Source organism: Myxococcus sp. CA056, from assembly GCF_013336715.1.
GTDB lineage: Bacteria > Myxococcota > Myxococcia > Myxococcales > Myxococcaceae > Myxococcus > Myxococcus llanfairpwllgwyngyllgogerychwyrndrobwllllantysiliogogogochensis.
The window spans coordinates 1,555,979-1,611,770 of the sequence record NZ_JABUMT010000002.1 but is presented as its reverse complement, the minus strand read 5'-3'; the positions used below and the strand labels follow the sequence as shown (position 1 = coordinate 1,611,770).

Below are 55,792 nucleotides of genomic sequence, written 5' to 3'. Positions count from 1 at the left end.
CCGTCTCAACTGCCATTGGCTGTGGCAGTCCCGACCTGGGGCACGAGGAGTTAGCCGACGCACCGCTCGGCTCGGCTGAGAGTGCGCTCACCATCAATCAGTGCGGAGTGGGCTGCCCGGATGGGTACTATCCGTCGGCCGCATATACCAACGTCGCGGCCTGTGGCGCTGCATTCAACTACACCCGGACGACGTGCAAAACCGTCTCAGGCTCATCGTTCAACTCATGCGGAACGAGCTGTCCGTCTGGATACTACCCATCCGAATCCTACACCACGGGGGCCATCTGCGGGACTCCGTATGACACCACACTGACGACGTGCAAAACCGTCTCTGGCTCATCGTTCAACTCATGCGGTGTTGGCTGTCCGGCTGGGTACTATCCCAAGGCCGCCTATTCCACTGCGGGAGTCTGTTCGACCTCCTTCGACTATACGCTCACGAGCTGCAACATCGTTTCCGGCTCAACGGTTCAGTCATGCGGAACCGACTGCCCTCCCGGATATCGCCCGACTGCCTCGTACACCAACGCAGGAGTCTGCGGAACGCCCTACAACTACGCTCTCACGACCTGCAAGCTGTAGAGCGCCGGCGCCACGGGCCATCGAGGTTGTCTCTAGAATCGGCAGTGCTGGCCGAGCCGAAAAGACGGGCCGTCCTCCGAGGTCCGACAGGACTGCACGAAGGCCACCGCGCAGAGCGGGCCGCTCCAGATGCGGTACTCGTCGCGGGCCCCATGATGGCCCTCGGCCCTGCCCAGCCTCAACTGTCGCTGGACTGGCCGGGGGCAAGCCCCCATTGGGTAAGGACGGAAGAGGAGCAATGCTCACAAGTCAATACGCGGCACCAGGAACTGGTGACGACACCTCAGAAGGGACAACAACCCGCCTATCATTGACTTCGTAGTTGCTCGGCAGGAGGCCCATGGGCATCGACGTCAAAATCGCGGCCACCGGAGCTCGCACGCCTGTCGGCGCCAGCGCGGAGAGTGCAGCGGCCGCTGTTCGTGCTCGAATCAGCCGCATCGCCGAGCATCCCATCCTGATGGATGGCGCCGGAAGGCCTTTAGCTTGCGCGAGAGATCCGCTGCTGGAATTCTCCGTACGCGGGGCAGAGCGCCTGGCCGCACTGGCGGTGTCGTCCCTCGGGGAAGTCCTTGAGAAACTCCAGCGGGAGGCTTCGCTCGACACGGTCGTTCCTGTTTATCTGGCATTGCCCGAACCTCGCCCAGGCTTCGAAAGTGGCGATGCGGAATCCGTCTCAGCAGCGATTCAGCGGATCGCGCTTCGAGGCAAGGCACGCCTTGATGTTGAAGTCCTTCTTGAAGGGCATGCAGGGGCTCTCCGTGCGCTCGAACTGGCCACGGAGCGAATGTCCAAGCGGATGTGTGATCTATGCATTGTGGGTGGAGTGGACAGCTACCTTGAGGCAGAGACCCTCGAATGGCTCGAAGAGGGCAGGAAAGTCGCGCGCCGGGGGACTCGTGACGGATTCATTCCAGGCGAAGCTGCTGGAATGATTGCGCTAACCACCCAAACTGCCCGGACCAAACTGCGACTACCTTCTCTCGCGACCCTCCGGAGTGTCGCGACTGAGCATGAAGCACGACCCATGGACAGCGACGAAGGTGCATTGGGCGAGGCATTGAGCAAGGCCCTTGCGCGCGCGTCCCAAGGGCTGGTCATTCCTGGCGAGTGCCTGGATGACATCTACTGCGACATCAATGGTGAGCGATATCGCAGCGATGAATGGGGATTCGTAGCACTGCGGCAGTCACGAGCACTTCGAGATGCCTCCGCATACACCAGCGCGGTCCGCTCGTGGGGAGACGTGGGAGCCGCGACCGCGGCGTTGAACTGCGTCCTCGCGGTACAATCCTGGCGGCGCCTGTATGCACGGGGTCCAAGGGCACTCGTGGTTGGCAGCTCGATTTCCAGGCTTCGGGGAGCCGCGATTCTTCAACAGGAGAAAGGCGTGTAATCCCCATGGGAACCGTCGGCATCAACCCGCCTAAAACGCCCGTTACCGAGGGCAGCAAGGGTGTCGCAGCCGCCACACTCCCCAACGTATGCAAGATGCCGGGGCCGCCCGCACCATTCGTGCCAACGCCGCTTCCCAACATCGGGGACAGCGGGAGTTCGCCCAAAGGCTACTCAAAAACGGTCACAATCGAGGGCAAGGCCGTCGCGATTCAGGGCGCGAGTTTTGGCTCGTCCGGAGACATCGCCAGCAAAGGGACGGGCGGCGGAATCACCTCGATGAATGCTGAAGGCCCTACCCGGTTCATCGGCCCGGGCTCGATGGACGTACACATCGAAGGAAAGAACGTCCAGTTGCTCGGCGACCAGATGCTCAACAACTGTGGCCCGTCGGGGAGTCCCGCGAACTCAGCGACGATGACGGGCCTCATACAGATGACGAGCATCCCCGATGTCGGAGCCCCCGAAAAGTGCCCGAATTGCAAGGTCTCCTCCGGAAAGACGAAGTCCGATGCCAAGCCTTACGAAGAGTTCTTTTCAGCGGATGAGAGGGCCGAGCTGGACAAAATCAGTCTGGCGAATCCCGACCTGGTCGCGATGTTACCTCCCAAGAATGGGAGATTCAAGGTTCGCTCCGAACGCGATAAGAGAGACGCTCGCGACAAGTACGAAAAAAAGAAGAAGAAAGCCGAGATGAAGGGCGAGTACCATCACCCACACCCAATCAAGGCCGGGGGCTGTCCGATTCACCAGGACCTCGTACTCAAACCGGACAAAGAACCTGAGAAGAGCCAGGTAGATGCAGTCGATACTCAGATTCAAGACGTGGTGAACCGCGCCATTTCCCGTAACGCGTGAATACCCTTTACATGAGCCGACCCTCTTCGAGTCAGCGACCCATCTATATCAGTCCCGACTGGATGCGCTGCAGTCAAGGCATGGCATTCGCGCTACGCCCCCCGGACAGCCTGCGCTCTCCCGCGGCCCTCACCAGCAGCAATCCCTGGGAGCGAGCTGCGTCCGTGGCACTTCATGCACAAGCTGGCGATTTCGCGCATGCCGAGCGGTTGCTCGAAATCATTCAGGTCGCAGACGACTGGCACTTGCGAGACTGCGCGGTGAGAATCTTCGCACTGACGGCTCCGTCTTCAATCCTGGGAAGACTCGCGGGCGTCTACGAGCATGCCGATTACGATACCCGCATCGAAGCTTATGCCGCGACGCGGCTCACGGGTGATTTGTCGTTGGCTGTCGCCCTGGCGCGGCACCTAAGCAAGGCTCCTCCTGGTGAGCGAGACCGTGTCATGGATAACGTGAGCGACGTTCTCGAGGCGGATACGGATGATTTGGAGTTCGTTGAAAGCAAGCTCGATGATGCCACGTATGTCCGTCGGGTCGAAGAAACGGTGGGCGAGCTTCGCACCCGATATGGGCATGAGCAGTTCTTCCTCAACGGCGAACCGCTGGGTCCCGCCAAGGCGGCGGAAGCCATCGCTCGGCTCTGCGCGGAAGAGGAACCCGAACTGCGCGGCGGAAGAATCGAGACGTTGTTCAGCATTCTCGAGGGCATGACAGGAACACCCTACGTCGGCTGCCTTGACGATAACTGTGAGCCGGTGATGCCGAAGATCTCCTCCGTCCTCAACAAGCTGCGGCAACATCAGGAGTTCGAGAAGTTCGAATTGGGGAAGAGATACTTCTTTGGGCATCGAGTCCCTTGAACAGCAGCTGAGTCATCCATGTGGGTCATCAAGAACGACACTCCCTACAGCACGGGACGCAACTGGCTGCGGGACAAGTTTGGCGTGCATCACTGGCTGGTCGCGGTGAAAGCCACGTTCGACATCTTGCCCTCGGGACAGTTGCTGCTCGCCGATGAGCAGCCACCGCCGCTGCTTGCGCCCGAGTACCACGGTGAGCCAGGGCGTTCGAGCTTGCGGTTCGATTCAGACCTGCTTGCAATCAAGCCCGCCACAGACCTTGTTCTCAACGGCTTTGCCCATACCCCACAGAGAAAGCCGGTGCCGAGCATCCCCGTCTCACTGCGTGTGGGCGACCTGCGGAAGGTCCTCCTCGTCCACGGACCACGAGCCTATTACCGGGGGTTCATGGGCATGACCACCTCCAAGCCCCTGCCGTTTACCCGTCAGGCGATTCTCTACGAGTGGGCCTTTGGTGGGACGGATACCTCTCACCCCGACCCACACAAGCACTGTATCGAGGCTCGAAACCCAGTGGGCAGAGGCGTCGCATCGAACTCAGCGATGCTGGAGAATCAGCCGGCTCACGCCGTGGAGTACCCTGATGAGCGGCATTCGGTCCCTGCCGGATTCGGAGCCATCGACCGCTCGTGGACCCCCAGGCGGGAACTGGCTGGCACGTACGATGTGAAATGGGAACAGGCTCAAAAACCCCTGCTGCCGCTCGACTACGATGAATGTTTTGCACTCTGCTCGCCGACGGATCAGCGGCCGAAGCAGCCACTTCGAGGCGAACAGAGAGTCGAACTCGTTCACCTCACTCCCCACTCCGTGTTGAGGTTCGAGCTGCCAAGCGTCAGTCTCGGCTTCAAGACCCACTTCGGGAGACGTATCGAAGAGCACACCTCATCCCTGGCTACCGTCATCATCGAACCTGAGGAGATGAAGCTGATGATGGTTTGGCAAAGCAGCCTCAGGGTTCGTGCACCAGACACTAACTATCTGGACGTCACACACGTGACAGAGAAGCCCTGAGTTGCTCCGCGAAAGCGGAACCTGTCAACGCGGATGAGACAGTGCATCCGTGAGATTACTGCGCGGTCTGTTGAGAGGTGGAGAGCCGCGCGGGGTCGTTTATCCAGACGGCGTTCGGCAGCGCCTGAGGTTTGGGAGTGACCTGCCTGGATCCTTCGGACCACTGATTACGAGAGAGGTGCCGGCCGGGGATGGATTCGACAGCGGCGAAGTCCTATGAACGTGACGAAGGCCCGAGCGCCCAACTCACGTGTTCGTGTTCGAACTCGAGCTGCCACTGCTCGTGGAGGCGGCATGTTTCTCCTGGGCCTTGGGCCGCATGAACTCCGCGAGCAGGTCGGGGGCGTCCTCCGCCTCGCCCAGACCCGTGCCAGGCGCGACAGTCTGGTGCTCGACGACGAAGCTTCGTGACAGTCCCCGCATGAAGGTCCTTCGCCGAGCTCTTGACCTGCTCCACCATGCCCTTGAGCTTCAGCCCGCTCATGCCCATGGACTGGACCATTGGACGAGCTGGGTTCACAGCACCACCGACACGGTGGTGAACGGGCCCCGACCGCGCCCATCATCCAGGCGGTCTGATTTCGCGGAGGACTCCCTCAACCCGCCTGCTCGGCAACCGTCGAGTCAGAGGACCACGATCTTGTCGTACATCTCCGTGGCGGTGGAGTTGCTGCCCATGCTCAAGCGACGGCCCTCCCTGTCGCAAGTCTCTACCAACTCCGTGCCGAGGGTCAGGTTGTTCAAATCCCCGCCCACCGTCACATAGCCGCTGCGTTTCAGCTCCCCGGCGAGCGCGTCCTCCTTGCCGTTGAGGAGGTGCGTCATGGCGTGCAACTCATCGTTGGGCCCGTATTTCAACGTGAGCAGATTCTGTCGGGTGCCATCCGCGAGGGTCAGCAACGAGGCTTCGATTTCAATGCCGGGGGATGGGTTGCTGGTGTTCAGAAACAGGTACCCCGTCAAGGCGTGGACGCCCATGCCGGCGACAAGCTTCCCGCCCTTGTACTCGGACTTGCTGGCGTTCTCGAATCTCAAGTCGAAGTCCGGGGCCTGCGTCTTCGCGCCATACACGTTCACCGAGTCCGCGGAGACACTGTGGATGTCATTGAGGTCCAGGTCGTTCTGGACACGATACAGGATGCTCTCGAGGATGCCCTTGTGGATGGCGAGCGAGCACTCTCCTACGACGACCAGGACATTGGCCTGCTCGTTCCGGGCGATGCCGAGCAGGAAATCGAGTTCCTGATGGAGGCTGTCAAGGAAGGCCTCACGATGGTCATGCACGGCGAGCTTGGAGGACTTCTCGGGGTCGAACTTCCCCGAGCCCTGCTTGAAGAAATTGAGGCTCGACTGGGAGCCATAGTTCCACGCGGTCCGGGTGTTGGTGTGCTGATGCCCGTGCTCCAGCGAGTGGTAATAGATGAAGAGGGGCGGGGCCCCCTGGCATGAGAATTTGGAGACGAAGCCCGCATGGTCGCTGAAGACGCTGGTGTCGAACTTCGGCGGGACCTGGTACTTCATTTCGATGGTGGTGCCCTGAGCAGTCTTCGCCCAGGTCATGCGCTCATCGGAGTTGTTTTTCTGGGTCGAAACCGCCAGCAGATGGGCGAAGGTGTTCTGCTTGTTCCTGTAGACATTCGACCCTTTCAGCAAAGGGAGGAGGGTCTGTCGGGGCGTGAGCGTAGAGAAATACTCGGAGACCTCGTCGTCCTCGATGGTGTGGCTGTACGCGACGTCGTAGCGGTCGAACAGCACGTTCATCAGTTGGAGCTTGGTCTCGGGGTCGGTGTTCATGCCGAAGATGGCCGCCGCCGCGTTCCGGATGGCCTCGGAGCTCTCCCTGCGGAGAAAGCCGAAGCACCGTTCGATTTCATCCAGGGCATCCTGGAACCGCCGCGCGGTGACACGGCTCTTCTCAAGCACGCCCTCGAGTTCCGGGCCGAACGGCTCGTCCTCGTCCCGCTCGACGGAGAGCGCGGCCTCGACCAACGCCCACATCTGCTGGCTGTAGGACTCGGTCAGGTCCGCCATCTTCACGCCAATGGCCCTCGGGAGCTTCGCGCGGTCCAGCAGCAAGCCCAGCTTGGGGATTCCGTTCTGGATGGGCTCCTCGAGGGAGAGCTGCTCCTGCTTTTCGAGCCGCTCCCGGAGGATTTTGTAGGACCGATCGGTGAGGGGCTGGGTCGTGTTTGCGCGTCCCGAGATGCCCTTCAGGTGGGGGGCGGTCGCCCCTTTGGGGTCCGTCAGCGGGGAGGCATCCGTCATCTTGGCGACAGGCATTGGCGTGGCCCTCGAACGCCTTGAGAGTACCACCCGAGCGGGGGCAGGTACCCTCGCCCCCCCTCTGAGGGAGGGCCCGTCACCTGGCCCAAGGGTCAACGGCCCCGGCAGATGAACATGACCGCCTGAAACGGAAACGGGCTGGAGATCCGTGAAGATCTCCAGCCCGTCAAAAATGGTCGGGGAGACAGGATTTGAACCTGCGACCCCTTGGTCCCGAACCAAGTGCTCTACCAGGCTGAGCCACTCCCCGATACGTCCGTCCGCCGGTGGTCTTCCTCGGGACCGGCGAAAAGTGCGGGCGGTAATACCCGTGCCCCTCGGCTGAGTCAACGTCCTCGGATCACCTTTTCGTTCCCCGCCCCCTCGCCCGCCCCCTCCACGAGTCCCTGAAGACCCTCACTCGCCCCTTCTCCCACCCTCCCCCCTTTTAAACTCCCCGACATTCCGGTACTTCCGGATATATTCACGGATTCTCCGGGCCGAAAAAGGCAGTGGGCCGTGCAGCTCGAATCGAAAATGCCCCCCGTCGTCCTCATCTCCGATGATGAACCGCTCATCGTGTCGGCCCTCGCCCGGGAGGCGAAGCGGTCCGGCTTGACGTGCATCTCGGACACGACGTCTGAGCGCGTCCTGGAGCTGGCCCGCCTCCACCGCCCCGCCGTCATCATCCTGGACATCAACCAGCACCAGGACGGCCGCGACCTGCTCGCCCAGCTCAAGCAGGACCCGTCCACCCGCGACTGCAAGGTCATCATCCTCAGCGGCGTCGAGGACCAGTTCACCCGCCACGTCTGCTTCGAGCTCGGCGCGGACGACTACGAGGTGAAGCCCTTCGACCCCACCTTCATGACCCGCGTCGCCCGGCTCGCCAGCACCGTCGCTCGCACCCGCGCCTGAAGCCCGCCTACGAGCGCAGTGAACGGATGGCCGCCGCCCGGTCCTTCGCCCCGAAGACGTAGCTGCCCGCCACCAGCACCGTCGCCCCCGCCGCGACGACGCGCTTCGCCGTGTCGGCGTTGATGCCCCCGTCCACCTCGATGTCCGTGTCCAAGCCACGCGCGTCGAACATCGCTCGCAGCCGGCGCACCTTGTCCACCGTCGCCTCGATGAAGCCCTGCCCGCCAAAACCCGGGTTCACGCTCATCAGCAACACCATGTCCACGTCCCCCAGCACCTCTTCAATCGCCGACAGCGGCGTGCTCGGGTTCAACACCACCGACGCCTTCGCCCCCGCCTGACGAATCTGTTGCAGGGTGCGGTGCAGATGAGGGCTCGCCTCCACGTGCACCGTCAGCACGTCCGCCCCCGCCTTCACGAAGGCCTCCACGTACTTCTCCGGCTCCACAATCATCAAATGTACGTCCAGCGGCTTCGTGGCCGCTCGCTTGATGGCCTCCACCACCACCGGCCCAATCGTGATGTTCGGCACGAACCGGCCATCCATCACATCGACGTGAATCAGGTCCGCTCCCGCGGCTTCGATGTCGCGGACCTCCTCGGCCAGGCGACCAAAGTCAGAGGACAGGAGCGAGGGGGCAATGCGCACAGGGCGACGGCTCATGGGGGCGCTACATACCCGCTTCCCACTCCCTCCGGCACGGGCTGAATTCCCGGACGTCCACTCGAAAGCAGGAAACCGAGCAGGTCGGGCCTGAAGGCAGTCACCTGGCTGGGCATGTTACAACCTCGACGTCCTGCACGGCCGCAGGCCACGTCGCCCGGAGCCGCTCGGTGCTCTCACGCTCTCCCGCCGTTCCGCAGCCACTCCCCGACCTCAATCGACGACTGGCGAAGCTCACGTCCATCCTGGACGTCGCCAAGGCCATGAGCGCCGAGAGGGATTTGGACCTGCTGCTCCCGCTCATCCTCTTCGAGGCCACCAAGGTGGTGGAGGCGGACCGCTGCTCGCTCTTCATCCTGGACCGCGAGCGCAATGAGCTGTGGAGCAAGGTGGCCCAGGGCTCGAAGAGCGAAATCCGGCTCCCCGTGGGCAGCGGCATCGCCGGACAGGTGGCTCACACCGGCGCCATCATCAACATCCCAGACGCCTACGCCGACACCCGCTTCAACCGCTCGTTCGACGTCTCCAGCGGCTACCAGACGAAGACCATCCTCTGCGTCCCCATGCGCGACGCCAACGGAGAAGTCACCGGCGTCATCCAGGCCCTCAACAGGCTCGATGGCCAGGGCTTCAACTCCGAGGATGAGGAGCTGTTGCTCGCCCTGGGCGCCCAGGCCGCCGGCGCGATTGAGAACGCCCTGCTCCACGAGGAGATCAACCGCCTCTTCGAGGGCTTCGTCTCCGCCTCTGTCGTCGCCATCGAAGCGCGGGACCCGACGACGGCCGGTCATTCGGGTCGCGTCGCCGACCTCACCGTGACCCTGGCCCAGGCCCTGGAGCACCTGTCCACCGGCCCCTATGCCCGGACGCACTTCTCCTCCACGGAGATTCAGGAGATTCGCTACGCCTCGCTGCTCCATGACTTCGGCAAGGTGGGCGTGCGGGAGAACGTGCTCGTCAAGGCGGAGAAGCTCTACCCGCATGAGCTCGAGGGACTTCGCGCCCGCTTCCAGCTCGCGCGCAAGGACCTCCAGCTCCAGAGCTACCGCCGCCGCTTCGAGGCCGTGAAGCACCGCGGCGACAAGCACCTGGCGGAAATCGAGGCCGAGGAGACCGAGCGACTCGGCACCGAGCTGAAGCACCTGCACGAGGTGTTCGACTTCGTCCTCACCTGCAACCGTCCCACGGTGCTCGCACAGGGCGGGTTCGAGCGCCTGAACGAGCTGGGACACCTCCAGTTCGAGGACGCCGACGGCAAGACGCAGCCGCTGCTGCTGCCTCGCGAAATCCAATCGCTCTCCATCACCCGAGGCACCCTCTCCTCCGAGGAGCGCCGCGAAATCGAGAGCCACGTCGAGCACACCTACCGCTTCCTCACCCAGATTCCGTGGACGCGCGCCCTGCGCCGCGTGCCCGAAATCGCCTACGCGCACCACGAGAAGCTCGACGGCACCGGCTACCCGCGCGCCATCCCCGAGCGCACCATCCCCGTCCAGTCGCGGATGATGTCCATCTCCGACATCTACGACGCGCTCACCGCCAGCGACCGGCCCTACAAGAAGGCCGTGCCCCATACCCTCGCGCTCGACATCCTCAAGCGCGAGGCCGACAACGGGCAGTTGGACAAGGAGCTGTTCCACATCTTCGTGGACGCGGAGATTCCCCGCCGCGCGCTGCCCAACGCGCCGAAGTAGCGGCCCAATGATGCACGAAGGGGAAGCCCCGACCACGGGCCTCCCCTCACGGTGCTTCGATGAGACTCAGGCCCAAGCCTTCGATTCGACGTCGACTCAGCCTTCGATGGTGTGCAGCCGCAGGCTGTTGATCTTCCCGGGCTGTCCCACCGGCGCGCCGTACACGATGACGATGCGGTCGCCCTTGCGACCCAGGCCCCGCGCCACCAGCTCCTCACCCACGCGGCGCACCATCGCCTCGGTGTCCTGGATGGGCTCCAGCACTCGCGGCACCACGCCCCACAGGAGCGCCAGCCGACGACGGACTTCCTGGTTCGGACTGAAGGCCACAATCGGCACCGACGGCCGGTAGTGCGACAACAACCGCGCCGTCACGCCAGACAGCGTGAACGCGGCAATCAGCGACGCGCCACTCGCCTTCGCCGCCTCGCACGCCACGCGCGCAATCACATCCGGGAAGTGCGTGGGCAACCCCAGCGGCGCGTCGATGTTGCGCAACACCGGCTGCACCCGCTGCGAGGACTCCGCCGCCAGGATGATGCGCTCCATCATCTGCACGGACTCGATGGGGAACTTGCCGCTCGCCGTCTCGCCCGAGAGCATCACCGCGTCCGCGCCGTCGAACACGGCGTTGGCCACGTCGCTCGCCTCGGCGCGCGTGGGCCGCGGGTTGTCGATCATCGAGTTCAACATCTGCGTCGCCACGATGACCGGCAGGCCGCGCAGGTTCGAACGCCGGATGATGTCCTTCTGGACGGCCGGGACTTCCTCGGGCGGAATCTCCACGCCCAAGTCGCCTCGCGCCACCATGACGCCGTCCGTCTTGTCCAGGATGGCGTCCAGCCGGGCAATCGCCTCCGGCTTCTCCAGCTTCGCGATGATGGGCACCGTCCGGCCCACCTCCGCCATCGCCTGCCGAGCCGCGTCCAGGTCCGACGGCTGCCGCACGAAGGACAGCGCGATGAAGTCCACGCCCGCCTTGATGCCGAAGACCAGGTCCTCGCGGTCCTTCGGCGTCAGCGCATCCGCGCGCACCGCCACACCGGGCAGGTTGATGCCCTTGTTGTTCTTCAGCGCGCCGCCGTGGATGACTTCCGTCTTGATGAGCTTCTGCTTGTCCGTGTGCAGGACCTTCAGCTCCAGCAAGCCGTCGTCCAACAGGATGCGGTCGCCCGGATTCACGTCCGCCGCCAGGAACGGGTACGTGGTGGACACGATTTCGTCCGTGCCCGGCACCGTCTCGTCCGTGGTGATGTGGAAGATGCCGCCTTCCTTCAGGTCCGTGCTGCCCTTGGTGAAGCGGCCCGTGCGAATCTTCGGGCCCTGCAAGTCACCGAGGATTCCCACCGCCTTGCGCACCTTCAGCGAGGCCGCGCGCAGCTTGGCGATGTTCTCCGCGTGCTGCTCATGGCTGCCGTGCGAGAAGTTCAATCTCGCGACGTCCATGCCGTTCTCCAGCAGCGCCTCCAACATCTCCTGGCTCTGACTCGCGGGCCCGAGGGTGCAGACAATCTTCGCTCGTCGCATATGGCTCGGGAGGATGGGTGCCCCTCACGAACGCGTCAAGCACGCACCACGCGTTGCTTCGCTCGGTAAAACGGTAAATGAGCCAGCGAGCAACGGAGCCATCAACCGCGCAACAACACGCCCAGATTCTCCCGCTCCCAGCGCAGCGCCGCCGCGTAGTGAGGGTACGTGCGCTCGCGCTCCCGGAAGGCGCGCGGGTGGTGGACCCGACGCCCGCCTCGCCCCGTGCTCGGGAAGAGCTGATGCAGCATCTCGTGGTAGACGATGAACTCCACGAAGAAGGCCGGCACCTCGGGCCTGTCCAGCGCGGGATGGATGCGAATCTCCCGCGTCTGATGGTCGTACACGCCCAGGCGGATGGACTTGCGCCGACGCCTCGGAGGCATCCGTCCCCAGCCGATGCGCGCCTGGATGACGTTCTCGAAAAAAGTGGCGTTGACGTTGTTGTAAAGCGCCGTCAGGTCGAAACAGCGCCCCAACGGGTTGAGGTCCGCGTCGGATTCACGACGCACCTGGCGGATTCGCGGCTGCTGTCCCCGGATGTACTCGTCCAGGAGCACGCCCGCCGTCCGGTGTCCCCGGCCCGCGTAGTCCGCCACCGCGCGGACGATGGACTCCGGCGCGTCCAGGAACATGTGGTGCAGCCGCAGTTGGAGCGCGTTGCCCCCTCGACGGAAGGACACCATGGTGGAGCGGTTGTCCGTCACCGCCAGCTTCACCGGCATCCCCAGCTCCGCGCTCAGCCTCCAGGCCAGGGACTCCGCGCGGGTCCACATCTCCTCACGGGGAGAGGGAACCGTGAGCATGCGCGGTGCTTCCTCCGGAGCCCGATGCCGGGGCGGAGGCGGCCGGAGCTGCGGAACGGGCTCGAGCCGCGGAACAACCTCCGCGACCTCCTTTTCCAGGGCACGAGGCTCCGCGACCGCCGCCGTGGCCCGACTGGCCGCGGAGAGGCCGCGTGGAAACAGGGACATCTGACGGAAAAACTCGGAGGTCACTCGGCGCGCATCGTACCCGGCAACCTCCCGGACTCAAGGCCGCCGGCCTTTGCCCGCCTGCTCTCCGTCAGCCCGTCAACCGCGCCCCACCCCTCCGCGCTGAGGTTCACACTCCGGGGGGAAGTTTCGTCACGGAGCGGGCAACTCGGTGTGACGGGACTTGAGCAGTCGCTCCAGCCGCTCCGCCTCCATGCGCACCACGAAGGTCTTCTCGCGCGTGTACGTCACCTGCCCCGGCGCCCCACCCTTCACCTTCCGCACGAACTTCGCCTGCACGTAGCTCACCTCGCCACGCGGCTCGCCCTTCGCCCCCGAGTGGTGCAGCGCCAGGTGCGCCGCGTCCAGGAGCACCTCCTGCGTGGGCTCCTGCCCCTTCTCCAGGGGAAGCACCACGTGACTGCCCGGCACTCCGCGCGCGTGGAACCACAGGTACCAGGGCCGGGCCACCTTGAAGGTGAGCGTGTCGTTGTCCTCCGAACCCCGCCCCACCCAGATGCGCGAGCCCGCGTGGCCCACGTACTCCTTGAAGGGCTTGCCCTCCGGGGTGGCCTCCCCGCCCACGGGCACGTGCAGCACCTGCGCCTGCGCGAGCAACATCGCCTCGTCCATCCGCTCCACCTGCTCCAGCGACAACTGGGCGTGAGCCACTTCCCGCGCCAGCTCCGCCTCGCGGTGGCGCGCCTGCTCCACGCCTCGCAGCAGCCGGCGGTACTGGTGGAAGTTCCAGTCCGCCTCCTCCTTGGGCGTGCGCTTCGGGTCCAGCTTCACCTGGACCTCCTCCGCGCCGGCCTCGGTGTACTCAGTGAGCGTGACCTCAGTGGCGCCCCGCTTGAGGCGGAAGAGGTTCTGCGCGAGCAGCTCCCCCATCCGACGATGCTTCTCCGCGTCCGGCCCGCGCCCCGCCTCCGCCCTCACCTTCTCCAGGGTGCGCGAGGAGCGCTTGAGGCGAGCGCGGTACGGCTGCGCCAGTCGGCGGCGGATGGACTCCGCGCGGCTCGCCTGGTCCTTGGCTCCGAGCAGCAGCTCCGCCGCGTGGGAGTAGGGAAGCGTGTCCCCCTCGGCGGGCACCAGCCGCGAGGGCGCGAGGCGCGCCTTGGCCAGCGCGTCCGGGGGCAGCGACTCCGGAGGCGTCCACGCCGCGCCCGCGTAGAGATTGCGCCGGGGACCGAAGCCCTCGCCGGACAGCATCAACACCCGCCCCTGCTCACTCAAGAGGAGCAGTCCACCCGGGGAGCCCAGCTCCATCACCAGACGACGGCGCACCTCCTCGCGCTCGAAGTCCAGCTCCACCACCCGCTCCGCGTCGCGAAAACGCGCCGCCAGGAGCTTCGCGCCAGTCAGCTCGTGCCGCAGCCACCGCTGGAAGGGCGCGGGTTCGCCCGGTGTGGGGAAGCGCGTCTCGGCGACGGCCACCCGGGACAGCTCTCCCTCGGCGCACAGACATAGAAGGATGGAGCGCCCGGGGACTCGCAGCTCCAGGTAGGCCAGCCTCGGCAGCGGGCACCAGGCCTTCTGGGCCACCGCTCCCGTCAGCTTCGCCCCCACCTCCGCCACCACCTGCTCCAGCTCCGAGGGACGCAGTGACATGGGCAACCTCCTGTCCGGACAAAAGAAAAACGGCCCGGCGGATTTCGCCGAGCCGTTCACCGGACGTCAAACACCGTCCGCGAATGACGCTTTACTGCTCAGGACTCCGGGGTCGCCGGGGCCGCCGCCGTCTTGGCCTTGCTCGCGCGCTTGCGGGCAGGGGCCTTCTTGGTGGCCTTACGAGCAGTCGTCTTCTTCGCCGCCGCCTTCTTCGCGGTCTTGCCAGCCGTCTTGCGGGTGGTCGTCTTCTTCGCGGCGGTCTTCTTCTTCGCGGCGGTCTTCTTCTTAGCGGCCATCAGAACCCTCCATGTAATTGGCCCCAGTGAACCGAGGGCCTGCACTCTTCTTTTGATGGAGTGAGTGCTTGAAGTGAATGGTACGGGCGACACACCAGTGTGTCAACGCATGGTGATGTATTGCATCGCGCGGCGAGGCCGATTTTTCGGCATCGGGCGGTGCCGGAGGTCGCGAAAGGCGCTTCGAGGACACTTCCGAAGCGACGCGCGAAAACGCGCGCGAGGCCGAATTCTAGGCTCCGGACGCGACGGAGCCGTTCGCGGCGCGCGCCTCGCGAGCGCACTGTCGGCTGCCGCGCACTGGCCTTCGCGGCACTCCGAACTTTTCGCGATGGAGGGTCGCGTCTACGGTGCGCGGCCACGATGAGGACCTCCGAGATGACCTTCCCCGCGGACTTCACCTTCGGCGTCGCGACCTCCGCGTACCAGGTGGAGGGCGGCATCGAGAACGACTGGGCCGAGTGGGAGCGCGCGGGAAAGTTGAAGGAGCCCCACGCCCGTTGCGGGCGAGCGGTGGACCACTGGCACCGCTACGAGGAGGACTACGCGCTGGCCCGCGCCGTGGGCGCCACCGCCTTCCGAATCTCCCTCGAGTGGGCGCGAATCGAGCCGGAGCGCGGGAGGTTCGACGAGGCCGCGCTGGAGGCGTACCGGGAACGGCTCCTGAAGATGAAGGCCCAGGGCCTGCGGCCGGTGGTGACGCTCCACCACTTCACCCATCCGACATGGTTCCACCGGGAGACGCCGTGGCACTCGCCCGAGAGCGTGGAGGTCTTCCGCCGCTATTCCCGCCGGTGCGCCGCGTTGCTGGAGGGCCTGGACGCGCTCGTCATCTCCTTCAACGAGCCGATGGTGCTGCTCTTGGGCGGCTACCTGCAGGGCGCCATCCCCCCGGGCATCGCCGACGGGGCGCTCACCATGAGGGCGCTGGAGAACATGGTCCGCTCCCACGCGGCGGCGAGGCGGGAGCTGCTGGAGCGCCTGGGCCGGGTGGAGCTGGGCATCTCCCAGAACATGCTCGCCTTCGCGCCGGACCGTTGGTGGAACCCGCTGGACCGCGCCCTCGTGCGGCTGGCCTCGCCCGCCTACAACCACGCCTTCCACGAGGCGCTCTCCACGGGGAAGCTCCGGGTGAACATGCCCGGGGTGGCCACCACCCGCGCCGACATCCCCGAGGCCCGGGACTCGGTGGAGTTCATCGGGGTGAACTACTACAGCCGCGCGCACCTGCGCTTCGTGCCGCGCCCGCCCTTCATCGAGTTCAAGTACCGCGACACCCGGGGCCGGGGCCTCACCGACATCGGCTGGGAGGACTGGCCCGAGGGCTTCCTCCAGACGCTGCGCGACGTGAAGCGCTACGGCAAGCCGGTGTGGATTACGGAGAACGGCATCGATGACCGCGCGGGCGCCCGCCGTCCCCACTACCTGCACTCCCACCTCTCCCAGGTGCTGGCCGCCCGGGCCCAGGGCGTGGACGTGCGCGGCTACCTCTATTGGAGCCTGCTCGACAACTTCGAGTGGCTGGAGGGCTGGGGCCCGCGCTTCGGCCTCTACCACGTCGACTTCGACACGCTGGAGCGGCGCCCCACCCCCGCCTGCGACTACTTCCGCGCGGTCGCCACCGGCCGCGTGCTCGTGCCGCCCGGTGCGTCCCTTTAGGAACTTCCGCGCCCCTCGGGTGAGAACCCGTGGGGCGCGAAGTCGTCAACCGAGCGCCGCGCGGTAGTCGACGTCCTGCTCCTCGGATGAGTCCCCGGAGCGGTCCGAGTCGGCGGCGGAGAAGAAGGCGCGCACGGCGTCCGCCACCGCTTCCGGTGCATCCAGGGTGTTGGCGCGCGCACGGAAGGCGGCGGCGCCCGCGAGGCCATGGGCGTACCAGCCCAGGTGTCGGCGGAAGGAGCGCACGGCGCCGAGCGGGTCCCCCACGAAGGCCAGGTGCGCGTGGAAGTGCTCCAGCACCAGGGCGCACCGCTCCTCGGGCGAAGGTGCGTCCCCACCCGCGAGCTCGCGAAATATCCACGGGTTGCCCAGGGCCGCGCGGCCAATCATCACGTAGTCGCAGCCGGTCGTCTCCAGCATGCGCCGCGCGTCCTCGGGCGTGCGCACATCCCCGTTGCCGAACAGGGGCAGCTCCGGGAAGTGGCGCTTCAAGTCGGTGATGACGCTCCAGTCCGCCTGCCCCGAGTAGCCCTGCTCCCGGGTGCGAGGGTGGATGGCCAGCCCCGCGCAGCCGGCCTCCTGGAGCGCGGCGGCCATCTGGAGGTAGTTGCGCGTCTTGGCGTCCCAGCCCGAGCGAATCTTGCAGGTGACGGGCAGGCCCGAGGCCTCGCGCATCGCCCGGACGATGGCGGCGGCGCGCTCCGGGTCGCTCAAGAGCGCGCTGCCCGCCCCGTTCTTCGTCACCTTCTTCACCGGGCAGCCCATGTTGATGTCCAGCATCTGCGCCCCGTGGGACTTGCCGACCGCGGCCGCGAGGCCCATGGCCTCCGGGTCGCCTCCATAGAGCTGGAGCGAGTAGGGCTTCTCCACCTCCGCGTCGAAGCGCAGGTACATGAGGGTGCGCTGGTTGGCCCGCATCAACCCCTGGGAGCTGACGAGCTCGGTGGGGCACAGGGCGGCGCCCATGCGGAAGGCGAGCACCCGGAAGGGCATCTCGGACACCCCGGCCATGGGGGCGAGGACAAAAGGATTCGGAAGGGAATAAGGGCCGAGTCGCAGCATGGGGCTTCTGGGAACCTACCGAAATGAAGAGGAAGCGGTTGCGGGATGTGCGCTACGGACTGCGCATCCGCGCCTCAACGGTTAAGGTCCGTGCCCATGTTCCGCTTTCGCCTCGGGAGCATTCCCGTCGACGTCCACCCCAGCCACCTGCTGGTCTCCGCCGTGCTCGCCTACAGCTCGGTCCGCGCCTCGCAGGATGGCTGGCCCTTCCGCCAGGTGTCCGAGGCGCCCGCCCTGGGCCAGGCCAGTGCCATGGTGGTGTTCGTCCTGTCGTGGATGCTCATTGTCTTCGTGTCCGTGCTGGTCCACGAGCTGGGCCACGCCCTGGCCAGCCGCCTCTTCGGCTACCACCCGAGCATCGCGCTCGTCTGGCTGGGCGGGCACACCCTGCCCACCGACATGCCCGGCCCGCTTCCATGGAAGAGGGATTTGGTCATCACCGTGGCGGGGCCCCTCTTCGGGCTGCTGCTCGGCGTGGTGAGCCTGGTGGGCTACCTGGTCTTCAACGGGCACTCCCCCGCGCTGGACTTCTTCCTGCGCACCTTCGCCGGCGCCAACTTCATCTGGGCCATCTTCAACCTGCTGCCCGTGCTGCCGCTGGACGGCGGGCGGCTGGTCTCCACGCTGGCCACCCGGGTGCTCGGCCCCCGGCGGGGGCTGCTCGCGTCCCAGGGACTGGCGCTGCTGGTGTGCGTGGCCGTGGTCGTCTACAGCCTGAACATCGGGTGGCTCTTCCCCGCCATCTTCTTCGCCATGTACGGCGTCCAGGCGTTCCGCACCGTGGCGGAGGCCCTGAGCTCCGGCGGCAACGCCCCGCGCGTCGGTGGCACAGGCTCGCTGGACAGCCCCGTGGCGGGGAAGCTTCGCGAGGCGAAAATCGCGCTGGATGCGGGCCGGCTGGATGACGCACGCCGGCTGGGCGCCGCGGTGCTGGAGGGCGGCGACGGCCTCACCCCCGAGCTGGCCAGCCACGCCCACCACCTGCTCGGCTGGGTGGCGCTGAAGGAAGGCCAGGGCCGACAGGCGCTGGACCACTTCTCCCAGGTACAGGGGCTCCAGGTGGAGCCGCATGCGGTGGCCGCGTCCTTCTCCCTCGTCGGTGACGACGCGCGCGCGCTGGATTGGTGGAAGCAGGCCTGGCAGACGTCCTCGGACCGCACGGTGATGCACGAGTACGCCGGGACGTTGATCCGCCTGGGTCGGACGCCGGAGGCCCTGAAGCTGCCCGGCGTGGAAGCCGCCGCGGCGTTCAGTTGCGCGGAGCGGGTGCTCTTCATCCGGGGCGTCTATTCGGAGGCCGCCGCGATGGGCGAGGCCGCGCTGGAGCACGCCCCGAGCGCCAGCATCGCCTACGACGCCGCGTGCGCTTATGCCAAGGCGCGCAACGTGCCCGACGCGGTGCGCCTGCTGCGCCGGGCCAGCGAGCTGGGGTTCAAGGACGGGGCCTATGCCGCCTCGGACGCGGACCTGGCGCCCCTGCATGGCCACCCCGCTTTCGAGGAGTGGTTGACGGAGCTGCGGCAATCCGCCGCCTCCTGACAGAGCGATGACAGGAGGGGGTGTTGATGCGGGACGAGGCTGCGCACCTTCGGGCGCGCTCCTGCTCCAGCTCAAGAGGCTCCCTTGCAGACTTCCTCTCCTGCTCCCGCCCTGCCCTCGGACAACGAGCGCCTGAACTGGCTGTCGTCCATCCCCTTCTTCGCCGTCCACATCATGTGCCTCTTCGCCTTCTCTGTCGGGGCGAAGCCAGTGGACGTGGCGGTCTGTGTGGGGCTGTACATCCTGCGCATGTGGGGAATCACGGTGGGCTTCCACCGCTACTTCTCCCACCGGGCCTTCAAGACGGGCCGCGTCTTCCAGTTCATCCTCGCGCTGGTGGGCACCCTGTCGACGCAGAAGGGCGTGCTGTGGTGGGCGGCCAACCATCGCCACCACCACCGGACGTCGGACCAGCCGGACGACATCCACTCGCCGGTGCAGAAGGGCTTCTGGTTCAGCCACGTGGGCTGGATTCTGTGTGACAAGTACGGGCCCACGCGCATGGAGGGCATCAAGGACTTCGCGCGCTTCCCGGAGCTGGTGTGGCTCAACCGCTTCCACCTGGTGCCGCCCGTCCTGCTGGCGGTGGCGCTCTACTTCATCGGCGGCTTCTCCATGCTGGTGTGGGGCTTCTTCGTCAGCACCACCCTCTTGTGGCACGGGACGTTCACCATCAACTCCCTGAGCCACATCTTCGGCAAGCGCCGCTACAAGACGACGGACACCAGCCGCAACAACTGGCTGCTGGCGCTCATCACCCTCGGCGAGGGCTGGCACAACAACCACCACTACCACCAGAACACCGCCAACCAGGGCTGGTTCTGGTGGGAGGTGGACCTGAGCTTCTACTCGTTGAAGGTCCTCTCCTGGTTCAAGGTCGTGGAGGGCCTGCGGCTGCCCTCCGACTCGGTCAGGTACGCGTACCGGAAGTACTCGGCGGAGGACCGCGCGGCGCTGGCCACGCCCACCCGCTTCTTCGGCGCGGGAGGCGCGCGCGCGCAATTGGTCGCCGCCAGGACGGCCGCCGAGGGCAAGGTTCGCGAGGCGCTGGCCGCCGCCGCGGATCACCTGCCCTCCTCCGCACCCACACCGCAGCCCATGCTCAAGCAGTGATGGCAGCGGGGCCGAGGCACACCCACCCTGGGTCTCATGCAACCGGCTAGAGTGCCGCGCGCGTGTCACCGCCTCCGTCGATGAAACCAGCCTCCGCGCCCGTGCGTACCGGAGACGATTCGGTGCGCACTTCCGTCGCACCCGAGTCAGACGAGGTGCTGATGGCGCGGTTTTGTGAAGGGCAGGCTCCGGCGTTCGACGCGCTCTTCCAGCGTCACTCCCGACAGGTGCGCGGATACCTCACCCGCCTGACGGGCAGCGCGTCCACCGCCGAGGACCTGGTGCAGCTCACCTTCATGTCCCTGGTCCGCTCGCGAGGGCGCTTCCAGGCGGGCTCCCGCTTCAAGCCGTGGCTGTATGCCATCGCCACCAATGCCGCGCGCGACTCCCAGCGCCGGGGCCGTCGCACCGAGGAGCTGACGGCCGAGGGGGAGCTGCCCACGGGCATCGCCGACGAGAGCCCCGCGCCCCGAGACGTGGGGCTGGAGCGCGCGGTGCGACAGGCGCTCGACATGCTCCCCGAGGGCCAGCGCATCCCCATCCTCCTGCACCGCTTCGAGGGCATGGGCTTCGCCGAAATCGCCGACACCCTGGGCCTCACCGAGAGCGCGGTGAAGGTCCGGGCCCACCGAGGCTATGAGCGACTGCGCGAGCTGCTCGCCCCCCTGCGCACGGAGACCTTGGAATGACCCCGGAGTGTTCACGGGTGATGGACTGCCTGGGCGACGCCCTGCCCCCGGAGCTGACGAAGCACGTGGCGTCCTGCGAGGACTGCCAGGTGGTGACGGGCGGCTTCGACCTCCTCGGCGGTGCGAGTCACGCCGCGGCGTCGACGCTCCCCACGGCCTTTGCGTCCTCCGAGGATGACGAGCAGACGCTGCCCGGCCACGACACCGCGCGACGCTTCGCCCTGGAGACCCTGGCGAAGCAGCCCATGGCGCGTCCCTGGTGGCACGGGCTGGCGCTGCTAGTGGGCGTCCACGCGGCGATGGTGGGCGTGGGGCTGACCCTGCTGAGCCGCCGAGGCGGATGGGTGGGCAACGCGTCCCCGCCGGGACTGGTGGTGGGCGTGGGAGTCGTCATCCTCGCGCTGCTCGGCGCGGGCGCCTTTGTCGCGCTGTCGCCCCGCCGTCGGGTGGTGCCCTGGGCGGGAGTCCTCGCCTTCGCGGGAGCCCTGGGCGTCACCGTGGTGCTCACCGGGTCCGGACAGCAGGGCCGGGCCTTGCTGGCCGGCGTCCTCGGCTGCGCGGGCACGGAGCTGGCGGTGACGGTGGTGCCGCTGGCCGTCACGCTGGTGCTGCTGAGCCGCTCCGCCTACCACCCCGCGCGAGCGCTGGCCGCAGGGCTGTCCGCCGGCTCGGTCAGCCTGCTCGTCCTCCACGTGCATTGCCCCGACGGGACGGCGGCCCACCTGCTCTGGGGCCATGTGCTGCCCTGGCTGGGGCTCGCGGGAATCGCCGTGCTGCTGCGCTCGCTGCTGCCCACGCGCAGCTACGCCCCCTGAAGACAGGCCACCCGCCGCCCTCCCGCTCGCCCCCTCGCGCCGTGTGGCCGCGAGGAGTGCCACCGGCCCGACAGGCCGCTCTCGAACGTTGAAGCTTCCCCGTTCGGGATGGGTTAGTGGGAGGACCAATGAATGTCGATGAACCTCCCCCTGGGGTGATGCCCCAGCGCGCGGTGTGGGTCCGCGCTCGGGAGCACTTGAGCCGATTCACGCACGCGGCGCTTCAAGCCTCCAACCGCCTGCGACTGCCCGGTCCGTCGGTGCTGCCCGTGGCGGGCGCGGTGGTGGGGCTCTACAGCGGCCTGGCCGCGGGCATCTTCTCCAACCTGATTGGCCTGGTGAGCGGGCTGACGTTCGGCGCGGCGGAGCTGGCGCACACGCTGCGCCGCAGCCAGTTGCTGACGTTGATGGACGCGTTCGGCTCGGCGCGGTGGCATCTGGAGTACGCCATCGTCGGGGCGCCGCTGGCGCTCGGCGCGCTGCTGCTGGCGCGGGTCATCGAGCCCGGAGGTCCTCGGGACGAGGTGAAGCGACGGTTGCGCCTGCTGGCGCTGCTGACGCTGGGCGCGCTGTCGCTCTACTACCCGCTGGTGGCGCTGGCCGCGCTCAACAGCGTCTTCGGTCACCCCCACGCCCTGGCGGAGGCGATTCCCCACCTGCCCTGGTGGCTGATGCTGCTGGCCCCCACCCTGGGCGGCGTGGCGGTGGGACGGCTGCTCCGGGACAGGCCGGAGACGCATGGCCATGGCGTCCCCGAGGTCGTCCGAGCGGTGAAGAGTGGCGCCAACGTGGTGCCCGCGGACCGGGGCCTGTTGAAGCTGGTGGCGTCCGCCATCACCATCGGCAGCGGCGGTTCGGCGGGCCGTGAGGGCCCCATCGTCTATGGCGGCGCGGCGTTCGCCTCCAGCGTGGGACGGGTGCTGGGCTTCAGCCGCAGGGAGCTGTCCATCCTCCTGGCGTGCGGCGCGGGCGCGGGCATCTCCGCGTCCTTCAACGCCCCCATCGCCGGGGCGGTGTTCGCGATGGAAATCATCCTCCGCGAGTTCGAGCTGCGCGTCTTCTCGCCCATCATCCTGGCCAGCGTGGCGGGCACGCTGGTGAGCCAGGGTGTGCTGGGCGAGGCGCCCATGCTGCGCAGCGTGCCGTACGAGCTGGTGAGCGGCTCGGAAGTCCTGGCGTACGCGGTGCTGGGCATCGGCTGTGGCCTGCTGGCCTTCACCTTCGTGAAGATGCTGCACGGGGTGGAGCACTTCTTCCAGGGGCGCATGGGCGGGACGCTGTCGCCGTGGCTGGGCCGCAAGTCGCTGCCGTTCCGCGCGGGCCTGGGCGGGCTGTGCGCGGGGCTGATGGCCTTCGTCAGCCCCACGGTGTGGGGCAGCGGGCACGACTTCATCAACCTGGCGGCGGTGGGAAAACTGCCCTTCTTCTTCCTCGTCACCGCCTGCGTGTTGAAGCTGGTGGCGACGGCCATCACCATCGGCTCGGGGGGCTCGGGCGGGACGTTCTTCCCCGCGGCCGTCATCGGCGCCATGGCGGGTGGAGCGTTCGGCACGCTGGTGCACTACTTCTTCCCGGCCAGCACCGGCCCCAGCGGGGCGTATGCGCTGGTGGGCATGGGCGGCGCGGTGGCGGCGCTCAACCGGGGTCCGCTCACCGGGATGATGATGATGTACGAGCTGAGCGGGAACCACGACATCATCCTCCCGCTGATGGTGACGTGCACCATCGCCTCCGCGCTGTGCCACTACCTCATCGAGCGCAACGCGACCAAGGCCCCCAGCGACACGGACCTGCTGGAGAGCACGCCCGTGCAAGCGCTGATGGAGCACGTGGCGCCCGTGCCCGCGGGCCTGCCGATGCGCCCCCTGGCGGACCTGCTGCTCACCTCCGAGACGGGCGCGCTGCCGGTGCTGGACACCCACGGCGAGGTCTACGGCATCGTCCAGGTGGAGCAGCTGCGCGAGGTGTGGCGCGACGAGGCCATGTACCCGCTGCTGGTGGCCAGCGACCTGGCGCGCAAGCTGCCGCTCCTGGCGCCCAATGCCGACCTGGCCCAGGCGCTGCGCATCATGGACCAGGAGGACGTGGACTCCCTGCCCGTCGCCGCTCCCGGGGGCATCGCCACCCGGGGCCTGCTGACGCGCGCCGCGGTGAGGCGCTTCCTCTTCGCCCAGCACGCCAAGGCCCATGCGCGCGGCGACAGCCCCGTCAGCGCCACCGAGGTGACGCACTGACGTGCGGGGCCTGGGGTCCGGGATACCCCCCCTTTTTTACGAGGGAGGCTCGTCCTGTTCGCGGCGCATGGGATGGGACATGCTGGGCGCCCGGAGGCGTCCGTGGAGCTACTCCGTGCGAGTCCAGCCGAGCACCCGCTGCTGCGAAACCTGTACCCGCTCTACCTGCACGACTTGAGCGAGTTCGGGGTGGAGTACCGCCTGGACCCACAAGGGCAGTGGGTGCCCAACTTCCTGCCCACGTGGCTCGCGGCCTCGGACGAGGTCCACCCGCTGCTGCTGCGCTGGGAGGGCCGCACGGTGGGCTTCGCCTTCGTGGCGCAGGCCCCCTTCCCGTACATGACTCCCGGGCGCGACTTCCGGATGAGTGAGTTCTTCATCCTGCGCGGCGAGCGGGGCTACGGCCTGGGACGGCGCGCGGCCATGGCCGTGTTCGACCGCTTCCGGGGCCTGTGGGAGGTGTCCCAATTGCCCGCCAACCACGCGGCCACCTCGTTCTGGAGGAAGGTCATCCGCGAGTACACCGGCGGCCAGTTCGAGGACAGCTACGTGGAGGACTCCCCGGCCCAGCTCTTCGACAACCGGGGACTGCCACCCCTTCGCCTTGGACCGCCCACGACGCGATAGCCGGGTGCGCGCTACGGCTTCGCCTCGGGAGCCGGCGACGGCTCCTTCGTGGCGGGCGGCGTCGCGGGCTTGCCCTGCGAGCACGAGGTGATGGCGCCCGCCGGGTCGATGGCGTCACCGCCGGAGTCCACCTTGAGGACCTTGCGCCCCTCGCCGACGACGAAGGTGTAGCGCTTGGACACCGTCACCAGCGGCATCTTCACGTCGTACGCCTCGACGACCTTGCCGTCCGGGTCCGGGATGAAGGGGAACGGCGCCTTCAGCTCGGCCTTGAAGCGCTTGAGCGTCTCCGCGTCGTCCGTGCTGAAGGCCAGCACGCGCCCCTGCAGCTTCTCGATGTCCGAGTGCCGGGCCGTGTACGCCTTGAGCTCCTTCGTGCACCCTCCCGTGAAGGCCTTGGGGAAGAAGGCGACGATGACGGGCCCCTGCTTCACCAGCTCCGACAGGATGTAGACCTTGCCGTCCGTGTCCTTCACGGTGAAGTCCGGGGCGGTGTCGCCCACGTTGGGGATGGCGGCGACCAGAAGCCCTGCGAGCAGTACGGGAGCGAGCATGCCGGGGATTTGAGCGGACCCGCCCCTCCCAGGCAAGCGACGCCCTCGCTACTTCGACTCGGCCATGCGCGCCCACACGGCCGACGCGGCCTCGCGCGCCTGCTCGGCCACCACGGAGGGGTTCACGGACAACGGGCGGCGCGCCCACATGCGCCACACCCCATCCACCATCACCGCCTCCACGTGCCGGCTGCCCAGGCCGAACACCACGTGCCACGCCAGGTTCTCCGCCGTCAGCGGCGTGGCCGGCAGGTAGTCGAGCACCAACAAGTCCGCCAGCGCTCCTTCGCGCATCGGCCCCAGCGGCACCCCGAAGTGCTGCGACACCAACCGATGCCCGTTCGCCAGGTAGCGCAGCACGTCGATGGGCTGCCCCGCCTCGCGCGAGCGCAGATACGCCGCCTGCGCCTCCGCGAACAGGTCCGCCGACACGCCGTCCGCGCCCAGCGTCGCGCGCGCGCCGAACTTCAGCGCCGGCGCATACCCCACCTCCAACCCCTGGTTGGCGCGCGGCGTGTGGACAATCCACGCCCCCGTCGCAATCACCTGCGCCAGGTCCGCCCACGCCAGGTGCCCCACGTGCGCCAGCTGGCTCCGAGGCGACAGCAGCCCCGCGTCCAGGAGCCGTGGCACCGGCGAGGCCCCATGCCGCTCGTTCGACAGCCGCTCGTCCAGCGGGTCCTCCGCGAGCGGCAGGTGCAGTCCGGTGTTCGCCGCCTTCAGCGCCTCGGCGAGCCCCTGGAGCGCGTCCTGCCCCAGCGTGAAACAAGGCCCCGCGCCCACCTGGCCCCGGAATCTCCCCTTCGCCTTCTGCGCGAAGCCCACCGTCTCTTCCAGTCCCTCTTCGCGCCCCACCGCTCCGCTGCGGTCCGACACCGCGTAGGCGAGCACGCCGCGCACCCCCACCTCGTGGAGACCTCGCGCCAGCCGCACCAGCGAGCCCGACACCGCCTTGGGCGAGGAGTGCAGGGTGCACACCGTCGTCGTGCCGCACTGGAGCGCCTCCAGGCCGCCCGCGCACCCCGCCACCTGGACGGCGTCCAAGTCCAGCGCGTCCTCGTAGGGCCAGAGCACCTTCTCCAGGATGTCCTGGTAGGTCTCCATCGCCGTGTTCGGCATGCCTCGACCCAGGACGGCGTGCAGCCGGTGGTGCGCGCTGACCAGCCCCGGGAAGACGAGCTTGCCGGAGAGGGCCACCACCTCGTCGTCGGCCTCGGGCGTCAGGTCTGGCCCGCGCGCCACGATGCGCTCTCCTTCGACGCGCAAGTCCACGCGTTCCACCACCGCGGGCTCCAGCTCGACGACGTAACCACCCTTGAGGACGGTGCCCAACATCCCTCCGAGGAACGAAGAACGAAGAACGAAGCGCGTGGCGGGTCAGCGCGGCGCGAGGTTAGCACTCCACCCGACCCATCGCGCGAGCCTGCAGATGGCGCGCCCACACCCCGCGTAAGGCCCACCGCACCCCTCGCGACGTGTCGGTGCGCAGCGGGGCCCCGGAGCGTCACGGGGTCGAACCCACCCCGGAGCACCTCACCGCCACCACCACATCAGGGCCCCTCCACGCCTTCCATGCGGGCACCCCCACGCCACCACCGTGGGCCTCCTCGATGACGCGGGTGATGCGGCGGCCGTGGTGGAAACCCACACCTGGCCCGGGCCCGCGAGCCACGGTGGCGCATGCGCCGGGCGGCCGAGTTCGGGACGGAGACGGGCAGGCTTCCCCCCTCGAACTTCTGAGGGGGGACGCGGGGCGGCTCTGCACATAGACTGGCGCCATCTTGGAGTCGGGTCCGAACACCTATTGGGTCGGTCGCTATCGGCTGTCCGCGCGTATCGCGACGGGCGGCATGGCCGAGGTGTACCTGGGGCGCCGCTTCGAGGATGACGGCGCGCGCGGGCCCGCGGTGGCGGTGAAGCGGCTGATGCCGCACCTGGCCTCGGACCGGCGCGTGGTGCAGATGTTCCTCAACGAGGCGCGCATCACCGCGCAGGTGCGCCACCCCAACGTCGTCTCCATCCTCGAGCTGGGCATGGAGGGCACCGAGCCCTTCATCGCGATGGAATTGCTGGAGGGCCGCTCCTTCGCGGAGCTGCGCCAGGAGGCCGCGGAGCGGGGCCAGCGCGTGCCGCTGGGCATCACCCTGCGCGTGCTGGTGGAGGCCTGCCGGGGCCTGGACGCGGCCCACCGCGCCGTGGACGAAGCGGGGCGGCCGCTGCGCATCGTCCACCGCGACTTCACCCCGGACAACATCCATGTGGGTGTGAATGGCGCGGTGAAGGTCATCGACTTCGGCATCGCCAAGGCGGACGCGCTCGGTGCGGGCACGGAGCCCGGCGTCCTCAAGGGCAAGTTCTTCTACATGTCGCCGGAGATGATCGCCGGCAAGCCGGTGGACCACCGCGCGGACCTCTTCGCCGCGGGCGTCATGTTGTACGAGCAACTCTGTGGCCGCAGGCCCTTCACCGGCATGACGGCCGAGGAGGTGCTGGGCCGCATCGCGGAGGGGCGCGCCCGGCCTCCCACCGCGTTCGACCCGTCCGTGCCCGCCGCGCTGGAGTTGGTGTGCCTCACCGCGCTCCAGAGAGACCCGGCCGCGCGCTTCGACAGCCTCGAGTCCTTCATCGACGCCATCGAGGCCATTGGAGGCCAGGCCGAAGTCGCCACCGGAGAGCAGGTGGCCGCGTACGTGGACACCCTCTTCCCGCCGGACCGGGACCCGAAGCGACAGGCCCTGCGCCGCGCGCGGATGGCCGACCCGTCCCATGGCGGCACGCCGCCGATTCCTCGCGCCTTCGACCCCAACGCCGCGCCCCACAACGCCATGACGGTGCCGGCCGCGTGGCCCAAGGTCTTCCTGCCCGACGTGGGCGCCACCCTCCACGGCGGCGAGCCCCCGGACTCCGTGCGCCCGCCCACGCCCACGTCCCCGGGCTCCACCGAGGCCGCCACCGTCACCGGCTTCCGCGCCAGCTCTCCGGGCGTGGTGCCGCCGTCTCGACCTGCCTCCCCGACGGACTCGACGCCTCCCGCGCGCAACCCGACGGACTCGACGCCGCCCACTCGCAACGACTCCGGCATCACCCAGGGCGGCCCTCGACGCCGCTCGCGGTGGGGTCTCGTCCTGGGCGGAGTGCTCGGACTCGCGGCGCTCGGCGCCGGAGGCACGTGGTACCTGACGCGCACGGAGTCGTCTCCGACGGAGCGGCTGGCGAAGGCACAGGCCGCCGACGCGCCCACCGCGAAGGTTTCACTGCTCTCCGGCCTGGGCGAGGACACTCGCGCCACCGCCGAGGAGCTGGCCCAGGCGGGGACGGTGCTGCTGACCGCGGGCGCACACTTCAAGGCGCTGGAGCTGGCGGAGGCCTACGTCGCGCGCTTTCCGAAGGACGTGGAGGCGCACCTGCTCGCGGCCCGGGCGGCGACGGAGCTGAACCGGGGCAAGCGGGCCGAGCGCGCGTTGGACGAGGCCCTCACGCTGGCGCCCAAGGACCTGCGCCCCTCGCTGATGCTGGCGGACCTGCGCGAGCGCCAGGGCGACCTGCCCGGCGCGGTGGCGGCGCTGGCGAAGGCGTACGCCCAGAAGCCGGGCGTGGCGCGGGTGGCGCCTCGCTACGGGCGGATGCTGTCGCAGAATGGCCGGCTGGACGAGGCCGCCTCGGTGCTGTCCGCCTGGACGCGGGAGCATGACGACGCGGCCAGCCTGGCGGAGCTCGGCTTCGTGCGCTTCCGGCAGGAGCGCGTGGACGAGGCCGCCGCGCTGCTCAAGCGCGCGCTGCGCAAGGACGGCAAGCTGGCCGTGGCCCACTACTACCTGGGGGCCGTCCTCTTCCGTCAGGGCGACAGCACGGGCGCCGAGCGCGCCTATCGGGAGGCGGACAGGCTGGCCCCGGAGGACCCTCGGGCCCTGGCGGCGCGATGCCAGCTCCATGCCCATGGTGGCAATGAGACGGCCGTCGCCGAGGTGAAGCGTACGCTGGAGGAACGATTCCCCGAACGGGCGAACGTCCTCGCGGCAGAGTGCAAGGCGGGGAATTAGCTTCCCGCCCATGCGCCTCGTGCTCGTCGCCCTCATCCTGGGGGCGCTCGGCTGTTCATCCTCCCTTGCCTCGCGCCCGGAAGACCCGGGCGACACCGGCCCCGAGCCCTCCAACGAGGAGCCCTCCGTCCCGGAGCGCGCGTCCTGCACCGGACTCTCAGAAGGGCCCGGCACCCACGAATGGACAGTGAGCCACGCCGGACGGGCGCGGACCTACCGCGTCCACGTGCCCCCCGGCTACGACGCCACGCGGCCCACGCCCACCGTGGTGGCCTTCCATGGCTTTGGCTCGAACCCCGAGCAGTTGGAGGTCCAGACGGACCTGTCGACGCTCGCGGACACGGAGGGCTTCCTCGTCGTGTACCCGCGCGGGCTGAGCGCCCAGGAGATTTCCGGCGGCACCTCTCCCCCGCGAGACAACACCCGGGGCTGGAACGCGGGGGCGTGCTGTGGGACGGCCCAGCTGTCCAACATCGACGACGTGGGCTTCGTGGACGCGCTCCTGGCGGACCTGGACACCCGCGTGTGCGTGGACCCGCGCCGCACCTTCGCCACGGGCTTCTCCAACGGCGGCTTCTTCTCCTACCGGCTGGCCTGTGAGCGCGCGGGGCGCTTCGCCGCCGTGGCGCCCGTCTCCGGAATGTCGCCCCTGAATGGGTGCCGCCCCTCCCGCCCGGTGCCCGTGCTGCATATCCATGGCACGGCGGACACCGTCATCCTCTACGAGGGTGGCAACAACATCCCCTTCGGCCGCGCCTACCCCTCGGCCGAGGACTCCGTCCGGAGCCAGGCGGAGCGCAATGGCTGCGGCGGCGCGGTGGTGGAGACGTACCGCCAGGGGGACAGCACTTGTAGCGCCTTCACCGGATGTTCTCCGGAGAACGCCACCGCGTCGCTCTGCACCGTGCGGGGCGGCGGACACACCTGGCCTGGCAGTCCGGTCAGCGCGGGCAACCCCACGCAGGACCTGAACGCCACGCTCGAGGCCTGGCGCTTCTTCCAAACCCGGCCTCGGCCCTGAAGCGCAGGAGAGTTCTTCGTGAGCACACGCGCCCTCATCATCAACGCCGACGACCTGGGGTATGACCCCGCCGTCACCCGAGGCATCCTCCAGGCCATGCGCGACGGCATCGTCTCGTCGGCCTCCCTCCTGGTGAACACCCCGTTCTCCGAGGCCTCCGCCCACGAAGCCGAGGGCCTGTCGCTGGGACTGCACCTGAACCTGGCCCGGGGCACCCCGGTGTGGAGCGACTTCCCGCGCGAGCTGCTCGGCGCCAATGGGAACTTCGTGGAGTCGCGCGCCGCCAGCATGCCCGCCGAAGTCGTGGAGGCGGAGACCCGCGCGCAGCTCGATCGCTTCACGGCGCTGACGGGGCGTCCCGCGACACATGTGGACGTCCACATGCACCTGCACCTGCAGCCCACCGTGCTGGAGGGACTGTCCCGCGTCGCGCGGGAGATGAAGCTGCCTGTGCGCTCCATCGACTCCATCATGCGCCACGCGCTCAAGGCGCAGGGCATCCCCACCAACACCCACTTCCTGGGCGACACGGGCTCGGATGCGTACTGGACGCTGGAGCGACTGGAGGCGGAGCTGGTGTCGCTGCCCTCCGAGGGCATCATCGAGTTGATGTGCCACCCGGGCTACCGGCCGGAGACGGTGAAGAGCGGCTACGGCGCGCAGCGCGAGGTGGAGCTGGCCACCTTCCAGAACCCTCGTGCGCGGGAGACCCTGTCGCGGCTGGGAATCACCCCCGTGGACTACCGGGTCCTCACGCCCGCGAGCTGAGGGCCTCTTCGCCGCGCGCGCCTAGATTCGGGGGCCGAAGCCCACGAGCGGCGGCGGCTCGCCCACGGCGGGCGTCCCCCCGAAAGGCCTGCGCCGCTCCTGCGTGAGGACGTTGCGCACGCGCGCCACCAGCTCATCGGCGACGTACGGCCGCGTGCACAGGGACGTCTCCTCCTGCGCCCACCAAGGCCGCGCATCGCCAGCCAGGAGGATGGGCACCGGCCGCGCGCGCGGCAGCGTGGCGAAGGTCTCCAGGAACAGCCCCGCCTTCCCATGCGTGACGGAGGTGGACAGCACGATGAGGTCCACCGGCAGGTGCGTGGCCCGCCGCAACGCCTCCGCGCCGTCCCGCGTCGTGAGCACCTCGAACCCCTCCGCGCACAACACGCGCTCGGCCAGGGCCTCCTGCGCGGAGTCCTCGTCGAGCAGCAACACTCGCCGGGGCAGCCGCTTCACCTCGTGCGACGGCATGCGCGGCAGGCTCATCGTGAAGGTGCTGCCATGGCCCTCCGCGCTCGCCAGCGACAGCGAGCCCCCGTGCAGCCTCGCGATGGAGTGGCTGATGAACAGCCCCAGCCCCAGGCCTCCGAAGTTGCGGTGCGACACGTTGCGCGCCCGGTAGAAGCGCTGGAACACCTGGGACTGGTCCGCGCCGGGGATTCCGATGCCATGGTCCCTCACGTGGATGCGCGCCTCCCCCGCGAGCCGCTCCACGCACACGGTGATGGGCTCGCCCGGCGGGCTGTACTTGTGCGCGTTCTCCAGCAGGTTCACCAGCACCTGCTCCAGCCTGTCGCGGTCCCCGCGCACCCAGACGCGCTCTCGGGGGACCTCCACCGCGAAGGGCCTGTCGAAAGCCGCGCGGAAGTGGTCCACCACCTCCGCCACCAGCTGCCCCACCTCCAGCGGCGCCAGGTCCAACGCCAGCTTCCCGACGTCCAGCCGCGAGGCGTCCAGCAGGTCATCCACCAGCCCCGCCAGCCGGTCCACCTGCCGCTTGGACTTCAGCACCGTGGACAGCTCCAGCGGCTGCCCCGCGGTGAGCCGCTTCTCCATGGTGTACAGGCCCAGCTTCAGCGGGGTGAGCGGCGTCTTCAGCTCGTGGCTCGCGATGGACATGAACTCCTCGCGCACCTGGAGCGCCGCCTTCGCTTCGCGCAGGAGGCGCGCGTTCTCCACCGCCACCGCGAGCTGGTTGGCCGCCGCCGTCCACAGCTCCAGCTCCCGGGCGGAGAACGACGTGCCCTGCTCCTTGTAGAGCAGCAACAGCCCCACCGTCCGGCGCGGCGCGCACAGCGGCACCGCCGCGAAGATGGAGCCCAGCGAATCCCCATACCCCCGCTGGATGCCCAGCTGCGCCTGACGCAAGGCCATGGCCTGTCGGAACGGGTCATCCTCGGGGTCGAACGTGTCCTCGGGAGACTCCGTCCCCGCCAGGTCCGACACCGCCGAGCGCCGCAGCTCCGAGCCGTCCTCCTCGCACAGATAGACCTCCGCGCGCCGCACCTGGGCGCAGCGCACCAGCGCCACGACGGCCGCCGCGCAGACGGTGTCCACCTCCAGCGTCTCACCCACGGCCCGGGCAATCTCGCGCACCGCCAGCGAGAAGGCGCCCTCGTCATCCACCCCGGAGGGCTCCACCACCAGCCAGGCGCCAGGGGACTCCGCCTCCCTGCCCGGCTTCACCTGCACTCGCACCTGGTGCAGCGCGCGGGTGATGACATGGCCCGTGTGCGGGCGACCCTCGCGGATGGCGAGCTCCACGGCATCCAGGCTCCTCCCCCGCTCGAGCGCGTCCAGGAGGCTGGTGCCTGGGCGCAGGGTCATTCCCGTCTTGCGGGCGAAGCCGTCCTCACACCACTGGACGCATAAATCGGGTCCAACGCGCACCAGGGCTTGAGGGAGACACGAGAAGGCTTCTTCGGCGTCGAGGGGAAGCGTCATGTGCTCGGGAGGTGGCGGGGGGCCTGCTCGGGATTATGAACCCCGCTCCGAGCGCGCAACCGGCCCGCCCCCCGCATTCCCCGCTGGTGGACGACCGCCGCGTTGAGGGGCCGACAGAACCCTCCAGGGGCAGCCTGGAGGGCTGGGGCCCACGTCGTGGATGACACGTAGCGATGGTGTGGTAGACGACACCGCCATGCCTTCGCAGCCGACCAAGGAACTCCAGACCTTCCCCAACCCGGCGCCCGAGCGCGATTACGAAATCGCGTTCGACTGCCCGGAGTTCACGTGTCTGTGCCCGCTCACCGGGCAGCCGGACTTCGCCCGGTTCAAGATTACGTACGTCCCCGACCAGCTCTGCATCGAGCTGAAGAGCCTGAAGCTCTACATGTGGGCGTACCGGAACGAGGGGGCCTTCCACGAGAAGGTCACCAACACCATCGCCGACGACATCATCAAGGCCATCCAGCCGCGCAAGCTGACGCTGGTAGGTGACTGGTTCGTGCGCGGCGGCATCGGCACCATCGTCACCGTCACGCACGAGAAGAAGTAGCCGGATGGAGGAGGGAGCGCCGCTCGCACGGCGCTCTCGCGACTCACTCCACCTTGTCGAAGATGGCGTCGGCGTTCTTGTTCAGGTCCGTCTCGATGCGGTCGGCGGCCTTGTGCACGTTCTCCAGCTTGCGCGCGGCGGCCGCTTCAGGGTCCGTGCGCGCCGGGCGGTTGAGGACGTACCAGGCCGCCGCGGCGAGAACGCCAATGCCCAGCACGAAAGTCACGATGCGTCCCATGGACTGCCTCCTCCCGCCTCAGCGGGTGAGTTGCTGAACGAGCGGCGCCCACTGCGCCTGGGTGAAGTAGAGGCCGGTCCCCGCCGCCGAGGCGAGGATGAGCGCGACGAGCGCCCACTTGAGAGCGCCGCCGGAACGCGAGCGCGAGGTGTCGAAGACCTCCACCGCCGCGTCCAGCTCCTGGGGCCGCAACAACTGCTGCGCCTCCGTCTCCGTCAGCTTCTGGCGGTGGCGCAGGAAGGCGACCAAGAGCCCCGCATGCGACACCTGGACTTCCTGGGCGAGGAAGACGTCCAGCTCGCGGCGCATGGCGGCGGCGTCCGGGAAGCGGTCCTCCGGCTTCACCTCCATGGCGCGCTGGATGATGCGCACCAGGGGCATGGGCACGTTGGGCGCCACCTTGTTGAGCGGCGTGTACTTGCCGTCGCGAATCTTCGCGAAGACCTCGCCCGCCGTCTTGCCGTGGAAGGGCCGGGCGCCGGAGAGGGCCTCATAGAGCAGCACGCCGAGCGAGAAGATGTCGGTGCGGCCATCCAGCGGCGCGCCCGTCACCTGCTCCGGGGACATGTACGAGGGCGTGCCCACCGCCATGCCCGCCTGGGTGAGCGCCTCCAGCCCCACGTCCTTGGCGATGCCGAAGTCCATCAGCTTCACGTCACCGGACTTGGTGAGCATGACGTTGGCGGGCTTCAAGTCGCGGTGGATGATGTGGCGGAAGTGCGCGTGGTCCAGCGCGCTGGCGATGCGCGCGGCGATGACGCCCGTGACGTCCGGCGGCAGCGGCCCTTCCTTGATGAGCGTGTGGAGGGTGGGCCCGTCCACCAGCTCCATCACCATGAACATGCTGTCGTTCTTCTCCACCAAATCGTAGAGGGTGACGATGTTCTGGTGACGGAAGGCGGCGAGCGCGAGCGACTCCCGGCGGAACCGGGACAAGGTTTCCCTGTCTCGCTTGCCCTCCGGCAGCAGTTCCTTGATGGCGACCTCGCGCTGAATCATCTCGTGGAGGCCGCGATACACGACGGCCATCCCACCTCGGCCCAGCTCTCCGAGCACTCGATACGCGCCAATCTTGCGATGACGGACGGCTTTCTCTGCGGCAGGCACGGGCGAAGGGTACAGAACTGGACGCGGACCGTCGATGTCTCACGTGGCCACCCCCGGCGCCGGCGGGTCTGGACCATGGGCTCCCCCCGATTCCGGCCCCCCTCCCCCATGAACCTCCGTCTCCTCGTCCCCCTCCTCGCCCTCTGGTCACTCGGAGGATGCATCGTCCACCGAGACATCCACGGGCACGACTCGCATCCGCCCAAGTCGAAGAAGTCCAAGCGCAACAGCAAGGACTGTCACCCGAGCCAGTACTGGGATGGCGACGAGTGCCGCCACAAGGGCAAGGGCAAGGGCGCTCGCAAGCACGACGGGTGAAGTCCCGGCGCGTGGGGCAGGCCCGCCGTCACTGGGGGCGTGTCCCGTGCCGCCCGGGAGAGTTGTAGGGTGGGTGTGCTCATGCGCACCGAAGCCTCCGTCGTCCCGCAGCCCGTGCCTCCGCTGGCCCCGTCGTTCTCCCGGGAGCATGCGAGCGAGCACTGCACGCTGCTGGATGGGGGCGCGGAGGCGTTTCCCCGGATGCTGGAGGCCATCTCCTTCGCCCGGCACCGCATCCACCTGGAGGTCTACACCTTCGAGCGCGAGGGCGTGGGCGCGCTCTTCCTGGACGCGCTGGTGGCCGCGGCGAAGCGGGGCGTGTCGGTGAAGGTGGTGGTGGACGGCTGGGGCAGCATCGGCGCCAGCAAGTACCTCACGCAGACGCTGCTGGCCGCGGGCGCGAAGGTGCGGGTCTACAACCCGCTCACCTCGCTGTGCCTGGGCCGCTCCTGGCGCAACCACCGCAAAATCCTCCTCGTCGACGACACGGTGGCGTTCCTGGGCGGCATCAACATCGGTGATGCCTACGCGGCGCACGGCGACGTGCCCGGCTGGGCGGACCTGGCGGTGGAGCTGCGGGGGGACATCTGCCGGCAGTTGGGCGCGAAGCTGACCGCGGGCACGGCGGCGCTGACGTCCGGCGCGGTGAGCCTGTACCTGTCCGGCATCGGCGGCGGGCACCGGCTGCGCAAGCGCTACCTGTCCGCCATCGACGGGGCGAAACACGAGGTCATCCTCGCGCACGCGTACTTCCTCCCGGACACGGGCTTCGTGCGAGCGTTGACGCGGGCGGCGCGGCGGGGCGTGAAGGTGTCGCTGCTGCTCGCCGGAAGAAGCGACGTCATCTTCGCCCGCGCGGCGACGATGCGGCTGTACGGCACCTTCCTGCGCGCGGGGGTGAACATCCACGAATGGACCGCCTCCACGCTGCACGCCAAGGCGGCGGTGGTGGATGGGAAGACGCTGCTGGTGGGCAGCTTCAACCTGGACCCGCTGTCGCTCGTGAATCTGGAGACGCTGGTGGAGGCCCAGGAGCCCGGCGTGGCGGCGCAGGCGGCCCTGTGGCTGGACAAGCACGTGGCCCTGTCGCGACATGTGCAATTGGAGCAATGCGGCCGCTCCAGCCTCCAGCGGTGGCTGCTGGATGTCGTGGGGCTGGCGGTGGCGCGCTTCGCGGAGCGCTTCGCCAGCTTCATCGGCCGGCGGCGCAAGCGGTGAGGCCGTCACGCTGGCGTCACGCGAGCGCGTGAAGAGGCCCCCGCCCGGCAGCAGCCCCCCCATGTCGTGCTGCACGAGCCGTCACGGCGCTCTACACTGTTCCACGTCCAACCATGCCCACTCGCCGCCCCGCCCTCCCGCCCGTCCTCGCAGCCATCGATGTGGGGACCAACGCCGTGCGACTGGAGCTCGCCCGGCCGGACGCCGACGGGGCGCTCGAGACACTCCACCAGGAGCGAGACCCCATCCGCCCCGGTGAGGGCGTCTTCGCCACCGGCACCATGCCGGAGGCCACGGCGGAGCGGCTCTTGTCCACGCTCCGGCGCTACTCCGCCCTCTGCCGTCGTCACAAGGCCCAGGTGCGCGCGGTGGCCACCAGCGCCCTGCGCGAGGCCCGCAACAGCCCGGACATCGTCCGGCGCGTGCGCGAGGAGTCCGGCCTCAACCTGGAGGTCGTCAGCGGCAAGGAGGAGGCGCGCCTCATCTGCCTGGGCGTGCTGCACCGCAAGCCCCCCGGCACGCGCTCGCTGCTCATCGACATTGGCGGAGGCAGCACCGAGGTGGCCACCGCCGTGGGCGAGAAGCCCGACAACCTGTGGAGCCTGGGGCTGGGCTCGGTGCGGCTCACCGAGGTCTTCGAGGCGTCGCGCACCGTGACGACGAAGCAGCTGCGCATCATGCGCGGGTTCGTCCAGGAGGTGCTGGGCAAGACGCTGCCGGAGAAGCTGCCGCTCCTTCCCCGGGTGGCGCTCGGCTCGTCCGGCACCATCAACGCCGTGGTGTCCTTCGCCTCCAGCGAGAGCAGCGGCAACGCCACCGTGCGCCAGCTCACCCAGACGGTGGAGACACTGGCGCAGATGCCCGCGGACCGGCGGCGCAAGCGCTTCGACCCCAAGCGCGCGGACATCATCGTCTCCGGCGCCGTCATCCTGGAGGGCGTGGCGAAGTACCTGGGCATCGAGTCCGTCAGCGTCGTCAACCGGGGCCTGCGCGACGGCATCCTCGTGGACCTGCTCTACCGACAGGACGCCCACCACCAGCCCGACGACCACAGCCTCGCGGACGCCGCCATCGCCATGGGCCAGCGCTTCTTCTTCGACGAGAAGCACGCGCGTCAGGTGTCACGGCTCGCGCTGACGCTCTTCGACGACCTGGCCGCCCTGCACCAGCTGCCGCTGTCGGTGCGCCCGTACCTGGAAGTCGCCGCGCTGCTCCACGACATCGGCCATGCGGTGAACTACGAGCGGCACCACAAGCACACGTACTACCTCATCCGCCACGCGGACCTCCCCGGCCTCGCGGACCGCGAGCGAGAGCTGGTGGCCCGCGTCGCCCGCTACCACCGGCGCAGTCCTCCGGAGCTGGCCCACTCGGGCATGGCGGGGCTGACTCCCGCCGAGGCCCGCACCGTGCGAAAGCTCGCCACCCTGCTGCGCGTGGCCAACTCGCTGGACCACAGCCACCACCAGCCCATCAAGGACTTCAAGGCCACCAACGGCCGCGACGGGGTGGCCCTGCACCTGCACGCGCGCCAGCCGGTGGACCTGGAATTGTGGAACGCGGAGCACGAGGTGGCCTCCTTCCGCCGCGTCTTCGGCAAGAAGCTCTCCTTCCACGTCCACCAGGCCGCCGCCCGCTAGTCGCCCGGCACTCCGCCTGCTGGCCAGCAGAGGAGACGTCGCGCCCTGCCCGCGTTGCTCCAGATGCCCACGCTCAAAATCGCACGGGTCCGTCGTCACCAGACGGGCCTCTTCGACTTTGGACGCAAGGGCCCCTCACGGGGGAAGGAGCGCGCGATGAAGGCCGTCGTATTCCATGGGATTGGGGACATCCGGCTCGACGAGGTGGCGGAGCCGCGCATCGAGAAGCCGACGGATGCCATCGTCAAGCTGTCGGCGAGCGCCATCTGTGGCACGGACCTGCACATGATTCGCGGGACGATGCCGGGGATGAAGCCGGGCACCATTCTCGGGCACGAGGGCGTGGGCTACATCGAGGCGCTCGGCGACGACGTGCGCAACTTCAACGTGGGCGACCGCGTCGTCATCCCCTCCACCATCGCCTGCGGCAACTGTGTCTACTGCCGCGCCGGCTACCATTCGCAGTGCAACGACGCGAACCCCCATGGCGCCTCCGCGGGCACGGCCTTCTTCGGCGGACCGGAGCAGACGGGCCCCTTCCACGGCATGCAGGCGGAGAAGGTGCGAGTTCCCTTCGCGCACGCGGGCCTGGTGAAGATTCCCGAGGGCGTGAGCGACGAGCAGGCCATCCTCGTCTCCGACATCTTCCCCACCGGCTACTTCGGGGCGGAGCTGGCGGAAATCAAGCCGGGCGACACCGTGGCGGTGTTCGGCTGCGGGCCGGTGGGGCTGTTCGCCATCGTCAGCGCGAAGCTGCTCGGCGCCGGCCGCGTCTTCGCCATCGACTGCCATGAGGACCGGCTGGAGCTGGCGCGCGGCCAGGGCGCGGAAATCATCGACTTCGACCAGGAAGACCCGGTGAAGACGCTCCTGCGCCTCACCAACGGCATCGGCGTGGACCGCGCCATCGACGCGGTGGGCGTGGACGCCGAGCACGCGCACGCGGGCCCCGCCGCGAAGCAGGCCAGCGCGCAGAAGGCGGAGCTCAAGCGCGAGGCGAAGGAGGCCGCGCCGAAGACGAAGCCGGACGGCGACAACTGGGTGCCCGGCGACGCGCCCGCGCAGGTGCTGTCCTGGGCGGTGGAGGCGCTCGCCAAGGCGGGCACGCTGTCCATCATCGGCGTCTACCCGGCGCAGGTGCGCACGTTCCCCATCGGCATGGCGATGAACAAGAACCTCACGCTGAGGATGGGCAACTGCAACCACCGCAAGTACATCCCCCGGCTGCTGGAGCTGGTGCGCACCGGCGAGGTGGACCCCACCGCCATCCTCTCGCATGTGGAGCCCATGAGCGGCGCGCTGGACGCCTACCGCAACTTCGACCTGCGCAAGCCGGGCTGGGTGAAGGTGGAGCTGGAGCCCAATCAGCTCCAGTGAGCCCTCACGCGTCCAGCACCAGGCTCGAGTCCCCGAACTCGTGCCCCAGGTAGCCGCGCGCCTCCGCGTGCGCGGCCGCCTCCTTCAACAGCAGTGACGGCGCGAAGGCATGGAGCAGCGCGTGGTGGCTGCTGCCCGGCTCGTGCATGCCGGTGAGGAGCCCGTGCACCACGCGGGGCACGAAGCCCGGCCCCAACAGGAGGTCCGTCACCGCTTCGCCCGCCACCAGTCGCCCGCCGTTCATCGCCGCCCGGCCCTCCAACGCCCGCACCACCGTGGTGCCCACCGCCACCACCCGCCCTCCCGCCGCGCGGGTCGCCTCCACCTGCGCCACCGTGGCCACGGGGATGTCCGAGCGCTCGGGCCGGGGCAGCGCCGCGTCCAGCACCGCGTCCCCGGTGGACGACAACCCCGCCGCGTGCGTGAGCGACGCCAGCCGCACGCCCCGGCGACGCAGGGCCAGCAGCACGTTCCAGGTGAGGGGCAGTCCCGCCGAGGGCGCCTCCGTGGCCCAGGGCCGCGCGCCGTAGCCCGTCTGCACGTGCCACAGCGACAGCGGGGCCACGGTGTACGCGTACTGCACGGGACGGCCTCCCTGGTACAGCGCGGACCAGAGCGCGGCGCCGTCCTCGTCGAAGGCCACGCGCAGGAGGCGGGGCGAGGGCGGCAGCACCTCGACGACCTGGACCGGCAACCCGACGACGGTGAAGCGCGTTCCCGCCGGCAACACGGGCGGAGGAGGGCGGTCCTCGGTGCGCTTGCGCCAGTCTCCCGCGCCGAAGAGGACGGCCGTCCAGGTGCCGTCCTCCTCGCGCGACACCAGCCGCAGCTCGACTCGCTCTCCCGAGGCCGTGCGCCCCAGGAGCGAGGCGGGGAACGTGGCGGCGTCGTTCACCACCAGCAGGTCTCCGTCGCGCAGGAGCGACGGCAGGTCCGCCACGCGGGCGTCGGAGAAGCGGCGTCCTCGGGGCTCGATGTGCAGGAGCCGTCCCTCCTCGGGATGGTCCACGGGCCAGCGCGCGGGCTTCATGCGGCCTCCAGACTCTCCGCCACCAGGCGGGAGCCCGACGGCAGCGACTGCGCGCGGCGCTCCACCATCGCGACAATGCGGGCCGCCACGTCCTCCGGCCGGGCCAGCGTCGAGCGGTCCGCCTCCGGCATGGCGTCCGCGTGCATGCGCGTGTCCATCTCCCCCGGGTCCACGTTGAGGAAGCGCACGCCCGTGCCCTCCAGCTCCGCGGCCCAGAGGCGGCCCAGGTGCTCCAGCGCGCCCTTGGACACGCTGTAGGAGCCCCAGCTCGGATACGCGGAGAGGGCCGCGTCCGAGCTGATGTTCAGCACCAGCCCGCCCCCTCGCACCACCATGTTGCCCACCACCGCCTTGGTGAGCCGGAAGGGGCCCACCACGTTGACCTCCAGCACGTGCTGGAAGTCCTCGCACGCGGTGTCGAGCAGCAAGGGCAGCGGCGTGGGGCCCAGGATGCTGGCGTTGTGCACCAGCACGTCCAGCGGGCCCACCAGCGACGTGGCCACGCCCACCAGCCGGTAGATGGACTCCTTGTCCCCGACGTCATAGGCCACGCCGTGCGCCTCCAGCCCCTCGGCTCTCAGGGACTCGGCGGCGGCCTCCATCTCCGGGGCGTGTCGGGCCACGCCCACCACCCGCGCGCCTCGCCTCGCGAACCCTGCCATGAGGGCCCGCCCCAGCCCCCGACTCGCTCCCGTCACCAGGACCGCTTTTCCGGTCAGCGTCATTGGAATGTCCTCCTTGCCTGGAGGGATACGTCCGTCGCGTTGATGAAATGGCGTCTCGGACAATCCTTTGGCAGATTGCCAACCCATGGCCATCGACGAAGAGGACCTGCCGAGCAGACTGGCGCGCAACATCCGGACCCTGCGGGAGACGCGGGGCGCCACGCAGGCCCAGCTCTCCAAGCTCGCGGGGGTGCCCCGGGCGACGTGGGCGAATCTCGAGTCGGGCACCGCCAACCCCACGCTGTCGGTGCTGCACCGCGTGGCGGCGGCGCTCCAGGTGTCGCTGGAGGAGCTGGTGGCGAGGCCTCGCGCCAGTGCGCGGCACTACCCGCGCGACAGCCTGACGACGCGCATGCGAGGTGCGGGGCAGTTGCGCAAGCTGCTGCCGGACCCGCTGCCCGGCATGGAGTTCGACCGCGTGGAGCTGCCCTCCGGCGTGCGCATCACCGGCGTGCCCCACACGCCCGGCACCCGCGAATACCTGGCCTGCGAGTCCGGGGAGATGGCCCTCGTCGCCAGCGGTGAGCGCTTCGTCCTCAAGCCCGGAGACGTCGTCGTCTTCCGGGGGGACCAGAAGCACTCGTATGAGAATCCAGGGACGCGCACGGCGGTCGGCTACTCCGTCGTCCTGCTCGCGCCCCCGCTGTGATGACGGCTCAGCCCGCGTCGCGGCCGTAGTACCAGGCGGTGAGGGCCAGGCGCGAGGCGTGGGCGGGCAGCACCTCGTGCTCGATGCGCTCGCTCAGGAAGACGACGAGCGTGTCGAGCATGGGGGCCACGTCCACCGGCGCCGAGCCCTCCGGATGCAGCCGCAGCACGCCTCCGTGCTCGGGCACCCAGCCCGCGTTGGCGTACCAGATGGCGGTGGCGCGGCGGTTGGATTGTCCGGGGAATGAGTCGAAGTGACGCGCGTAGCGCGCTCCGCCGCCGGGGTAGCAGGCGAGCTGGAGGTCGAAGCGTCCCAGGCCGAGATAGGCCGCTGATGAAAGCGCCTGTCCGAGCTGAGCGAAGTGTTCCCACAGGACGCCGAGCCCTGTTCCAGCTTCCGGCTCCACCCAGCCGATGAGGTCTCCTCTCACGCGGGAGTCCAGGGTCCGCTCGGCGCCCCGGCGGATGCCCGCGGCATGCAGCACTCCAGATTCAGCCCTCGCCAGCGCTTCAGCCCGCGCGGCGAGGGCGGCCACATCCCCGAGGAAATCAGGGCGCGTGAAATAGCCACGCGTCCCCAGTGCCTCCACCTCTACATCGGTCAGCTCCACACGTGCTCCTTCCAGCAACGTGCCGCCCACACGCGCGCACCGTGCCCCAGACGCGTGCCGCGAGGAAGGAGATACACTGGGCCCATGGCGCACCTCTCGCGAATCCTCGCGGTCCTCCTGGGCATCGTCGCCGGAGCCCTGGGCGCGGGCTGGCTCTTGAGGCCCACCTCCCCCGCCCTGCCGGACACCGCCTCCGTGGTGCAGCAGATGCGCGAGGTGGCGCGGCTGGAGACGCTCGACGTCGCCCTCTACAAGAAGGTGACGTTTTCCCCCGAACCCAAGGCCACGGATGCGCTGTGGAAGGACGTGGTGAACTGGGCGGCGTACACCCTCCAGAACCCGCACGGCCGCGCCATCGTCTTCGCGGACGCGCACCTGGGCTTCGACTTCCAGCGCCTGGGCCCTTCGAGCCTCCACGTCGCCGGCACGAAGGTCCACGTCGTGCTGCCCCCCATCGACGTGCGCGTGGCGCTGCGGCCCGGGGAGACGGAAATCATCGACTCCAACCTGGACAGCGCGCAGACGGCGCAGTTGTTGGAGAAGGCGCGCCTGGCCTTCGAGCACGACGTGCGCGCCGACACGAGACTCCAGCAGCGCGCCCGGGACTCCGCCGAAAGGGCCCTGCGTGCGCTGCTCCTCACGCTGGGCTACCGCGAGGTGGTGTTCGTGGACCGGCTGCCCACCGGCACGGCGGGGTGAGCCGGCCCCACGGACGTTCACGGCTCTGACAGCAAGGCGCGTTCAGCGTCCTGGAGCCAGCTCTCGAACGCCTCGCGCTGGGCCTGGGCGTACTCGGGGGCCTTCACCCGGATGTCCGCGTCGAAGAGGAAATGCCAGACGATTTCCTCCACGTCGAAGCTCGCGCGGACGGTGCGAAGTCGCAGGCACAGCGCGATGGACGCGTCCACCCACTCCTTGAGGCTCTTCTTGTCCGTGGGGTCATGGTCAAAAAGCCTCCTCATCTCCTTTAGCGCAGCGGACCACTCGGCTGATGACACGGGTATGCCTCCTACGTTTCCCACCGTTGGAGCCTTCACTCCGGTGGCGCACCATGATGGATCAGGATGACCGGGTCGCCATCGTGTGAAATCACGAGCGCGGACCGGGATGACGCCACGGCGCTCGCGAGCCCCGCGACAGGCCCGCCAAACAGGTTCGGATGTTCCGGGTCCGTGAGGGCCCCGATGGCGACCCTGTCGTAGGCGGGGAAATGCTCCGGGACCGCGAGCTCGTCATCCAGGAGCAAGACCGAGAGCGCGTCTCGCCTCATCGCCTGGACCACGTCGCCTCGCCCGGAATCCCCTCCCAGGGGAACAGCCACCCTCATCGACACGACGAAATCACCGCGTTCAGTGGGTCTGTCGAAGATGAGCACCCCCGAAGCAGTCCTCCTGAAGGCCTCACTCGACATGAACTTCTCGACCGCATCCCATCCAGGATGCGTGGCGCGGGGTCCGAGCGCCCATTCCTCGTATGACAGGACTGTTGCCCTGGTCATCGCCACCTCCGGAGCGACCTGTATCAGTCCCCAGCGGCCCGGTCCCGGGTGAGCCCTTCGTCCGACAGAAAGAACAAGCCGGCGATTCCCTCCGGAGTCGGCTCCAGGTCCGCCAGCACTTCCCAGGCCGAGGGGTCGGAGACTCGGGCCACGAGCGCCATCTCTCGCCGCACCAGGGAGCCATAGAGGGGCTCGTCTCCCGCCTGCTCCGCCAGCAAGCGCCGCTGGGACGCGGTGAGCAGCCGCGCGCCGTCGAGCCCGTCTCCCGCGGCCACCGCCCACAGCCCCGAAAAGCTCTCCGCGAGACGGACCTCGCCCCGGTCGACGACGACGGGCCGCACGGGCGCCGGATGCGCCTCCAGGTTCCGCCACGCCGCCGTGTCCACCGCCTCCCGCGTCAACCCAGCCGACCCCAGGGCGGACTCGGGCAGGTAGCGCACGAAGTCCGCGTCCTCCAGCACATAGAAGACCTCCAGCCTCGCCGGCCCCTGGCGGTGCAGCGCGCCCACCGCCTTCGCCTCGAAGTCCGCCGGACGCAGCACCGGACGAAGCCGAGCCTCCAGCGACGCCCCTTCCGAACCCAGCCCCGAGTCCAACCCGCCCAATCGCGCGGCCAGGGCCTCCACGTAGGGGCCCAACCCCGCTGAGCCCGGGGCCTCGCGATACGCCGCGTACAGTGAGCCCACGTCCACGCGCCCCACTCCACCCGTGGCCAGCTTCACCAGCAGGTCCTTTCCCTGCCGCCTAAAGACCACCCGCGCCCGTCCCAGCGCGCCCGCCAGCGCGGCGGTGAACTCCGGCCGGAGCACCTGCTCCTCGGGCACGGCCGGGGGCGGGAGCTCCGCCGCCTCCAGCTCCGCCTTCAACAGCCGCGTCTCCGCGTCGAACGGGTCTCTGGCCAGCGCATCCGTGACGTACGCCTGGGCCTTCTCCACCTCGCCCCTGCGCAGCGCCAGCACCGCGAGCACCTTGAGGACCTCCGGGTCCCCGGGCTCCTGCGCGCGCGCCTGCCGCAGCAGCGCCTCCGCGTCCCCATTTCGCTCCAGCCCGAGCAGCGCCCGAGCCAACCCCAACATCACTGGCACGTCCCGAGGGAAGTCGCGCCGCAGCGCATCCAGCAGCGGCAGCGCCTCCCGGTCCGCGCCCGCGTTGATGAGGGCGTGCGCCAGCGCCAGCCTCGGCGTCGGCCCCTCACTGCCCTGTGCCTGCGCGCGGAGCGCTTCCAGCTCCGCGTCACTCAGGACCTCACCCGCCTCCACCTTGCGGCGGATGCGCTCCACTTCCAGCAAGACGCTCACCCACACGACTCTAGACGCCCGGCCGTGATTCACGAACCCACCCCGCACCGGACTCCGAGTTCCATTGGCAGACAAGCATTCCAACCCACCCAGACACGATGGGCTTTCGACATACACAGACATCGCCCCAGTCGACACCCACATGCCCTGGGGTTGGATGGTTTGAGCAAAACCCGTCAGGCAGGATGCGCCTGCTTCGCAGCCGGATACCGCACCCCGAGCCATCCCGAGTTCAGCTTCGTGGACGTGGCGAAGTCCCTCGGCGTTCCGCATGACCAGGTGATTCACCACCGGGACGAAATGAAGACCGCGCCGAAAGTCGCGGTGGAGCACGTTCTGACCCGACATGAGTCGTAGGTGCGCACGGCTCAGGTGACGCCGCGACCGTCCGCGAGGGCGGCCGGCGAGGGTCTCCAGGCGACGGCGGCCCCCGTTGCCCCTCCTTCCTTGGACCTCGGGGTGGTCCACCCGCGGGGCCTCAGTGCCGTGGCGGAGTATCCGGACTGTCGCCGGCATCGGGAGACGACTCTCCGGCGGCCTGCGCGGCCTCACCGCCCGAGCCGCCCTCCGTCTGCGCGAGGAAGTCATCCAGCGCGCCCACGTCGATGGGCTTGCGGAACACTGCGTCCACCAGCGCGAGGCTGGCGCGGTTCTGCCCGCGTACGTCCATTCCGGTGACGATGGCGAGCAGCACGTGGGGCGTCTTCTCGCGAAGCGCGCGCGCCAGCTCCCAGCCGCTCATCTCCGGCATCACCGCGTCCAACAGGGCCGCGTCGAAGCGGCGCCGGTCCCACATCTCCAGCGCCACGTGGGGGTCATGGGCCACCTGCACCTCGTAGCCCTCCTCCCCCAGGACTTCGGCCATCATCCGCGCGTTGTCCAGGTCGTCGTCCACCACCAACACGCGGCGCGTCTGCTGGAAGCGCCGGGGCGCCGCCGGAGCCACCGCCTTCGTGCCGCTCGGCGGGGTGCGCGTGGGCTCGTACGTGGACGACTGCTCGTGGACGCGCGGCAGCCGCACCACGAAGGCCGCGCCCTTTCCCGTCGTCGCGTTCTCCGCCGTCAGCTCGCCGCCCCAGCGTTGCACCTGCGCGCGCGCCACCGCCAGGTACAAGGAGAGCTGCGGCGCTCCCGGGTCCCTGCGCAGCGGGTCGAACAGGTGCGAGAGTTCCTCCGCCGCGTACGTCGGGCCCTCGTCCTGGATGCGCAGGATGAGCCACTCCCTGCCTTCCGCGCGCGTCGTCAGCTTCAGGTGGCCGCCCTCCTCCATGCGGTCCCTGGCCGCCAGCAGCAGGTTCACCACCAGCTCGCGGAAGAAGGCCGCGTCCGCGCGCACCGCGCCCGGGTCATGCAGGTCCAGCTCCACGTAGACCGGGTGCTCGCGCTGCTCCAGCTCGCCGCGCGCCAGCTCCAGCGACTCGCGCACTGTCTGGTCCACCTTCACGTCGACGGGCCGCTCCTCGGTGCGCTGGACGTTGAATTCTTGAAGCCGCGCCACCAGCTCGCCAATCTGCTGCACCGTCTTGTCCAGCGCCTCCAGGTGCTCGGGCTTGTACTCACGCTGGAGCAGCGTGATTCGCAGGCGCAGCACGTTGAGGAAGTTGTTGAGCGCATGCGCCGCGCCCCCCGCCAGCTGTCCCAGCGCCTGCTGCCGGGTGCGCTGGAGCAGCCGCCCCTGGAGCCTGCGCAGCTCTCCGTAGGCGCTCTCCAGCGCCTTGGTCTTGTTCGCGGACTCGGTGCGGTCGGTGAAGGTCTGGATGGCGCCGGCCAGTTCGCCTTCTTCCTCCCAGACGGGCGTGGCGCTCATCTCCAGCGTCACCTCGCCGCCGCCGGGACGCTCCACCACCATCATCACCCCGCGCACCGGGCCCTGCTCCTTCAGCGCGCGCACGAAGGGCATGTCCGCGACCTTGAAGGGCTCGCCCGTCAGGTGCCGGGCGTTCACCTGCGTGAGCACCGGGGACACGGTGTTCACCGCGCGCCCGCCCACCACCGCGCGCATGGGCACGCCCATCAGCCGGCTCACCGGCGGCGTGGCGAAGGACACGGTGCCGTCCACTTCGGCCAGGAGGATGCCCACGTCGACGTGGTTGAGCACCGACTCCATCACCGCCGCCTCGCGGAAGCGCACCTCCTCCGTCTTCAGGATGCGCGCATAGGACGCCTGCGCCGCCGCGTCCCCTTCCCACACCAGCTCCGCGATGAGGCCGGCGACCTCCGGCTCTATCAGCCCGCCGTGGTGGCGCGCGTAGACGTGCAGCAGCACCGACTCCAGGGACTTGAACTCGCGCGTCAGGTCCTCGGGCTCGAAGTTCTGCGTGTACCGGTCCGCGCCGTGGGAACGGGCGACCTCCGGCCACAGGCGCACCGCGTCCTCGCCCCGGTCCTTGAGCAGGCGCGCCATCTCCCCCACCAGTCGCCGCAGTGGGGCACGCAAGTCCCTGCCCGGAATCTCCACCTCGTAGACTTCCGCGCGCAGGCGTTTGGCCCACAGGCGCGCCACGCGCTCCTGCTCCCCCTGGAGCAGCTCCGACAGGGCTTCGATGGGATTGAGCCGGGCCACGTTCAAGTCGCCAAGGTGGGCATGCCCGCCCGCCATGGCCACCCGTGCCCCCGCCTGTCCGCCCGCTCCAAGGGACCGATGCCGCCGGTGTCCCAGGCCGCCTGCTCGCCCACCGGGAGGCAGGGCGTGCGCGCGGGCGCGCTCACATGGGGGCGATCATCCGGACGAGCCGTTGCATCGACCCGCGCCCCGTCCCACCTTCCGGGAACGGATGCCCCTCAACGAGCCCATCAAGAACGACCTCTTGGAGTCGCCCTGGCTGTCGCAGCAGGCCATGGCGCAGCTCTTCCGGGGCGAGCTGAGCCGCTCCGACACCTGGCGCACGCGCCTGGACACGACGACGAACTGGGCGCTGACGACGACGGCGGCCGTCATCTCCTTCGGCTTCGCGACGCCGCAGAGTTCCCACGTCACCTTCCTCGTCGGCATCTGGATGGTGGTGTCCTTCCTGCTCGTCGAGGCGCGGCGCTACCGCTACTACGACTTGTGGAACCGCCGCGTGCGCCTGCTGGAGGACGGCTGGTGGGCCCCCATGCTGCGCCGCGAGCCGGTGGACCCGGACGCCCTGCGAGAGCTGGCGGTGGAGATGTCCCGCCCTCAAATCCAGCTCTCGTTGCTCTCCGCCATCTCCACGCGGCTCAACCGCACCTACGGGCCCATCCTGATGGTCCTGTTGGTGACGTGGTTCTTCAAGGTCTACAGCCACCCGAAGCCGCCGGTGGACTTCCTGGAGTTCGTCACCCGGGCCCACGTGGCCTGGATTCCGGGCCCCATCGTGATGTTGATCCTGGTGTTCATCACCATCACCGCGACCTACCTGTTCATCTCCTCGTTCTTCATCCGGGCGCCCCTGGGCGAGTTGCGCACACGCCCCCGGGGGCGACGCGCCGCGCTGTGGGAGTCGTTCTACCGGCCCTACGCCATCCGCCGGCGCCACCGGCCCACCCGCAGGCCTGCCCGGCGGCCAGACTCCGCGTCCGAGCACTGAGGGGCCCTTTCCTCCCTGGGCGGTCTCCGGGTGGCCCAGGGCCAGGGCCTGGCTCATGGACCCCATGCCTGGCCCTGTACGGTGGAAGTTTTCGTCCTTTCGGGTCCAGGGGTTTTGTGCTGTGAATCCGCACCCATGGCGAACACCCGCACTGTCACGGTCATCAATGGAGACGGCATCGGCCCCGAGGTGATGGCGGCCACCATCCGCGTCCTCGAGGCGCTCAAGGTACCGCTCGAGTTCGAGCACAAGGACGCGGGCGCGGAAGTGGTGGCCAAGTACGGCACCAACCTGCCCCACGAGACGGTGGAAGCGGTGCTGCGCAGCGGCGTCGCGCTGAAGGGCCCCACGGGCACGGTGGTGGGCGGCGGTCTGCCCTCCGCGAACGTGGGCCTGCGCAAGCGGCTGGATTTGTACTCGTCGCTGCGGCCCGTGAAGAGCGTGCAGAACGTGAAGACGCGCTACGAGAACGTGGACCTCGTCGTGGTGCGCGAGAACACGGAGAGCCTCTACGCCGGCCTGGAGCACATCATCGTCCCGGGCGTGGTGGAGTCGCTGAAGATCATCACCGAGAAGGCGTCCACGCGGATTGCCCGCTTCGGCTTCGAGTACGCCCGGAAGCACGGTCGCAAGAAGGTGACCGGCGTCCACAAGGCGAACATCATGAAGCTGTCGGACGGCCTGTTCCTGGACTGTTGCCGCAAGGTGGGCCGTGAGTATCCGGAGATCCACTACGAGGAAGTCATCGTCGACAACCTCTGCATGCAGCTGGTGAAGGACCCGACGCGCTTCGATGTGATGGTGCTGGAGAACCTCTACGGCGACATCGTGAGTGACCTGTGCGCCGGTCTGGTGGGCGGCCTGGGCATGGTGCCGGGCGCGAACATCGGCGAGCGCACGGCGGTCTTCGAGGCGGTCCACGGCACGGCGCCGGACATCGCGGGCAAGGGCATCGCGAACCCCACCGCGCTGATGATGTCGGCGGTGATGATGCTGGACTACCTGGACATGCGCGAAGAGGCCCGGCGCATGGAGGGGGCCCTCCACAAGGTTTACGGTGAGGGGAAGATTCGCACCGGCGACCTGGGTGGCAGCGCGACGACGCGCGAGTTCACGGACGCCCTCATCGCCGCGCTGTAGCAGTCACGACGGCCCACGCCGTCACACGAGCCCGGGTCGCCTCTCAAGGCGCCCGGGCTTTTTCGTGTCCGCGCCTCAGCCCACCGTCACCTTGCGAACGCCGCGCGCCTCCAGCAGCGTGGGCAGTCGCTCGCGCTGGTCTCCCTGGAGCACGAGCGTGTCGTCCTCCACCACGCCTCCGCAGCCCAGCGAGTTCTTCAGCGCCTTGAGCCACACCTCGCGCTGGGGCACGGGCAATTCCAGGTGCTCCACCACGGTGACTTCCTTGCCACCCCGCCCCTTGCGCTCCATCCGCACCACCGCGCGCGCGGGGCCCTTCGGCTCGGGCTTGCGCGCGGGTGCAGCGACAGGCGCCGCGGGGCCCACCGGCAGCGCCTCCCGCTTCGCCGCCAGCGCGGCGAAGGGATTGTGGAACGGCCCCACCGGTGCCGCTGGCTCGTCCTTCTTGTCACGCTTGCCCATGACGAGACCGCCCGCCGTTGCTCAGTGGTTGTGGCCCGCGTGGTCGTCCTGCGGCATCGCGCGCGGCGGAGGCAGCACGTCGAACGCGGGCGCGCTCGGATTCCCATCCGCCATCACCAGCGCGTACAGGAACGGCGCGGACGGCATCGCCTGCCGCCCGTTCACCACCACCAGCGGCGTGCCGGTGAACTGGTAGCGAAGCGCATACGACGTGTCCTCTTGAATCTTCGCCGCCGTGGCCGCGCTGGAGATGCACGCATCCAACTGCATCCGCGACATCGAGCCGGACGAAGCAATCTCCATCACCCGCTCCGTATCCAGCACCGCCTGCGCCGCGAAGAGCTTCTCCCGCAGCTCCCAGAAGTCCGGCGCGCCCTCCAGGCAGATTTGCGCCTTCGCCGCCACGCACCGCACGCTGGGCGCGTCCGGCCCGCGCTTGGGCATCGCCGGGTTGCAGGAGCCATCCAACGGGAACTGCCGGGCCTCCAGCGACAGCTTGCCTTCCGGCACGCGCTTCTTCAGCACCGCCAGCTCCTCCACCAACGCCTTGCAGTGGGGGCACTTGCTGTCGGTCCACTCGACAATCTTCACCGGCGCGTCCACCGGCCCATAGCGGTGACGCGCGGGCGCGGCGGCGGCCTTCGGCACGTCCCGCCGGTACAACGCCAGCGCGTTGGAGATGAACTGCTGCTGCTCCATCGGCAGCCCGCGCAGGTACGCCTCCAGCGACGCGGGCGTGGCCGCCTGCGTCGTCGACGACGACGACGAAGCCACGGGCAACAGCGACCCCGCCTTGGGCTGCGGCGAGGACAGCGAGCGGCCCGGCAGCAAGACGGCGATGAACACCGCGACGGTGACGCCCACCGTCCACTGCAGCGCGGGGACCCACTGGCCCGCACCGGCGGCCGGCAGCCCCTTCCACGCGACAGCCGCGATGGCCGCGACCAGCGCATACGTCCCCAGGCAGGTGGGGCACACCACGCCCGTCTGGAAGCTCGCGAACGCGAAGACGAGCACCGACGCGATACCCGCGCCGGCCGTCAGCTTCAGCCCCTGCGCCGCCGGAGCCACGGGCTTGCCCGAACGAGCGCGCGCCAGGTACAGCGCCGACAGCGCCACCACCGTCAGGCCCCACACCAGCCCCAGGCCGGCCACGGGGATGCCGAACAGCTCATGCAAGCGGGTGGCGAACGGCGAGTTCCACACCGTCTCGCAGTTCACCGTGTCGGACACGCCGCACACGGTGGAACCACCGGCGCGCAGCGTGAGCAACTGGCTCCACTGGAAGACGGACAGGACGCTCGCGGCCACGCCCAGCACCAGCAACACCACCCCGACACGGAAGGGAACGGGGGTGGCGGCTTTCTGGGGAGAGGACTTCGGACTCATGCGTGCTCCGGGGGCGGGGTCATCAGGACGAGCAAACGGGCGGAGGCGGGGCCTTCATTGGCGACACCGTGCTCGGCACCCGCGGGGGCGAAGACAGCCGCGCCCACACCATGGACCTCCTCCTCGGCACCGACGCGGAAGCGGCAGCGGCCGTCCAGGACGACGTAGACCTTGTCGGAGGTGGCGTGGTGATGCGGCTTCTGCGCCTGCCCGGGCGCCAGGCAGTAGACGTCGAGGAAGAAGCGCTCGGACTGGAAGACGTTGAGCTTCCGGAGCTTCTCCGGGGAGAAGTCCTGGAAGGACGACAGCTGCTTCACATCCATCGTGGCATTCGCTCCTTCGCCTCTATATAGCGACGGACATGGAACCGCTGTCTCTGCATTTTCTTCACGAAGAAGCGGGGGCCCGCTTCATCGATGTGCGCGGCCGGGAAGTCGTGGCCGGATATGGCAACGGCGAGGACGGCTACCGCGCCGCCCGGGAGGCCGTGGCGCTCCACGACGCCTCCTACCGCGAAATCCTCCGGATAACGGGGGAGGACAGGGCCTCCTTCCTACATGGAATGGTGACCCAGGAGGTGAACAACCTCCCCGTCGGAGCCGCCACCTATGCCGCCCTGGTGAATGTGAAAGGGGCCATGGTGGCGGATGCCCGCATCCTCAAGCGGGAGGCAGACCTCCTGATGGATGTGGAGCCGGGCCATGGCGCCAAGGTCCGGGAGTTCCTGGAGAAATACCTCATCTCCGAGGACGCGGAGCTGCACGAGGCGACGGGCGAGTACGCCATCCTCCGGCTGCTCGGTCCCCGGACGGCGAGCGTGCTGGGCGAGGGCTTCTCCCCCCTGGCGCACCACGCCACCCGGACCCTGACGCTCGCCGGCCAGGACGTCATCCTGGTGGGCAACACCTCGGTGGAGCCCCACGGTGTCGATGTGTGGGTGCCACGCGCGGGCGTCGAGGCCGTGTGGCGCGCATTGAGCCAGGCGGGCGCGGAGCCAGGCCTGAAGCCGCTGGGCTTCGAGGCGCTGGAGCTCCTGCGGGTGGAGGCCGGAGTCCCCCGGTACGGGCAGGACATGGTGGACACCACCATCCCCATGGAGGCCAACCTCACCGGGGCCATCTCCTACAACAAGGGCTGCTACATCGGGCAGGAGGTCATCGCCCGGGCGACCTTCCGCGGGCACATGAACCGCAAGCTGACGGGCCTGCTCCTGGGCGAGGCCGACGCCGCGCCCGGCACGGAGCTGCGCCGGGGCGAGAAGAAGGTGGGCTGGCTCACCAGCGTGGTGCGCTCCCCGTCCCAGGGACAGCGCGTGGCCCTGGGCTACGTGCACCGCGACTCGCTGGAGCCCGGCACCGAGCTGACGCTGGCCGGTGGGCCCGACACCGTGAAGGTCGCACCACTGCCCTTCAAGGGCTGAGCGCGACACGGCTGTCAGTGAAGCCGTGAGCCACTGACGACTTTGTCACCCGAGCCCCGGGGACTTCCCCCTGGGGCCGCGGAGTTACGGGCTGTTGAGTATGGAACGGGCCTTGCTCATCCGGCCCCCGCTCATGAAGCCCTCTTCACTGACGTGGTTGTCCTTCCTCTCCGGCGCCACGGTGATGGCGTCGGAGATGGCCGCCTCGCGACTGGTGGCCCCCTACTTCGGGAGCAGCACGCCCGTGTGGGCGGCGCTCATCTCCCTGGTGCTGGGAGGGCTGGCGCTGGGGGCGCACCTGGGCGGGCGCTGGGCGGACCGCGCGGAGCGACTGGAGCCGCTGCGCATGGCGCTGTGTGTCGCGGCGCTGCTGCTGGCCGCCCTGCCCTTCCTCGCGCGGGCGCTGCTGTCCGGGGCCACGGCGGCGGTGATGACGGGGCGTCCGCTGGAGGCCATGGGGCGCGTGGGGCTGGTGGTGCTGGTGGCGGTGCCCCCGCTGCTGGCGCTGGGGGCGGTGGGGCCGTTCCTGGTGAGGGTGGGGTTGGGAGGCGTGGCGTCGGCGGGGGCGCATGCGGGGCGGCTGTCGTCCGCGTCCACGTTGGGCAGCATCGCCGGGACGCTGCTGGCGGCCTTCGTCGTCCTGCCGTGGCTGGGCACCGCGCGCGCCATGGCCTGCTTCGCGGGGGTGCTCGGGCTGACGGCGGCGCATGGGCTCGGCTGGCGGTGGCGGGTGATAGCCGTGGGGGTGCCGGTGGTGGCGCTGGCGCTGGGAGTCCACGCGCTGCCGCGACATCCGCGCGCGCGGGACGTGGCCGAGTCACCCCATGCCTTCGTGCAGGTGCTGGAGTCACCCGAGGGGACGCGGAGCCTGGTGTTCAACGAGGGCTACGCGGTGCAGAGCACGTGGCTTCCCGGGCAGCCGGTGCGGGAGGAGGTCTTCGGGCACTACCTGCTGACGCCGGCGATGGCGCGCGCGGAGCCTCGGGCGCCCAGGGTGTTGCTGCTGGGCCTTGGCGCGGGCACCAGCGCGCGCGGGCTGCGGGAGACGTATCTCGGGGCGAGGGTGGTGGGCGTGGAGCTGGACGCGGAGGTCGTGCGGCTGGCGCGGACACACTTCGGGCTGGGGGCCGAGGTGGAGGTCCACATCGGAGATGCACGCGCGTTCCTGGAGGCGGACTCGCGGCGCTACGACGTCATCATCGTCGACGCGTTCCGCTTTCCCTATGTGCCCTTCCACCTGACGACGCGTGAGTTCGCGCGGAGCGTGGCGGACCACCTGGTTCCCGGAGGCGTAGCGTGCTTCAACGTGGGCCGCTTCCGCGAGGAGCGCGGTGTGGTGGACGCGGTGGGCGGCACGCTGGCGTCCGTGTTTCCTCACGTGCTCGCGGCGGATGCGCGCAACCCCAGCAACACGCTCTTCTTCGCGGGGGAGGAGGGCATGGCGGAGCGACTGGCCGCGAGGACGGAGCGGCTCCCGCTCTCGCTTCGCCCGCTGGCGACGCGCGTCGTCGGAGAGCTGCGCGCGGTGGCCTCGGCGGAGCCCCTCACGGATGACCGGGCTCCGGTGGAGCTGCTCACGGATGTCATCCTCCTGCGAGCCCTGGTGCGCACGGAGGGGCTGTAGTGAAGCCCCTGCCGCGCATGCCGGAGTTCCTCGCGCCGCTGCCCCTGGCGGCCGTGGCGCTGATGGCGGTGAATGACCGCTGGCTCAAGCCCACCTTCCACAACACGCTCACCGGCAAGCTGTCGGACGTGGCCATCTGCTTCTTCCTGCCGCTCTACGTGTCCGCGCTGCTGGCCCTGGTGACGCGCTGGCCTCGGAGCCTCCGGCTGGGCGCGGGAGCGGCGCTGACCGCCGTGCTGTTCACCGCGCTCAAGGTGTCACAGCCTCTCGCGGACCTCTTCTGTCAGTGGCTGCGTCCCCTGGGCGCGCCGCTCGGCCTCGACAGCTTCCGAGCGGTGGCCGACCCCACCGACCTGCTGACCCTGCCCTTCATCGCGGTGGCGGTGCTGTACGGCCGCGCCACGGTGCTCTCCCGGACACCAGCCGCGTCCCTCACACCCCCCGGAGCCTTGTCATGAAGCCCCTGCTGAGAAACCTCGCGTCCGTCGCGGTGCTGGCCACCACCGGGCTCCTGCTCCTCGCCGACTCGTCGCGCAAATGCGAGCACGGCACCAGAGACGTCACCTTCGACGTCACCGGCAACACCTGCGGCTCCAACGGCACCTTCCGCGTCCTGTCGGGTGAGGACGCGTGCGAAATCACCACGCAGGGGGCCTCGGCGCTGGGGTTCCCCGAGTTCGGCGATTCGACCCGAGACAGCGTGGACATTCCGAAGGGCGAATGGTCGCTGCATGACCCCAGCCTCACCGTGCACCTGGGCGCGGATGGGGGCGTCGTGCGGCCGGACGCGGGTTCCTCGACGAGCGTCCAGGCCAACCGCCACTGTGAGAACGAGCTGGATGGGAACACGCTGGTGCTGACGTGCATCGACCGGCGCGACGACCTGTCCGGCGTCGAAGTGGCCCGCTGCGGGGCGAAGCTCACCCCGCGCTGAGACTCTTCACCAGCCACCCCACCGCGCCTCCGCCCAGCACCAGCCAGGCGGAGTTGACGCGCCAGCGGATGAGCAGCACGGCGGACGCGAGCGCGAGCCCCACCGTCCAAGCGTCCACCAGCGCCGCCCGGCCAAGCTGCCACGTCACCACGGCCATCAGCGCCAGCGACGCCACGTTGACGCCATCCAGGAACGCCCCCGCCCTCCACGAGCGACGCAGGCGCGGCACCAGCGGCCCACTGAGCGCGACGAAGAAGAACGCGGGCAGGAAGATGCCCACCGTGGC

Annotated in this window: 53 protein-coding genes and 1 tRNA gene (1 of these 54 only partly in view); 29 read left to right on the top strand and 25 right to left on the bottom strand. The window is 69.1% G+C overall.

Annotation, left to right across the window (positions count from 1 at the left end; all coding sequences use genetic code 11):
* Nucleotides 1-924 precede the first annotated feature (924 nt).
* The 4 genes from HUA76_RS14025 (at nt 925) to HUA76_RS14010 (ending at nt 4,714) form a co-directional block, all read left to right on the top strand.
* Nucleotides 925-1,980, top strand: coding sequence for a beta-ketoacyl synthase N-terminal-like domain-containing protein (locus tag HUA76_RS14025; protein ID WP_174461111.1), 1,056 nt, complete (start codon nt 925-927; stop codon nt 1,978-1,980).
* 5 nt (nt 1,981-1,985) lie between these two features.
* Entirely contained in the window at nt 1,986-2,837 is an 852-nt protein-coding gene (locus HUA76_RS14020) for a PAAR-like domain-containing protein (RefSeq protein ID WP_174461110.1), read from the top strand.
* A gap of 80 nt (nt 2,838-2,917) precedes the next feature.
* Nucleotides 2,918-3,700, top strand: coding sequence for a hypothetical protein (locus HUA76_RS14015; protein ID WP_174461109.1), 783 nt, complete (start codon nt 2,918-2,920; stop codon nt 3,698-3,700).
* Between the two features lie 18 nt (nt 3,701-3,718).
* On the top strand, nt 3,719-4,714 hold the full coding sequence (locus tag HUA76_RS14010; RefSeq protein ID WP_174461108.1) for a DUF2169 domain-containing protein: 996 nt from the start codon (nt 3,719-3,721) through the stop codon (nt 4,712-4,714).
* Between the two features lie 246 nt (nt 4,715-4,960).
* Here HUA76_RS14010 and HUA76_RS14005 read toward each other — a convergent pair whose 3' ends face one another.
* The 3 genes from HUA76_RS14005 to HUA76_RS13995 all read right to left on the bottom strand — a co-directional run bounded on the left by HUA76_RS14005 (nt 4,961) and on the right by HUA76_RS13995 (nt 7,247).
* Complete coding sequence (locus tag HUA76_RS14005) at nt 4,961-5,137, bottom strand: hypothetical protein (protein ID WP_174461107.1); 177 nt, start codon at nt 5,135-5,137, stop codon at nt 4,961-4,963.
* Nucleotides 5,138-5,338: 201 nt separating this feature from the next.
* Nucleotides 5,339-6,994 (bottom strand): hypothetical protein, encoded by a 1,656-nt coding sequence (locus tag HUA76_RS14000; RefSeq protein WP_174461106.1) that lies wholly within the window; start codon nt 6,992-6,994, stop codon nt 5,339-5,341.
* A gap of 176 nt (nt 6,995-7,170) precedes the next feature.
* Nucleotides 7,171-7,247 (bottom strand) — tRNA-Pro (locus HUA76_RS13995).
* A 266-nt stretch (nt 7,248-7,513) separates the two neighbouring features.
* Between HUA76_RS13995 and HUA76_RS13990 the strand changes: the two genes are divergently transcribed.
* Entirely contained in the window at nt 7,514-7,894 is a 381-nt protein-coding gene (locus HUA76_RS13990; RefSeq protein ID WP_141646077.1) for a two-component system response regulator, read from the top strand.
* Nucleotides 7,895-7,901: 7 nt separating this feature from the next.
* On the opposite strand, the gene rpe is transcribed toward HUA76_RS13990, so the two are convergent.
* A complete protein-coding gene (gene rpe / locus HUA76_RS13985) occupies nt 7,902-8,558 on the bottom strand; it encodes a ribulose-phosphate 3-epimerase (RefSeq protein WP_141646078.1) in 657 nt (218 codons plus the stop codon).
* A gap of 170 nt (nt 8,559-8,728) precedes the next feature.
* Between rpe and HUA76_RS13980 the strand changes: the two genes are divergently transcribed.
* Nucleotides 8,729-10,252 (top strand): GAF and HD-GYP domain-containing protein, encoded by a 1,524-nt coding sequence (locus HUA76_RS13980; protein ID WP_371745513.1) that lies wholly within the window; start codon nt 8,729-8,731, stop codon nt 10,250-10,252.
* 96 nt (nt 10,253-10,348) lie between these two features.
* Here the strand turns inward: HUA76_RS13980 and pyk are convergent, their stop codons facing one another.
* The 4 genes from pyk to HUA76_RS13960 all read right to left on the bottom strand — a co-directional run bounded on the left by pyk (nt 10,349) and on the right by HUA76_RS13960 (nt 14,660).
* Entirely contained in the window at nt 10,349-11,779 is a 1,431-nt protein-coding gene (gene pyk, locus HUA76_RS13975) for a pyruvate kinase (RefSeq protein WP_141646079.1), read from the bottom strand.
* A gap of 101 nt (nt 11,780-11,880) precedes the next feature.
* Nucleotides 11,881-12,753 carry a hypothetical protein gene (locus HUA76_RS13970; RefSeq protein WP_141646080.1) on the bottom strand — a complete coding sequence of 291 codons (873 nt, stop codon included), beginning with the start codon at nt 12,751-12,753 and terminating at the stop codon, nt 11,881-11,883.
* Nucleotides 12,754-12,906: 153 nt separating this feature from the next.
* Nucleotides 12,907-14,364, bottom strand: a complete 1,458-nt coding sequence (locus HUA76_RS13965; protein ID WP_174457969.1) for an NFACT RNA binding domain-containing protein — start codon at nt 14,362-14,364, stop codon at nt 12,907-12,909.
* Between the two features lie 98 nt (nt 14,365-14,462).
* Nucleotides 14,463-14,660, bottom strand: a complete 198-nt coding sequence (locus HUA76_RS13960; RefSeq protein WP_141646082.1) for an excinuclease ABC subunit A — start codon at nt 14,658-14,660, stop codon at nt 14,463-14,465.
* Nucleotides 14,661-15,023: 363 nt separating this feature from the next.
* Between HUA76_RS13960 and HUA76_RS13955 the strand changes: the two genes are divergently transcribed.
* The gene (locus HUA76_RS13955) at nt 15,024-16,319 is read left to right on the top strand and encodes a glycoside hydrolase family 1 protein (RefSeq protein ID WP_141646083.1); all 1,296 of its coding nucleotides are present in this window, start codon (nt 15,024-15,026) and stop codon (nt 16,317-16,319) included.
* A gap of 45 nt (nt 16,320-16,364) precedes the next feature.
* Here HUA76_RS13955 and dusB read toward each other — a convergent pair whose 3' ends face one another.
* The gene (gene dusB / locus HUA76_RS13950; RefSeq protein WP_174457967.1) at nt 16,365-17,381 is read right to left on the bottom strand and encodes a tRNA dihydrouridine synthase DusB; all 1,017 of its coding nucleotides are present in this window, start codon (nt 17,379-17,381) and stop codon (nt 16,365-16,367) included.
* A 96-nt stretch (nt 17,382-17,477) separates the two neighbouring features.
* Between dusB and HUA76_RS13945 the strand changes: the two genes are divergently transcribed.
* The 6 genes from HUA76_RS13945 to HUA76_RS13920 all read left to right on the top strand — a co-directional run bounded on the left by HUA76_RS13945 (nt 17,478) and on the right by HUA76_RS13920 (nt 24,398).
* On the top strand, nt 17,478-18,920 hold the full coding sequence (locus tag HUA76_RS13945) for a site-2 protease family protein (RefSeq protein ID WP_174457966.1): 1,443 nt from the start codon (nt 17,478-17,480) through the stop codon (nt 18,918-18,920).
* Between the two features lie 84 nt (nt 18,921-19,004).
* Entirely contained in the window at nt 19,005-20,033 is a 1,029-nt protein-coding gene (locus HUA76_RS13940) for an acyl-CoA desaturase (protein WP_174461105.1), read from the top strand.
* A 122-nt stretch (nt 20,034-20,155) separates the two neighbouring features.
* A complete protein-coding gene (locus tag HUA76_RS13935) occupies nt 20,156-20,722 on the top strand; it encodes an RNA polymerase sigma factor (protein WP_371745514.1) in 567 nt (188 codons plus the stop codon).
* Entirely contained in the window at nt 20,719-21,537 is an 819-nt protein-coding gene (locus HUA76_RS13930; RefSeq protein ID WP_174461103.1) for a DUF1109 domain-containing protein, read from the top strand. Before HUA76_RS13935 ends, HUA76_RS13930 begins: the two co-directional genes overlap by 4 nt.
* A 128-nt stretch (nt 21,538-21,665) precedes the next feature.
* A complete protein-coding gene (locus tag HUA76_RS13925; RefSeq protein WP_254614157.1) occupies nt 21,666-23,771 on the top strand; it encodes a chloride channel protein in 2,106 nt (701 codons plus the stop codon).
* Between the two features lie 102 nt (nt 23,772-23,873).
* A complete protein-coding gene (locus HUA76_RS13920) occupies nt 23,874-24,398 on the top strand; it encodes a GNAT family N-acetyltransferase (RefSeq protein ID WP_141646089.1) in 525 nt (174 codons plus the stop codon).
* 11 nt (nt 24,399-24,409) lie between these two features.
* Here the strand turns inward: HUA76_RS13920 and HUA76_RS13915 are convergent, their stop codons facing one another.
* The gene (locus HUA76_RS13915) at nt 24,410-24,952 is read right to left on the bottom strand and encodes a peroxiredoxin (protein ID WP_174461102.1); all 543 of its coding nucleotides are present in this window, start codon (nt 24,950-24,952) and stop codon (nt 24,410-24,412) included.
* 48 nt (nt 24,953-25,000) lie between these two features.
* Nucleotides 25,001-26,284 carry an amidohydrolase family protein gene (locus HUA76_RS13910; RefSeq protein WP_174457989.1) on the bottom strand — a complete coding sequence of 428 codons (1,284 nt, stop codon included), beginning with the start codon at nt 26,282-26,284 and terminating at the stop codon, nt 25,001-25,003.
* A 518-nt stretch (nt 26,285-26,802) separates the two neighbouring features.
* On the opposite strand from HUA76_RS13910, the gene HUA76_RS13905 reads away from it, so the two are divergent.
* The 3 genes from HUA76_RS13905 to HUA76_RS13895 are packed head-to-tail and all read left to right on the top strand — an operon-like array spanning nt 26,803 to nt 30,781.
* A complete protein-coding gene (locus HUA76_RS13905) occupies nt 26,803-28,992 on the top strand; it encodes a protein kinase (RefSeq protein ID WP_254614233.1) in 2,190 nt (729 codons plus the stop codon).
* A 10-nt stretch (nt 28,993-29,002) separates the two neighbouring features.
* Entirely contained in the window at nt 29,003-30,013 is a 1,011-nt protein-coding gene (locus HUA76_RS13900; RefSeq protein ID WP_174461101.1) for a PHB depolymerase family esterase, read from the top strand.
* An 18-nt stretch (nt 30,014-30,031) separates the two neighbouring features.
* Nucleotides 30,032-30,781: a ChbG/HpnK family deacetylase gene (locus HUA76_RS13895; RefSeq protein WP_174461100.1), complete on the top strand. Its 750-nt coding sequence runs from the start codon at nt 30,032-30,034 to the stop codon at nt 30,779-30,781.
* A 21-nt stretch (nt 30,782-30,802) separates the two neighbouring features.
* Here the strand turns inward: HUA76_RS13895 and HUA76_RS13890 are convergent, their stop codons facing one another.
* Nucleotides 30,803-32,725: a hybrid sensor histidine kinase/response regulator gene (locus tag HUA76_RS13890; protein ID WP_174461099.1), complete on the bottom strand. Its 1,923-nt coding sequence runs from the start codon at nt 32,723-32,725 to the stop codon at nt 30,803-30,805.
* A gap of 196 nt (nt 32,726-32,921) precedes the next feature.
* Here HUA76_RS13890 and queF point away from each other — a divergent pair, with 196 nt between their 5' ends.
* Nucleotides 32,922-33,278 carry a preQ(1) synthase gene (queF, locus tag HUA76_RS13885; protein WP_141646096.1) on the top strand — a complete coding sequence of 119 codons (357 nt, stop codon included), beginning with the start codon at nt 32,922-32,924 and terminating at the stop codon, nt 33,276-33,278.
* Nucleotides 33,279-33,321: 43 nt separating this feature from the next.
* On the opposite strand, the gene HUA76_RS13880 is transcribed toward queF, so the two are convergent.
* Together HUA76_RS13880 and HUA76_RS13875 are read right to left on the bottom strand one after the other, a co-directional pair.
* Nucleotides 33,322-33,516, bottom strand: coding sequence for a hypothetical protein (locus tag HUA76_RS13880; RefSeq protein WP_141646097.1), 195 nt, complete (start codon nt 33,514-33,516; stop codon nt 33,322-33,324).
* A gap of 18 nt (nt 33,517-33,534) precedes the next feature.
* Nucleotides 33,535-34,545, bottom strand: a complete 1,011-nt coding sequence (locus HUA76_RS13875; RefSeq protein WP_254614232.1) for a protein kinase — start codon at nt 34,543-34,545, stop codon at nt 33,535-33,537.
* 186 nt (nt 34,546-34,731) lie between these two features.
* Here HUA76_RS13875 and HUA76_RS13870 point away from each other — a divergent pair, with 186 nt between their 5' ends.
* The 4 genes from HUA76_RS13870 to HUA76_RS13855 all read left to right on the top strand — a co-directional run bounded on the left by HUA76_RS13870 (nt 34,732) and on the right by HUA76_RS13855 (nt 39,176).
* Nucleotides 34,732-34,941: a hypothetical protein gene (locus HUA76_RS13870; RefSeq protein WP_141649499.1), complete on the top strand. Its 210-nt coding sequence runs from the start codon at nt 34,732-34,734 to the stop codon at nt 34,939-34,941.
* 81 nt (nt 34,942-35,022) lie between these two features.
* Entirely contained in the window at nt 35,023-36,159 is a 1,137-nt protein-coding gene (locus tag HUA76_RS13865; RefSeq protein ID WP_141649498.1) for a phosphatidylserine/phosphatidylglycerophosphate/cardiolipin synthase family protein, read from the top strand.
* A 113-nt stretch (nt 36,160-36,272) separates the two neighbouring features.
* On the top strand, nt 36,273-37,799 hold the full coding sequence (locus HUA76_RS13860; RefSeq protein WP_174461097.1) for a Ppx/GppA phosphatase family protein: 1,527 nt from the start codon (nt 36,273-36,275) through the stop codon (nt 37,797-37,799).
* Between the two features lie 156 nt (nt 37,800-37,955).
* Nucleotides 37,956-39,176 (top strand): zinc-dependent alcohol dehydrogenase, encoded by a 1,221-nt coding sequence (locus HUA76_RS13855; RefSeq protein WP_174461215.1) that lies wholly within the window; start codon nt 37,956-37,958, stop codon nt 39,174-39,176.
* Between the two features lie 4 nt (nt 39,177-39,180).
* On the opposite strand, the gene HUA76_RS13850 is transcribed toward HUA76_RS13855, so the two are convergent.
* Nucleotides 39,181-40,206, bottom strand: a complete 1,026-nt coding sequence (locus HUA76_RS13850; RefSeq protein WP_174461096.1) for an S-adenosylmethionine:tRNA ribosyltransferase-isomerase — start codon at nt 40,204-40,206, stop codon at nt 39,181-39,183.
* Nucleotides 40,203-40,931: an SDR family oxidoreductase gene (locus HUA76_RS13845; protein ID WP_174461095.1), complete on the bottom strand. Its 729-nt coding sequence runs from the start codon at nt 40,929-40,931 to the stop codon at nt 40,203-40,205. The genes HUA76_RS13850 and HUA76_RS13845 overlap by 4 nt, the downstream gene beginning before the upstream one ends.
* Nucleotides 40,932-41,022: 91 nt before the next feature.
* Here HUA76_RS13845 and HUA76_RS13840 point away from each other — a divergent pair, with 91 nt between their 5' ends.
* Nucleotides 41,023-41,580 carry a helix-turn-helix domain-containing protein gene (locus HUA76_RS13840; protein WP_141649036.1) on the top strand — a complete coding sequence of 186 codons (558 nt, stop codon included), beginning with the start codon at nt 41,023-41,025 and terminating at the stop codon, nt 41,578-41,580.
* Between the two features lie 7 nt (nt 41,581-41,587).
* On the opposite strand, the gene HUA76_RS13835 is transcribed toward HUA76_RS13840, so the two are convergent.
* Complete coding sequence (locus HUA76_RS13835) at nt 41,588-42,190, bottom strand: 2OG-Fe(II) oxygenase (protein ID WP_174461094.1); 603 nt, start codon at nt 42,188-42,190, stop codon at nt 41,588-41,590.
* 84 nt (nt 42,191-42,274) lie between these two features.
* Here HUA76_RS13835 and HUA76_RS13830 point away from each other — a divergent pair, with 84 nt between their 5' ends.
* Nucleotides 42,275-42,889, top strand: coding sequence for a DUF4230 domain-containing protein (locus tag HUA76_RS13830; protein WP_141649033.1), 615 nt, complete (start codon nt 42,275-42,277; stop codon nt 42,887-42,889).
* Between the two features lie 17 nt (nt 42,890-42,906).
* On the opposite strand, the gene HUA76_RS13825 is transcribed toward HUA76_RS13830, so the two are convergent.
* The 4 genes from HUA76_RS13825 to HUA76_RS13810 all read right to left on the bottom strand — a co-directional run bounded on the left by HUA76_RS13825 (nt 42,907) and on the right by HUA76_RS13810 (nt 47,585).
* A complete protein-coding gene (locus tag HUA76_RS13825; protein WP_174461093.1) occupies nt 42,907-43,188 on the bottom strand; it encodes a hypothetical protein in 282 nt (93 codons plus the stop codon).
* Between the two features lie 35 nt (nt 43,189-43,223).
* The gene (locus HUA76_RS13820) at nt 43,224-43,565 is read right to left on the bottom strand and encodes a hypothetical protein (protein ID WP_174457951.1); all 342 of its coding nucleotides are present in this window, start codon (nt 43,563-43,565) and stop codon (nt 43,224-43,226) included.
* Between the two features lie 146 nt (nt 43,566-43,711).
* Nucleotides 43,712-44,986, bottom strand: a complete 1,275-nt coding sequence (locus tag HUA76_RS13815) for a tetratricopeptide repeat protein (RefSeq protein ID WP_371823471.1) — start codon at nt 44,984-44,986, stop codon at nt 43,712-43,714.
* Between the two features lie 478 nt (nt 44,987-45,464).
* The gene (locus HUA76_RS13810) at nt 45,465-47,585 is read right to left on the bottom strand and encodes a hybrid sensor histidine kinase/response regulator (RefSeq protein WP_254614156.1); all 2,121 of its coding nucleotides are present in this window, start codon (nt 47,583-47,585) and stop codon (nt 45,465-45,467) included.
* A gap of 175 nt (nt 47,586-47,760) precedes the next feature.
* On the opposite strand from HUA76_RS13810, the gene HUA76_RS13805 reads away from it, so the two are divergent.
* Nucleotides 47,761-48,537 carry a DUF2270 domain-containing protein gene (locus HUA76_RS13805; protein WP_141648885.1) on the top strand — a complete coding sequence of 259 codons (777 nt, stop codon included), beginning with the start codon at nt 47,761-47,763 and terminating at the stop codon, nt 48,535-48,537.
* Between the two features lie 135 nt (nt 48,538-48,672).
* On the top strand, nt 48,673-49,677 hold the full coding sequence (locus HUA76_RS13800) for an isocitrate dehydrogenase (NAD(+)) (protein WP_141648884.1): 1,005 nt from the start codon (nt 48,673-48,675) through the stop codon (nt 49,675-49,677).
* Nucleotides 49,678-49,752: 75 nt separating this feature from the next.
* Here HUA76_RS13800 and HUA76_RS13795 read toward each other — a convergent pair whose 3' ends face one another.
* From HUA76_RS13795 to HUA76_RS13785, 3 genes are read right to left on the bottom strand one after another with little or no spacing between them, the layout of a single operon-like run.
* Complete coding sequence (locus HUA76_RS13795) at nt 49,753-50,139, bottom strand: translation initiation factor (protein WP_174461092.1); 387 nt, start codon at nt 50,137-50,139, stop codon at nt 49,753-49,755.
* 21 nt (nt 50,140-50,160) lie between these two features.
* The gene (locus HUA76_RS13790; protein WP_174461091.1) at nt 50,161-51,528 is read right to left on the bottom strand and encodes a thioredoxin domain-containing protein; all 1,368 of its coding nucleotides are present in this window, start codon (nt 51,526-51,528) and stop codon (nt 50,161-50,163) included.
* Nucleotides 51,525-51,851 (bottom strand): cupin domain-containing protein, encoded by a 327-nt coding sequence (locus HUA76_RS13785; protein ID WP_141648881.1) that lies wholly within the window; start codon nt 51,849-51,851, stop codon nt 51,525-51,527. Before HUA76_RS13785 ends, HUA76_RS13790 begins: the two co-directional genes overlap by 4 nt.
* Nucleotides 51,852-51,889: 38 nt before the next feature.
* Here HUA76_RS13785 and HUA76_RS13780 point away from each other — a divergent pair, with 38 nt between their 5' ends.
* The 4 genes from HUA76_RS13780 (at nt 51,890) to HUA76_RS13765 (ending at nt 55,506) form a co-directional block, all read left to right on the top strand.
* Nucleotides 51,890-52,948 (top strand): folate-binding protein YgfZ, encoded by a 1,059-nt coding sequence (locus tag HUA76_RS13780; protein ID WP_174457947.1) that lies wholly within the window; start codon nt 51,890-51,892, stop codon nt 52,946-52,948.
* Between the two features lie 133 nt (nt 52,949-53,081).
* Entirely contained in the window at nt 53,082-54,572 is a 1,491-nt protein-coding gene (locus HUA76_RS13775) for a fused MFS/spermidine synthase (RefSeq protein WP_174461090.1), read from the top strand.
* A complete protein-coding gene (locus HUA76_RS13770) occupies nt 54,572-55,030 on the top strand; it encodes a hypothetical protein (RefSeq protein WP_174461089.1) in 459 nt (152 codons plus the stop codon). The genes HUA76_RS13775 and HUA76_RS13770 overlap by 1 nt, the downstream gene beginning before the upstream one ends.
* A complete protein-coding gene (locus tag HUA76_RS13765; RefSeq protein ID WP_141648345.1) occupies nt 55,027-55,506 on the top strand; it encodes a hypothetical protein in 480 nt (159 codons plus the stop codon). The genes HUA76_RS13770 and HUA76_RS13765 overlap by 4 nt, the downstream gene beginning before the upstream one ends.
* Here HUA76_RS13765 and chrA read toward each other — a convergent pair.
* On the bottom strand, nt 55,493-55,792 hold the 3' portion of the coding sequence (gene chrA, locus HUA76_RS13760) for a chromate efflux transporter (RefSeq protein ID WP_174461213.1). Its footprint extends 906 nt past the window's final position; 300 of the gene's 1,206 nt are visible here — the last part of the coding sequence; its start codon lies beyond the right edge, outside the window; its stop codon occupies nt 55,493-55,495. The two genes, HUA76_RS13765 and chrA, sit on opposite strands and share 14 nt — an antisense overlap.

Excerpts from the sequence above, each read along its gene's own strand:
- HUA76_RS14025 (WP_174461111.1), top strand. The coding sequence starts at position 925 with ATGGGCATCGACGTCAAAATCGCGGCCACCGGAGCTCGCACGCCTGTC.
- HUA76_RS14020 (WP_174461110.1), top strand. The coding sequence starts at position 1,986 with ATGGGAACCGTCGGCATCAACCCGCCTAAAACGCCCGTTACCGAGGGC.
- HUA76_RS14015 (WP_174461109.1), top strand. The coding sequence starts at position 2,918 with ATGGCATTCGCGCTACGCCCCCCGGACAGCCTGCGCTCTCCCGCGGCC.
- HUA76_RS14010 (WP_174461108.1), top strand. The coding sequence starts at position 3,719 with ATGTGGGTCATCAAGAACGACACTCCCTACAGCACGGGACGCAACTGG.
- HUA76_RS14005 (WP_174461107.1), bottom strand. The coding sequence starts at position 5,137 with ATGCGGGGACTGTCACGAAGCTTCGTCGTCGAGCACCAGACTGTCGCG.
- HUA76_RS14000 (WP_174461106.1), bottom strand. The coding sequence starts at position 6,994 with ATGCCTGTCGCCAAGATGACGGATGCCTCCCCGCTGACGGACCCCAAA.
- HUA76_RS13990 (WP_141646077.1), top strand. The coding sequence starts at position 7,514 with ATGCCCCCCGTCGTCCTCATCTCCGATGATGAACCGCTCATCGTGTCG.
- rpe (WP_141646078.1), bottom strand. The coding sequence starts at position 8,558 with ATGAGCCGTCGCCCTGTGCGCATTGCCCCCTCGCTCCTGTCCTCTGAC.
- pyk (WP_141646079.1), bottom strand. The coding sequence starts at position 11,779 with ATGCGACGAGCGAAGATTGTCTGCACCCTCGGGCCCGCGAGTCAGAGC.
- HUA76_RS13970 (WP_141646080.1), bottom strand. The coding sequence starts at position 12,753 with ATGTCCCTGTTTCCACGCGGCCTCTCCGCGGCCAGTCGGGCCACGGCG.
- HUA76_RS13965 (WP_174457969.1), bottom strand. The coding sequence starts at position 14,364 with ATGTCACTGCGTCCCTCGGAGCTGGAGCAGGTGGTGGCGGAGGTGGGG.
- HUA76_RS13960 (WP_141646082.1), bottom strand. The coding sequence starts at position 14,660 with ATGGCCGCTAAGAAGAAGACCGCCGCGAAGAAGAAGACCGCCGCGAAG.
- HUA76_RS13955 (WP_141646083.1), top strand. The coding sequence starts at position 15,024 with ATGAGGACCTCCGAGATGACCTTCCCCGCGGACTTCACCTTCGGCGTC.
- dusB (WP_174457967.1), bottom strand. The coding sequence starts at position 17,381 with ATGCTGCGACTCGGCCCTTATTCCCTTCCGAATCCTTTTGTCCTCGCC.
- HUA76_RS13945 (WP_174457966.1), top strand. The coding sequence starts at position 17,478 with ATGTTCCGCTTTCGCCTCGGGAGCATTCCCGTCGACGTCCACCCCAGC.
- HUA76_RS13930 (WP_174461103.1), top strand. The coding sequence starts at position 20,719 with ATGACCCCGGAGTGTTCACGGGTGATGGACTGCCTGGGCGACGCCCTG.
- HUA76_RS13925 (WP_254614157.1), top strand. The coding sequence starts at position 21,666 with ATGAATGTCGATGAACCTCCCCCTGGGGTGATGCCCCAGCGCGCGGTG.
- HUA76_RS13915 (WP_174461102.1), bottom strand. The coding sequence starts at position 24,952 with ATGCTCGCTCCCGTACTGCTCGCAGGGCTTCTGGTCGCCGCCATCCCC.
- HUA76_RS13905 (WP_254614233.1), top strand. The coding sequence starts at position 26,803 with ATGGCCGAGGTGTACCTGGGGCGCCGCTTCGAGGATGACGGCGCGCGC.
- HUA76_RS13900 (WP_174461101.1), top strand. The coding sequence starts at position 29,003 with ATGCGCCTCGTGCTCGTCGCCCTCATCCTGGGGGCGCTCGGCTGTTCA.
- HUA76_RS13890 (WP_174461099.1), bottom strand. The coding sequence starts at position 32,725 with ATGACGCTTCCCCTCGACGCCGAAGAAGCCTTCTCGTGTCTCCCTCAA.
- queF (WP_141646096.1), top strand. The coding sequence starts at position 32,922 with ATGCCTTCGCAGCCGACCAAGGAACTCCAGACCTTCCCCAACCCGGCG.
- HUA76_RS13880 (WP_141646097.1), bottom strand. The coding sequence starts at position 33,516 with ATGGGACGCATCGTGACTTTCGTGCTGGGCATTGGCGTTCTCGCCGCG.
- HUA76_RS13875 (WP_254614232.1), bottom strand. The coding sequence starts at position 34,545 with ATGGCCGTCGTGTATCGCGGCCTCCACGAGATGATTCAGCGCGAGGTC.
- HUA76_RS13870 (WP_141649499.1), top strand. The coding sequence starts at position 34,732 with ATGAACCTCCGTCTCCTCGTCCCCCTCCTCGCCCTCTGGTCACTCGGA.
- HUA76_RS13865 (WP_141649498.1), top strand. The coding sequence starts at position 35,023 with ATGCGCACCGAAGCCTCCGTCGTCCCGCAGCCCGTGCCTCCGCTGGCC.
- HUA76_RS13860 (WP_174461097.1), top strand. The coding sequence starts at position 36,273 with ATGCCCACTCGCCGCCCCGCCCTCCCGCCCGTCCTCGCAGCCATCGAT.
- HUA76_RS13855 (WP_174461215.1), top strand. The coding sequence starts at position 37,956 with ATGAAGGCCGTCGTATTCCATGGGATTGGGGACATCCGGCTCGACGAG.
- HUA76_RS13850 (WP_174461096.1), bottom strand. The coding sequence starts at position 40,206 with ATGAAGCCCGCGCGCTGGCCCGTGGACCATCCCGAGGAGGGACGGCTC.
- HUA76_RS13845 (WP_174461095.1), bottom strand. The coding sequence starts at position 40,931 with ATGACGCTGACCGGAAAAGCGGTCCTGGTGACGGGAGCGAGTCGGGGG.
- HUA76_RS13830 (WP_141649033.1), top strand. The coding sequence starts at position 42,275 with ATGGCGCACCTCTCGCGAATCCTCGCGGTCCTCCTGGGCATCGTCGCC.
- HUA76_RS13810 (WP_254614156.1), bottom strand. The coding sequence starts at position 47,585 with ATGGCGGGCGGGCATGCCCACCTTGGCGACTTGAACGTGGCCCGGCTC.
- HUA76_RS13805 (WP_141648885.1), top strand. The coding sequence starts at position 47,761 with ATGCCCCTCAACGAGCCCATCAAGAACGACCTCTTGGAGTCGCCCTGG.
- HUA76_RS13800 (WP_141648884.1), top strand. The coding sequence starts at position 48,673 with ATGGCGAACACCCGCACTGTCACGGTCATCAATGGAGACGGCATCGGC.
- HUA76_RS13795 (WP_174461092.1), bottom strand. The coding sequence starts at position 50,139 with ATGGGCAAGCGTGACAAGAAGGACGAGCCAGCGGCACCGGTGGGGCCG.
- HUA76_RS13790 (WP_174461091.1), bottom strand. The coding sequence starts at position 51,528 with ATGAGTCCGAAGTCCTCTCCCCAGAAAGCCGCCACCCCCGTTCCCTTC.
- HUA76_RS13785 (WP_141648881.1), bottom strand. The coding sequence starts at position 51,851 with ATGGATGTGAAGCAGCTGTCGTCCTTCCAGGACTTCTCCCCGGAGAAG.
- HUA76_RS13780 (WP_174457947.1), top strand. The coding sequence starts at position 51,890 with ATGGAACCGCTGTCTCTGCATTTTCTTCACGAAGAAGCGGGGGCCCGC.
- HUA76_RS13775 (WP_174461090.1), top strand. The coding sequence starts at position 53,082 with ATGAAGCCCTCTTCACTGACGTGGTTGTCCTTCCTCTCCGGCGCCACG.
- HUA76_RS13765 (WP_141648345.1), top strand. The coding sequence starts at position 55,027 with ATGAAGCCCCTGCTGAGAAACCTCGCGTCCGTCGCGGTGCTGGCCACC.